General features: G+C 48.9%; 60 protein-coding genes (1 of these 60 only partly in view). 30 read left to right on the top strand and 30 right to left on the bottom strand.

The window, feature by feature from the left end:
* Window positions 1–1,866, top strand: the 3' portion of a protein-coding gene (gene clpB / locus BM318_RS08345; RefSeq protein ID WP_092982178.1) for an ATP-dependent chaperone ClpB. 732 nt of this gene lie to the left of the window's left edge; the window shows 1,866 of its 2,598 coding nt (coding positions 733–2,598); its start codon lies off the left edge, out of view; the stop codon is at window positions 1,864–1,866.
* A 133-nt stretch (window positions 1,867–1,999) separates the two neighbouring features.
* The gene (locus tag BM318_RS08340) at window positions 2,000–2,596 is read left to right on the top strand and encodes a TetR/AcrR family transcriptional regulator (protein WP_092982177.1); all 597 of its coding nucleotides are present in this window, start codon (window positions 2,000–2,002) and stop codon (window positions 2,594–2,596) included.
* Window positions 2,597–2,637: 41 nt separating this feature from the next.
* On the opposite strand, the gene BM318_RS08335 is transcribed toward BM318_RS08340, so the two are convergent.
* Window positions 2,638–4,071 carry a PorP/SprF family type IX secretion system membrane protein gene (locus BM318_RS08335; RefSeq protein ID WP_092982176.1) on the bottom strand — a complete coding sequence of 478 codons (1,434 nt, stop codon included), beginning with the start codon at window positions 4,069–4,071 and terminating at the stop codon, window positions 2,638–2,640.
* A gap of 100 nt (window positions 4,072–4,171) precedes the next feature.
* Between BM318_RS08335 and BM318_RS08330 the strand changes: the two genes are divergently transcribed.
* A complete protein-coding gene (locus BM318_RS08330) occupies window positions 4,172–4,717 on the top strand; it encodes a SixA phosphatase family protein (RefSeq protein WP_092983434.1) in 546 nt (181 codons plus the stop codon).
* Between the two features lie 19 nt (window positions 4,718–4,736).
* On the opposite strand, the gene BM318_RS08325 is transcribed toward BM318_RS08330, so the two are convergent.
* On the bottom strand, window positions 4,737–5,489 hold the full coding sequence (locus BM318_RS08325; RefSeq protein WP_092982175.1) for a DUF6503 family protein: 753 nt from the start codon (window positions 5,487–5,489) through the stop codon (window positions 4,737–4,739).
* Window positions 5,490–5,531: 42 nt separating this feature from the next.
* Between BM318_RS08325 and smpB the strand changes: the two genes are divergently transcribed.
* Window positions 5,532–5,993 carry an SsrA-binding protein SmpB gene (smpB, locus tag BM318_RS08320; protein WP_092982174.1) on the top strand — a complete coding sequence of 154 codons (462 nt, stop codon included), beginning with the start codon at window positions 5,532–5,534 and terminating at the stop codon, window positions 5,991–5,993.
* 12 nt (window positions 5,994–6,005) lie between these two features.
* Here smpB and BM318_RS08315 read toward each other — a convergent pair whose 3' ends face one another.
* Complete coding sequence (locus BM318_RS08315) at window positions 6,006–6,647, bottom strand: protein-L-isoaspartate(D-aspartate) O-methyltransferase (RefSeq protein ID WP_092982173.1); 642 nt, start codon at window positions 6,645–6,647, stop codon at window positions 6,006–6,008.
* Between the two features lie 89 nt (window positions 6,648–6,736).
* On the opposite strand from BM318_RS08315, the gene BM318_RS08310 reads away from it, so the two are divergent.
* The 8 genes from BM318_RS08310 to BM318_RS08275 all read left to right on the top strand — a co-directional run bounded on the left by BM318_RS08310 (window position 6,737) and on the right by BM318_RS08275 (window position 13,968).
* Complete coding sequence (locus BM318_RS08310; RefSeq protein ID WP_092982172.1) at window positions 6,737–7,729, top strand: Gfo/Idh/MocA family protein; 993 nt, start codon at window positions 6,737–6,739, stop codon at window positions 7,727–7,729.
* A gap of 13 nt (window positions 7,730–7,742) precedes the next feature.
* Window positions 7,743–8,630: a 3-hydroxybutyryl-CoA dehydrogenase gene (locus BM318_RS08305; protein WP_092982171.1), complete on the top strand. Its 888-nt coding sequence runs from the start codon at window positions 7,743–7,745 to the stop codon at window positions 8,628–8,630.
* Between the two features lie 3 nt (window positions 8,631–8,633).
* A complete protein-coding gene (locus tag BM318_RS08300) occupies window positions 8,634–9,860 on the top strand; it encodes a DUF1015 domain-containing protein (protein WP_092982170.1) in 1,227 nt (408 codons plus the stop codon).
* 4 nt (window positions 9,861–9,864) lie between these two features.
* Window positions 9,865–10,521 carry a YggS family pyridoxal phosphate-dependent enzyme gene (locus BM318_RS08295; protein WP_092982169.1) on the top strand — a complete coding sequence of 219 codons (657 nt, stop codon included), beginning with the start codon at window positions 9,865–9,867 and terminating at the stop codon, window positions 10,519–10,521.
* A gap of 20 nt (window positions 10,522–10,541) precedes the next feature.
* On the top strand, window positions 10,542–11,672 hold the full coding sequence (locus BM318_RS08290; RefSeq protein ID WP_092982168.1) for an exonuclease domain-containing protein: 1,131 nt from the start codon (window positions 10,542–10,544) through the stop codon (window positions 11,670–11,672).
* A 64-nt stretch (window positions 11,673–11,736) separates the two neighbouring features.
* On the top strand, window positions 11,737–12,510 hold the full coding sequence (locus tag BM318_RS08285; protein ID WP_092983432.1) for an ion transporter: 774 nt from the start codon (window positions 11,737–11,739) through the stop codon (window positions 12,508–12,510).
* Between the two features lie 37 nt (window positions 12,511–12,547).
* Window positions 12,548–13,477 carry a tRNA (adenosine(37)-N6)-dimethylallyltransferase MiaA gene (gene miaA / locus BM318_RS08280; RefSeq protein ID WP_092982167.1) on the top strand — a complete coding sequence of 310 codons (930 nt, stop codon included), beginning with the start codon at window positions 12,548–12,550 and terminating at the stop codon, window positions 13,475–13,477.
* Window positions 13,474–13,968 (top strand): gluconokinase, encoded by a 495-nt coding sequence (locus tag BM318_RS08275; RefSeq protein WP_092982166.1) that lies wholly within the window; start codon window positions 13,474–13,476, stop codon window positions 13,966–13,968. Before miaA ends, BM318_RS08275 begins: the two co-directional genes overlap by 4 nt.
* Before the next feature lie 33 nt (window positions 13,969–14,001).
* Here BM318_RS08275 and BM318_RS08270 read toward each other — a convergent pair whose 3' ends face one another.
* From BM318_RS08270 to BM318_RS08210, 13 genes are all read right to left on the bottom strand, one after another.
* Window positions 14,002–14,715, bottom strand: coding sequence for a response regulator transcription factor (locus BM318_RS08270; RefSeq protein ID WP_092982165.1), 714 nt, complete (start codon window positions 14,713–14,715; stop codon window positions 14,002–14,004).
* 7 nt (window positions 14,716–14,722) lie between these two features.
* Window positions 14,723–16,303 (bottom strand): sensor histidine kinase, encoded by a 1,581-nt coding sequence (locus BM318_RS08265; protein WP_177218283.1) that lies wholly within the window; start codon window positions 16,301–16,303, stop codon window positions 14,723–14,725.
* A 55-nt stretch (window positions 16,304–16,358) separates the two neighbouring features.
* Window positions 16,359–16,967 carry a dephospho-CoA kinase gene (gene coaE, locus BM318_RS08260; RefSeq protein WP_092982163.1) on the bottom strand — a complete coding sequence of 203 codons (609 nt, stop codon included), beginning with the start codon at window positions 16,965–16,967 and terminating at the stop codon, window positions 16,359–16,361.
* Window positions 16,964–17,917, bottom strand: coding sequence for a CdaR family protein (locus tag BM318_RS08255; protein ID WP_092982162.1), 954 nt, complete (start codon window positions 17,915–17,917; stop codon window positions 16,964–16,966). The genes coaE and BM318_RS08255 overlap by 4 nt, the downstream gene beginning before the upstream one ends.
* Window positions 17,918–17,921: 4 nt before the next feature.
* Window positions 17,922–18,965: a glycosyltransferase family 2 protein gene (locus BM318_RS08250; protein WP_092982161.1), complete on the bottom strand. Its 1,044-nt coding sequence runs from the start codon at window positions 18,963–18,965 to the stop codon at window positions 17,922–17,924.
* A gap of 69 nt (window positions 18,966–19,034) precedes the next feature.
* Complete coding sequence (locus tag BM318_RS08245; RefSeq protein ID WP_092982160.1) at window positions 19,035–19,850, bottom strand: enoyl-ACP reductase FabI; 816 nt, start codon at window positions 19,848–19,850, stop codon at window positions 19,035–19,037.
* A gap of 83 nt (window positions 19,851–19,933) precedes the next feature.
* Complete coding sequence (recN, locus tag BM318_RS08240; RefSeq protein WP_092982159.1) at window positions 19,934–21,589, bottom strand: DNA repair protein RecN; 1,656 nt, start codon at window positions 21,587–21,589, stop codon at window positions 19,934–19,936.
* A 94-nt stretch (window positions 21,590–21,683) separates the two neighbouring features.
* Window positions 21,684–22,589, bottom strand: a complete 906-nt coding sequence (porD, locus tag BM318_RS08235; protein ID WP_092982158.1) for a type IX secretion system protein PorD — start codon at window positions 22,587–22,589, stop codon at window positions 21,684–21,686.
* Window positions 22,567–23,769, bottom strand: coding sequence for a bifunctional phosphopantothenoylcysteine decarboxylase/phosphopantothenate--cysteine ligase CoaBC (gene coaBC / locus BM318_RS08230; protein WP_092982157.1), 1,203 nt, complete (start codon window positions 23,767–23,769; stop codon window positions 22,567–22,569). The genes porD and coaBC overlap by 23 nt, the downstream gene beginning before the upstream one ends.
* Before the next feature lies 1 nt (window position 23,770).
* A complete protein-coding gene (locus BM318_RS08225; protein ID WP_245759788.1) occupies window positions 23,771–24,106 on the bottom strand; it encodes a DNA-directed RNA polymerase subunit omega in 336 nt (111 codons plus the stop codon).
* Entirely contained in the window at window positions 24,103–24,957 is an 855-nt protein-coding gene (locus tag BM318_RS08220) for an outer membrane protein assembly factor BamD (RefSeq protein WP_092983428.1), read from the bottom strand. Before BM318_RS08220 ends, BM318_RS08225 begins: the two co-directional genes overlap by 4 nt.
* A 140-nt stretch (window positions 24,958–25,097) precedes the next feature.
* A complete protein-coding gene (gene dapA / locus BM318_RS08215) occupies window positions 25,098–26,000 on the bottom strand; it encodes a 4-hydroxy-tetrahydrodipicolinate synthase (RefSeq protein WP_092982156.1) in 903 nt (300 codons plus the stop codon).
* Complete coding sequence (locus tag BM318_RS08210) at window positions 25,991–26,527, bottom strand: DUF6913 domain-containing protein (RefSeq protein ID WP_092982155.1); 537 nt, start codon at window positions 26,525–26,527, stop codon at window positions 25,991–25,993. Before BM318_RS08210 ends, dapA begins: the two co-directional genes overlap by 10 nt.
* A 60-nt stretch (window positions 26,528–26,587) precedes the next feature.
* Between BM318_RS08210 and BM318_RS08205 the strand changes: the two genes are divergently transcribed.
* On the top strand, window positions 26,588–27,364 hold the full coding sequence (locus BM318_RS08205; RefSeq protein ID WP_092982154.1) for a 5'-nucleotidase C-terminal domain-containing protein: 777 nt from the start codon (window positions 26,588–26,590) through the stop codon (window positions 27,362–27,364).
* On the top strand, window positions 27,361–28,275 hold the full coding sequence (locus BM318_RS08200; protein ID WP_092982153.1) for a bifunctional metallophosphatase/5'-nucleotidase: 915 nt from the start codon (window positions 27,361–27,363) through the stop codon (window positions 28,273–28,275). Before BM318_RS08205 ends, BM318_RS08200 begins: the two co-directional genes overlap by 4 nt.
* A gap of 9 nt (window positions 28,276–28,284) precedes the next feature.
* Here the strand turns inward: BM318_RS08200 and BM318_RS08195 are convergent, their stop codons facing one another.
* From BM318_RS08195 to BM318_RS08180, 4 genes are read right to left on the bottom strand one after another with little or no spacing between them, the layout of a single operon-like run.
* Window positions 28,285–28,575, bottom strand: a complete 291-nt coding sequence (locus BM318_RS08195) for a hypothetical protein (RefSeq protein WP_092982152.1) — start codon at window positions 28,573–28,575, stop codon at window positions 28,285–28,287.
* Window positions 28,576–28,582: 7 nt separating this feature from the next.
* On the bottom strand, window positions 28,583–30,592 hold the full coding sequence (ligA, locus tag BM318_RS08190; RefSeq protein ID WP_394333334.1) for an NAD-dependent DNA ligase LigA: 2,010 nt from the start codon (window positions 30,590–30,592) through the stop codon (window positions 28,583–28,585).
* A gap of 21 nt (window positions 30,593–30,613) precedes the next feature.
* Complete coding sequence (gene prmC, locus BM318_RS08185; protein WP_092982150.1) at window positions 30,614–31,459, bottom strand: peptide chain release factor N(5)-glutamine methyltransferase; 846 nt, start codon at window positions 31,457–31,459, stop codon at window positions 30,614–30,616.
* A gap of 9 nt (window positions 31,460–31,468) precedes the next feature.
* A complete protein-coding gene (locus tag BM318_RS08180) occupies window positions 31,469–31,960 on the bottom strand; it encodes a GNAT family N-acetyltransferase (RefSeq protein WP_092982149.1) in 492 nt (163 codons plus the stop codon).
* 25 nt (window positions 31,961–31,985) lie between these two features.
* Between BM318_RS08180 and ribD the strand changes: the two genes are divergently transcribed.
* The 3 genes from ribD to BM318_RS08165 are packed head-to-tail and all read left to right on the top strand — an operon-like array spanning window position 31,986 to window position 34,499.
* On the top strand, window positions 31,986–33,038 hold the full coding sequence (ribD, locus tag BM318_RS08175; protein ID WP_092982148.1) for a bifunctional diaminohydroxyphosphoribosylaminopyrimidine deaminase/5-amino-6-(5-phosphoribosylamino)uracil reductase RibD: 1,053 nt from the start codon (window positions 31,986–31,988) through the stop codon (window positions 33,036–33,038).
* Complete coding sequence (locus BM318_RS08170; RefSeq protein WP_092982147.1) at window positions 33,031–33,639, top strand: HAD family hydrolase; 609 nt, start codon at window positions 33,031–33,033, stop codon at window positions 33,637–33,639. Before ribD ends, BM318_RS08170 begins: the two co-directional genes overlap by 8 nt.
* The gene (locus BM318_RS08165; RefSeq protein ID WP_092982146.1) at window positions 33,636–34,499 is read left to right on the top strand and encodes an EamA family transporter; all 864 of its coding nucleotides are present in this window, start codon (window positions 33,636–33,638) and stop codon (window positions 34,497–34,499) included. The genes BM318_RS08170 and BM318_RS08165 overlap by 4 nt, the downstream gene beginning before the upstream one ends.
* A 13-nt stretch (window positions 34,500–34,512) precedes the next feature.
* On the opposite strand, the gene BM318_RS08160 is transcribed toward BM318_RS08165, so the two are convergent.
* Window positions 34,513–34,914 carry an acyl-CoA thioesterase gene (locus BM318_RS08160; protein WP_092982145.1) on the bottom strand — a complete coding sequence of 134 codons (402 nt, stop codon included), beginning with the start codon at window positions 34,912–34,914 and terminating at the stop codon, window positions 34,513–34,515.
* A 206-nt stretch (window positions 34,915–35,120) separates the two neighbouring features.
* Here BM318_RS08160 and dnaA point away from each other — a divergent pair, with 206 nt between their 5' ends.
* From dnaA to BM318_RS08145, 3 genes are read left to right on the top strand one after another with little or no spacing between them, the layout of a single operon-like run.
* Complete coding sequence (dnaA, locus tag BM318_RS08155) at window positions 35,121–36,545, top strand: chromosomal replication initiator protein DnaA (RefSeq protein WP_092982144.1); 1,425 nt, start codon at window positions 35,121–35,123, stop codon at window positions 36,543–36,545.
* Between the two features lie 4 nt (window positions 36,546–36,549).
* The gene (locus BM318_RS08150) at window positions 36,550–37,002 is read left to right on the top strand and encodes a low molecular weight protein-tyrosine-phosphatase (RefSeq protein WP_092982143.1); all 453 of its coding nucleotides are present in this window, start codon (window positions 36,550–36,552) and stop codon (window positions 37,000–37,002) included.
* 37 nt (window positions 37,003–37,039) lie between these two features.
* Window positions 37,040–37,732: an SAM-dependent methyltransferase gene (locus BM318_RS08145; protein ID WP_245759787.1), complete on the top strand. Its 693-nt coding sequence runs from the start codon at window positions 37,040–37,042 to the stop codon at window positions 37,730–37,732.
* 36 nt (window positions 37,733–37,768) lie between these two features.
* On the opposite strand, the gene BM318_RS08140 is transcribed toward BM318_RS08145, so the two are convergent.
* The 4 genes from BM318_RS08140 to dapF form a co-directional block, all read right to left on the bottom strand.
* Entirely contained in the window at window positions 37,769–38,410 is a 642-nt protein-coding gene (locus tag BM318_RS08140; RefSeq protein ID WP_092983426.1) for a hypothetical protein, read from the bottom strand.
* 150 nt (window positions 38,411–38,560) lie between these two features.
* A complete protein-coding gene (gene mltG / locus BM318_RS08135; RefSeq protein WP_092982141.1) occupies window positions 38,561–39,604 on the bottom strand; it encodes an endolytic transglycosylase MltG in 1,044 nt (347 codons plus the stop codon).
* Window positions 39,594–40,127 (bottom strand): GNAT family N-acetyltransferase, encoded by a 534-nt coding sequence (locus BM318_RS08130; RefSeq protein WP_092982140.1) that lies wholly within the window; start codon window positions 40,125–40,127, stop codon window positions 39,594–39,596. The genes mltG and BM318_RS08130 overlap by 11 nt, the downstream gene beginning before the upstream one ends.
* A 2-nt stretch (window positions 40,128–40,129) precedes the next feature.
* Entirely contained in the window at window positions 40,130–40,927 is a 798-nt protein-coding gene (dapF, locus tag BM318_RS08125) for a diaminopimelate epimerase (protein WP_092982139.1), read from the bottom strand.
* A gap of 110 nt (window positions 40,928–41,037) precedes the next feature.
* Here dapF and BM318_RS08120 point away from each other — a divergent pair, with 110 nt between their 5' ends.
* The 6 genes from BM318_RS08120 to rplS all read left to right on the top strand — a co-directional run bounded on the left by BM318_RS08120 (window position 41,038) and on the right by rplS (window position 46,349).
* On the top strand, window positions 41,038–42,426 hold the full coding sequence (locus BM318_RS08120) for a S1C family serine protease (RefSeq protein ID WP_092982138.1): 1,389 nt from the start codon (window positions 41,038–41,040) through the stop codon (window positions 42,424–42,426).
* A 125-nt stretch (window positions 42,427–42,551) separates the two neighbouring features.
* Window positions 42,552–44,000 carry a glyceraldehyde-3-phosphate dehydrogenase gene (locus BM318_RS08115; protein ID WP_092982137.1) on the top strand — a complete coding sequence of 483 codons (1,449 nt, stop codon included), beginning with the start codon at window positions 42,552–42,554 and terminating at the stop codon, window positions 43,998–44,000.
* A 96-nt stretch (window positions 44,001–44,096) separates the two neighbouring features.
* On the top strand, window positions 44,097–44,708 hold the full coding sequence (locus BM318_RS08110) for a tRNA (guanine-N1)-methyltransferase (protein ID WP_092982136.1): 612 nt from the start codon (window positions 44,097–44,099) through the stop codon (window positions 44,706–44,708).
* A 20-nt stretch (window positions 44,709–44,728) separates the two neighbouring features.
* On the top strand, window positions 44,729–45,178 hold the full coding sequence (locus BM318_RS08105; RefSeq protein WP_092982135.1) for a GNAT family N-acetyltransferase: 450 nt from the start codon (window positions 44,729–44,731) through the stop codon (window positions 45,176–45,178).
* Window positions 45,179–45,183: 5 nt separating this feature from the next.
* Entirely contained in the window at window positions 45,184–45,864 is a 681-nt protein-coding gene (gene trmD, locus BM318_RS08100) for a tRNA (guanosine(37)-N1)-methyltransferase TrmD (RefSeq protein WP_092982134.1), read from the top strand.
* 134 nt (window positions 45,865–45,998) lie between these two features.
* Complete coding sequence (gene rplS / locus BM318_RS08095) at window positions 45,999–46,349, top strand: 50S ribosomal protein L19 (RefSeq protein ID WP_092982133.1); 351 nt, start codon at window positions 45,999–46,001, stop codon at window positions 46,347–46,349.
* 59 nt (window positions 46,350–46,408) lie between these two features.
* On the opposite strand, the gene rocD is transcribed toward rplS, so the two are convergent.
* Complete coding sequence (gene rocD, locus BM318_RS08090; protein ID WP_092982132.1) at window positions 46,409–47,683, bottom strand: ornithine--oxo-acid transaminase; 1,275 nt, start codon at window positions 47,681–47,683, stop codon at window positions 46,409–46,411.
* 105 nt (window positions 47,684–47,788) lie between these two features.
* Between rocD and rlmD the strand changes: the two genes are divergently transcribed.
* From rlmD to BM318_RS08075, 3 genes are read left to right on the top strand one after another with little or no spacing between them, the layout of a single operon-like run.
* Window positions 47,789–49,207: a 23S rRNA (uracil(1939)-C(5))-methyltransferase RlmD gene (gene rlmD / locus BM318_RS08085; RefSeq protein WP_092982131.1), complete on the top strand. Its 1,419-nt coding sequence runs from the start codon at window positions 47,789–47,791 to the stop codon at window positions 49,205–49,207.
* Window positions 49,208–49,238: 31 nt separating this feature from the next.
* Window positions 49,239–49,751, top strand: a complete 513-nt coding sequence (locus BM318_RS08080) for a DUF6452 family protein (RefSeq protein WP_092983424.1) — start codon at window positions 49,239–49,241, stop codon at window positions 49,749–49,751.
* Window position 49,752: 1 nt separating this feature from the next.
* A complete protein-coding gene (locus BM318_RS08075) occupies window positions 49,753–50,559 on the top strand; it encodes a DUF6048 family protein (RefSeq protein ID WP_092982130.1) in 807 nt (268 codons plus the stop codon).
* Window positions 50,560–50,569: 10 nt separating this feature from the next.
* Here the strand turns inward: BM318_RS08075 and BM318_RS08070 are convergent, their stop codons facing one another.
* Window positions 50,570–51,736: a THUMP domain-containing class I SAM-dependent RNA methyltransferase gene (locus tag BM318_RS08070; protein ID WP_177218282.1), complete on the bottom strand. Its 1,167-nt coding sequence runs from the start codon at window positions 51,734–51,736 to the stop codon at window positions 50,570–50,572.
* A gap of 287 nt (window positions 51,737–52,023) precedes the next feature.
* Between BM318_RS08070 and BM318_RS08065 the strand changes: the two genes are divergently transcribed.
* Window positions 52,024–52,476, top strand: a complete 453-nt coding sequence (locus BM318_RS08065; RefSeq protein WP_245759786.1) for a ZIP family metal transporter — start codon at window positions 52,024–52,026, stop codon at window positions 52,474–52,476.
* Window positions 52,477–52,489: 13 nt separating this feature from the next.
* Here the strand turns inward: BM318_RS08065 and trhA are convergent, their stop codons facing one another.
* The 3 genes from trhA to BM318_RS08050 are packed head-to-tail and all read right to left on the bottom strand — an operon-like array spanning window position 52,490 to window position 55,831.
* On the bottom strand, window positions 52,490–53,113 hold the full coding sequence (gene trhA / locus BM318_RS08060) for a PAQR family membrane homeostasis protein TrhA (protein ID WP_092982128.1): 624 nt from the start codon (window positions 53,111–53,113) through the stop codon (window positions 52,490–52,492).
* A 13-nt stretch (window positions 53,114–53,126) separates the two neighbouring features.
* Window positions 53,127–54,479 (bottom strand): amidohydrolase family protein, encoded by a 1,353-nt coding sequence (locus tag BM318_RS08055; RefSeq protein ID WP_092982127.1) that lies wholly within the window; start codon window positions 54,477–54,479, stop codon window positions 53,127–53,129.
* A 29-nt stretch (window positions 54,480–54,508) separates the two neighbouring features.
* Window positions 54,509–55,831 carry a hypothetical protein gene (locus BM318_RS08050; RefSeq protein ID WP_143099944.1) on the bottom strand — a complete coding sequence of 441 codons (1,323 nt, stop codon included), beginning with the start codon at window positions 55,829–55,831 and terminating at the stop codon, window positions 54,509–54,511.
* Between the last annotated feature and the right edge of the window lie 167 nt (window positions 55,832–55,998).

Below are 55,998 nucleotides of genomic sequence, written 5' to 3'. Positions count from 1 at the left end.
GCAGGTGCCAAGTACAAGGGGGAATTCGAAGAACGACTCAAGGCAGTCATCAAGGAAGTTACCGGCTCCGACGGCAATATTGTGCTCTTTATTGACGAAATCCACACCCTGGTGGGTGCCGGAGGTGGTCAGGGAGCCATGGATGCTGCAAATATCCTGAAACCTGCCCTTGCCCGCGGAGAGCTCCGCGCTATTGGAGCTACCACCCTGGATGAATACCAGAAGTACTTTGAAAAGGACAAAGCTCTGGAACGTCGTTTCCAGAAGGTAACTGTGGACGAGCCCGATACCGAAAGTGCCATTTCCATCCTGCGGGGATTGAAAGAAAAATATGAAGCGCACCACAAAGTGCGAATTAAAGACGAAGCAGTAATCGCGGCGGTTCATTTGTCGCAGCGCTACATCACCAATCGATTCCTGCCGGACAAAGCAATTGACCTTATGGATGAAGCGGCTTCCAAGCTGCGAATGGAAATAAATTCCAAGCCTGAGGAACTCGATGCACTGGATCGCCGGATCATGCAATTGGAAATTGAAATCGAAGCTATTAAGCGCGAAAACGATGAAATCAAACTCAAAGCGCTCAATGTTGATCTCGCCAATGCCCGGGAGGAGCGCAACGAAATCTTTGCCCAGTGGGAGCAGGAAAAAGAGGTAGTCGATGCCATCCAAAAAACCAAGCAGGACATTGAAGGTTTTCGCCTCGAGGCCGAACGCGCAGAACGCAATGGAGACTACGGGTTGGTTGCCGAATTGCGCTATGGAAAAATCAAGGAGTCGGAATCCCGTCTGGAATCCCTGCAGCAAACCCTGGCTGAGCAACAGCAGGCCGGGACGCTGATTAAGGAAGAGGTAACCCAGGACGATATTGCTGAAGTGGTTGCGAAGTGGACAGGGATCCCGGTAACAAAAATGCTACAAAGCGAGCGCGATAAACTCCTCCAGCTCGAGGATGTATTGCACAAGCGCGTGGTAGGACAACAGGAGGCCATAGTAGCTGTATCCGATGCTATCCGCAGGAGTCGTGCAGGCTTGCAAGACGCTAAAAGACCGATTGGGTCCTTCCTGTTCCTGGGGACTACCGGGGTAGGAAAAACCGAGCTGGCCAAAACATTGGCCGCTTATCTCTTTGATGATGAGAATGCCATTACGCGCATAGACATGAGTGAGTATCAGGAACGCCATGCGGTGAGCCGGTTGGTGGGTGCCCCTCCAGGTTATGTTGGGTACGACGAAGGCGGACAATTGACCGAAGCGGTGAGGAGACGGCCCTATTCGGTAATCCTTCTCGACGAAATCGAGAAAGCCCACCCCGATACCTTCAATATCCTGTTGCAGGTACTCGATGAAGGACGCCTGACTGACAATAAGGGGCGTGTTGCTGACTTTAAGAACAGCATCATAATTATGACCAGTAATATGGGAAGCTCCATTATTCAGGAGAAGTTTGAGAGTTTTACCGACATTTACAGCGCAACCGAAGCTGCCCGGGTCGAAGTACTGGGGCTGTTGCGTAAGACTATCCGGCCGGAGTTCCTCAACCGTATCGACGATATCATTATGTTCACTCCGCTGAACCAGGAGGACATCCGGGAAGTGGTGCGCTTGCAACTCGATGGAGTGCGCAAGATGCTTGCCGGACAGAATATTACGATCGATGCAACAGATCAGGCAGTGGACTATCTGGCGGCAAAAGGTTTCGATCCCCAATACGGGGCCCGTCCGATAAAGCGATTGATCCAAAAGGAAGTGCTCAACGCGCTCTCCAAGGAAATCCTGGCGGGGAAAATCAGTGCGGAGAGCATTGTGTTGATCGATGCTTTTGAAGATGAATTGGTTTTCAGAAACCAGGGGGAACTGGTCTGAGTCCTCCCGGAACACCAGTAAATCGCAACGAATTAAGGAGAATTACCCCCGACTGTAGTCGGGGGTTTTTATTTTTGTATTCTTTGAACCCTTCCCGTATCTTGTGAGAAATTTGCAGCAAAAGCAAAGCTCAATGACCACCAAAGCCGAAAGGACTACCGCCTTTATTATTGAAACGGTCGCCCCAATCTTCAATCGGCAGGGCTACGTGGGAACGAGTATGAGCGATCTTACCGAGGCTACAGGACTTACTAAAGGAGCACTTTACGGAAATTTCGAAAACAAGGACGATCTCGCCCTTCGTGCCTTTCAGTATAACCGGGATTTGCTTTTAACAGCGCTTCAGGAAGTACTCGACTCAGGAGAGCATGCCATGGAGACTCTAATGGGGCTTACCGAATTCTACAGGCATTACGACACCTTTACCCTAAAAATGGGGGGATGTCCGGTACTCAACGTAGGCGTGGATGCACAATACAACCACCGCCAACTTGCCGCCGCTGCCCGGGAGACTTCCCGAAACATTGAAGGCATGATTGCCCTGGTGCTGGAAAACGGCGCGAAAAAAAATCAGATTAAACTACCGGTGCCGCCGCTGGCCTTTGCCCGACAACTCTACACCATGATTCAGGGCGCTGTAGCTATGGCAACTGTAATGTCCGACCGCAAGTACCTGCTGAATACCATGACCTATCTGGAGTTGCTCCTCAAGCAGGAACTCTCCAAATAATATGCTTCTCGATTTTCGGATTATTGTGCGTTTGAAGTGAATTAGCGCACCCTGAAGATCCACAGATCTCCGTTATATTTCCCGCCAAACTTTGAATTACGCGCCCTTCTGGCCTCCTCTATGGAATCATAACGCCTGAGGTAAACATAGTTGTACTTGTTGGCCTCGCGATAGAAGGATAAGGGTTCAATCCCCTGTTTACGCAGGTCGGCCATAAAGGCATCGAAATATCGTTTGGTGCCAAAGACATTGGCAATCAGGTAATAGCCTGGCTCCAGGCCTGCTTCGCTGACTTCCTGATAGCGCTCCCCTTCTTCGGGTACCACAACCTCTTCACGAGCGAGTCGCGCTTCTTCGGCTTGTTGAATCGAATCCTGAACACGTCGGGCTTCGGCCAATTCAGCCGCTCGGCGCACTGCATCCAGGGAGTCACGCTGGCGTTGCAGGGCCAACTCCTGTGCAGCTTCGGCGCGTTGGATAGAATCCAGGCGTGCTGCAGCGGCCAATTCTTCTTCCGCGGAAGGTTCCTCTTCTTCCTCCACATCGAAACCGACAACCTTCTTGCGACCGTCCAAAGGACCGAGATCCAGGGAAGCCACCAGTTCATAGGTCAGTTCTTCACCTTCCGGCGCATTGTCTGTGGCATACTCCACAATAGCTCCTAAATTGAGTCGCTTGAAGAACTTACCTCCTAATCCTCCTGATGGCCCGTAAAAGGAATTGTATCCGCCTTGCAGCCAGTAACGGGAAGCAGACCAGATCAGGTTAAGGCCGAGTTGTGTATCGTATGTCGGAATACTCTTGACATAAACCATGGGGCGAAAGAAAGTCGGGCTATTGCTATCATTGCCTTCCAGGGGGAAGGTATAGTGCAGCATTCCCCCGATAATCTTTTCGTTTGACTCAGTAACTGCCCCGCTGGTAGTTACATTAAAATCAAAGAGGTTGTCGGAAAACACAGCCAGGCCAAACTGGTCAATGTTTAACTGAATGGCCGGCGATAGTTGCAAAATAAACTGGTCCCGATCGTCTATAAAAGGGGAAATAGGTTCCTCCAGAAATAAAGAGGCGTCGGACAACTCCTGCATAAACCCAAAAAGGTTGGCCCCGAAGGTAATGCTCGAGGTCTCTCCCAGGGGAATATCAAAGGCATAGTGCAGCAAACCTCCTGTTTGCCGGTAAATGGAAGTATTATTTTGAAAGAAACCGCCGCCGTACGCAAAATCCCGGCTGCGCCCTACGTAATTAACCAGGAGGGTAGTCGGGTCGGTATCAGGGGTTTGCCATTGCCAGCGTGTCCAGAATCCAACCTGATGCGGTGTAACCTGATCGGTAGAAAAGGCTGGATTAAAAATGCTGGGATTGGTATATAACAGGTTATGCGAACGCAGATCCGGAGGAAGTTCCACGGCATCCTGACCAAATAAACCTGGTGCGATTCCCGCCAGCAGTAAAGCCAGAAACCTGAATTTCATATAGTGTCTTAGAATATTTCCCGACTTCCAAAATACTATATTTGCGCTAAGGCAGTTTAGGTAGAAGCCAGGCTAACAAATGTACACAAACCACGATATTATGAAAACTTTTCATACGCTTATCTTAGGAATTGCACTGCTATTTGTCGTTTCCTGTAAGGATGAGCCTACAGAATCTATCGATACTTCAGCTCAGGAAGTAACTACTTTTTATCTGATTCGGCATGCCGAAAAAGATCGCTCAAATCCCGACAACATTGACCCTGAACTTACCCAGCGGGGACTGGGAAGGGCTATGCACTGGGCGGAGATCCTCGCCGATGCCTCTTTAGATGCGATCTATACTACCGATTACCGCCGGACTGAGATGACCGCAGAGCCTTCTGCCGTTAAATACGGTCTTTCTACGACCTATTACGACCCGGAAACCTTGAATATCGATGCTTTCCTGGCCGAAAACTACGGGAAAAATGTGCTGGTGGTTGGGCATAGTAATACTACTCCCGACCTGGTAAACAAACTGATCGGGGACGATCGCTTTGCATCCATGGACGATTCGGATAATGGAAGTCTGTTTATTGTACAACGGATCGGTGAGAAAGCGACAGTAAACCGGCTGCACTTCAGCTGTAACTGCCCGGAATAGTTCGCGAGGTATTTGCGGCCTATTCCGTAACCTCCAGGTTTTCCAATTCAATACGGGAAAGTTCCTCCAGGCCGCCGTTGAGGTACAAACTGTCCAGAACCTCCAACGCTGCCGGTGCAACAGGTTTGTAATTGATATAATCCAAAAAGTGGATTCCCCCAACTACCCGATCGTTATACCCTTTGCGAAAGCGCATTCCACCTCCATTGACATGGAATTCATAGGCGAGGTAATCCGGTCGTAAAGTCCGGGTATTAAACCAGTAAATAAAGACGTCTTCAAAGTCCTCCCCGCCTCCTGCCTGATCAAAACTGATTCGGATTTTATGGTAGGATTCCCCGTCAATCTCAACCACCCCGAGCAATTCCTTGTTCACAGCAGGATCGTTGAGTCCATGGGGCAGGTAAGCAAAATAGTGTACGGAATTTACCGAATTGCTGTAATTGGTTGCCGTGGTATCGTGTAAGATCAACAGTGAGTCCCGCAGGTACCTTTCGAATTTATCGTGATAACGTACATCGCGGATTTCCCCGCTATCCGTAGGGGTCAGGCGTTCCAGAATCTGGTAACCTTTGTTCCAATATGAGCGGTAACTGCGATCGCGGAAATCAAAGGATACATTAGCGCTCCGGTATCTTGAGCCCCCCGCTACTTGAATAGCGCTGTCGATAACTACCTGGGCTGTAGGCTCCGGGTTTTGAGCTTCCCGGCAAGAGGAAAAACTCAGGACTGCGGCAAAAAGCAACAGGGGTAAGTAAAACACATTTTTCATGAAGTCCAAAGTTAGGTACAATTTATAGTATTTTTGCAGGCGATGAAGGCGAATGTAAACATCAGGAATAAACGAGCCCGTTACGATTATGAGCTCCTGGATACCTACCAGGCAGGGATCGTTTTGTCTGGTACTGAGATCAAGTCGATCCGGGAATCCAAGGCCTCCATTTCGGAGAGCTTCTGCGAGTTTAACGACCGTGGGGAACTCTTTGTAGTCAATATGCAGGTAGATCCCTACAGCCATGGGACACATTACAATCACTTACCCAAGGCAGCTCGAAAACTACTGCTGCAAAAACAGGAATTGCGCAAGCTGCACAAAGCTGTTGCGACTTCAGGACTGACAATAATACCCTTGAAACTATATATCAACGACCGGGGGTTGGCCAAAATGCAAATTGCCCTAGCCAAGGGTAAAAAACGCTACGACAAAAGAGAGAGTATCAAAACCCGAGAGACCAAACGCCAGTTAGACCGGGTCAAAAAGGCCTTTAATAACTAAGGATTGCCCTAATTAGTTCTTATCCTCTAGTAGGGGTACAAACCGGAATTCCCCCAGGGCTTGCCTTTCAAATTCCTTCTCTGATTTACGAACTACCAGCATCATGGTCTGGGGATCCTCTCCCACCGGGATTACCAGCCTTCCCCCTATCGCCAATTGGGACATGAGTGGCCTGGGAATCCGCGGGGCACCAGCCGTAACAATTATTCCATCGAAGGGAGCTTCCTCAGGCATTCCGAGATAGCCGTCGCCAAAAGTGAACTTTCTAGGGCGGTACCCCATCCGATCAAAGAATAGCCTGGTTTTTTTAAAAAGGCTCCGTTGCCTTTCAATGGTGTATACCCTGGCGCCCATGCCTAAAAGCACCGCAGTCTGATAGCCGCTGCCGGTGCCGATTTCCAAAATACGCGCCCCTGGCTTTACTTTGAGAAGACTGGTTTGGTAGGCTACTGTATAGGGTTGGGAAATGGTTTGTTCTGCGCCAATGGGAAAAGCCTTGTCCTGATAGGCGTGTTCTTCGAATCCACTATCCATAAAGAGATGTCTTGGGACCCCGCGCATGGCATCCAGCACAGCCTGATCGGTTATCCCTTTGGACTCCAAAAGTTTAAGCAGTTGATTGCGCTTGCCCTGATGTTTATGCGTATCCTTCACCCCTACCTACGTTTCCGCTAAATTAGCAAATCTCCGAGGAAGCGATCTGAAAAACAATGCCTATTTTTGGGGCAAAATCCGAATAAATTATGCTTAAAGCAGGGGTACTGGGTGCAGGGCATCTCGGTAAAATTCATCTAAGACTACTCAAAGAATCCACCCGTTTTGAGCTCGTCGGTTTTCACGATCCCGATGCAATCGTCGGGGAGAAAGTTTCCAAGGAGTTCGATGTCCCCTATTTCGAAAACATGGGGGAGCTCATAAAGGCGGTAGAAGTGGTGGATATCGTTACCCCTACCCTGTCCCATTTCGAATGTGCTGAAAAAGCCATTCGTGCAGGACGCCATGTTTTTATAGAAAAACCCATAACACATACCCTCGAAGAAGCAGAAACCTTGATTGCCTTAGCCCGGGAATTCGGGGTTAAAGGGCAAGTGGGTCATGTGGAACGCTTTAATCCGGCTTTTAATGCGGTCAAGGATGCGCTAGATAGCCCTATGTTCATCGAAACGCACCGGCTGGCGGAATTCAATCCCAGGGGAACGGATGTCCCTGTAGTCCTGGATTTAATGATCCATGACATTGATATAATTCTCAGTGCAGTTCGCTCCGAGGTTGTCTCGATAGAAGCCAGCGGCGTCTCCGTGATTAGCAACAGCCCGGATATTGCCAATGCCCGAATCGCATTTGCCAATGGCTGCGTGGCGAATTTAACCGCAAGCCGTATTTCTTTGAAAAACATGCGTAAATCCCGTTTTTTCCAACGAGATGCTTACATATCGGTGGATTTCCTGGAGCGCAAAGTAGAAGTAGTACGTATGAAGGATGCCCCGGAAAATCCAGGAGATTTTGATATGGTCTTGCAGAATGCCGAAGGAGTTCGAAAGCAGATTTACTTCGAGAATCCGGAAATCCATGCCAATAATGCCATCCTGGACGAATTGGAAGCCCTTGCCGACGCTATAGAATCAAAAAAACCAGTGCCTGTTCCCCTTGAGGATGGCACCCAGGCCCTGAAGGTTGCCCTGAGGATCATCGAAGCCTTTGGCCGTAAACCCGGAGAACCCGTTATCCTATCCTAATTTATCCTTACGAATGAAACAAATTGCAGTTATCGGAGCCGGCACCATGGGGAATGGTATTGCTCATGTTTTTGCCCAGTATGGCTTCCAGGTACAATTGATCGATTTAGACCAGGAGCGTCTGGATAAGGCGCTGGCCACCATTTCTAAAAACCTGGATCGCATGGCCGCTAAGGAAATCCTTACCGAGGACAAGGTAAAAGCCACACTGGGCCGTATTGCGACCCACACATCAATGGACTCTGGGGTAGCCCAGGCCGATCTTGTGGTGGAAGCCGCGACGGAAAACAGTGAGCTGAAAAAGAAAATTTTCAGCCAACTAGATGCCGCCTGCTCTCCGGAAACTATTCTGGCCACCAATACCTCTTCAATTTCCATTACGGAGATTGCAGCTGCCACCAACAGGCCGGATAAGGTTATTGGGATGCACTTTATGAATCCGGTACCGGTAATGAAACTCGTAGAAGTTATTCGGGGGTATCATACCAGTGATTCGGTTACGGAGGCTGTTTTTGAGTTATCACGAGCACTGAACAAAATCCCTGTAGAAGTAAACGATTATCCTGGCTTTGTTGCCAATCGTATTCTCATGCCCATGATCAATGAAGCGATAGAAACGCTGTTTCACGGGGTAGCAGGAGTAACCGAGATTGATTCGGTAATGAAGTTGGGCATGGGTCATCCCATGGGGCCCTTACAACTCGCTGATTTCATAGGTCTCGATGTCTGTCTTTCTATCCTGGAGGTCCTATACAATGGCCTGCGCCAGCCCAAATATGCCCCCTGCCCCTTGTTGGTAAATATGGTTGCTGCGGGCGACCTGGGTATTAAATCAGGGCGCGGATTCTACGATTATTCAGCAAGTCGAAAGGCCGAAGTCGTCGCCAAATCCTTCCAGTAGAAAATGGCAGAGGCCCTTCCTTTCCGCGCGGTCAGGCCAGCTCCGGACAAGGCGCCTTATGTAATTAGTCGATCCTACGAATCGTATGGAAAGCAGCAGCGCGAATGGGAGCTGGAAAACAACCCCTTTTCATTTTTACACATCTTAAACCCAGGCTTTAAGTTTCACAAAAGACTTCAGGGAAGTGCGCGTTTTACGGGGGTTCGCAATCGATATCTCGAATTTCTGGACGAAGGCATTTTGGTCCGGGACGAAAAACCGGGGTACTACATATATGAGCACAGTGGTGCCGAGTACGCAGCCCATGGGATTTTCTGCGCAACCAGTACAGAAGACTATCGCAGTGGTAAAATCCGTAAACACGAAGATACCTTGCACAGGCGTGAAGTACTTTTCGCAGATTACCTCGAAGCTGTGCGTTTTAATGCAGAACCGGTCCTGATGACCTACCCGCACAACGAGGCCATTGCCCAATTGCTTGCGGAAAGGATGCAGCAGCCTGCCGATTATTTTTTCACCTCCCCGGATCGCATCACGCATAGAATGTGGGTAGTTCACAAACCAGATGCCATAGCTCAGATCTCAAGGGTTTTTGGAGAAATGCCCGCCCTATACATTGCAGATGGTCACCATCGCAGCGCTTCCTCTGAACTGTTGTCGGGACGCCTCGAAAGGAAAAATCAGGAAGCCGAGGCCCATCGCTATTTTATGAGTTATCTCATCGATGAAAGTCAATTGAGAATCCGGGCATTCAGCCGGCTGCTCACCGACCTGAATGAATTGAGCCCGGAGGACATCTTATTTAAACTGGATCAGCATTATCGGATTCACGAGCAAGGAGAACTGATTTATAAACCGGAGCGCAAACATACCTTTGGCATGTACCTGGCGGGTAAATTTTATGCCCTGCATTTGCGGGAATCGGCCTATAGCTTTGGAAATCCCCTGCGGGAATTGGATAGCCACATCCTCTACGAGACCATCCTGAAGCCAATATTTGGTATTGACGACCTGAGGAACGATCAGCGTATACGCTATGTAAGTGACCCCCATCCCGGACCGGGAATCAAGTCGGCAGTTGACTCCGGCGAATTCGCCATAGGGTTTAGCATGTTGCCTATCGGCTTTCGGGAAATCAAGCATATCGCGGATGCCGAATTAACCATGCCCCCCAAAAGCACATTTGTAGAGCCCAAGTTACCAAGTGGACTGACGATTTACGATATTTGAGGTCATGAATATTGCCCAAAACCTGAAAGAGATTACTTCCGAACTCCCTGACAGCGTTACCCTGGTTGCTGTTTCCAAAACCAAACCGGAAAGCGACATCCTCGAAGCCTATGAAAGCGGCCATCGGGATTTTGGGGAGAACAAAGTGCAGGAACTGGTTGCCAAAAAAGACAAGCTTCCCGGGGATATCCGTTGGCATATGATTGGTCACCTGCAGCGCAATAAAGTCAAGTATATCGCTGACTTTGTTTCGCTGATCCACGGAGTAGACAGCCTGCGCCTTCTAAAGGAAATAAACAAGCGCGCCGGGCAGGCAGAGCGTGTAGTCGATTGTTTATTGCAAATGCATATCGCGGAGGAGAGCACCAAATTCGGACTCGACAGCGACGAACTACAGGAAATCCTGGAGGACGACCCTAAGGAGCAGTTTCCCCACGTTCGAATCCGGGGATTAATGGGTATGGCCACTTTTACCGATGACCAAAAGCAGGTGAAGCGGGAATTCGAAATGCTGAAATCTCTTTTTGATCAATACCGACCAGGTCGGGTGGACTTCGATATCCTTTCTATGGGAATGTCCGGAGATTACGAAATTGCTATAGCTACCGGAAGCACAATGGTCCGTATTGGAAGTAGTATCTTTGGTGCCAGAAACACCTAAAACTTTAGCCCATTTCAGCTGTGTACGCAATCCTGGACATCGAGACCACCGGAGGAAAATTCAATGAAGAAGGAATAACGGAGATAGCCGTGCATCGGTTTAACGGCACTGAGGTCGTAGATACTTTTATTTCCCTGATCAATCCTGAACGACCTATTCAACCCTATGTAAGCAAACTTACCGGGATCGATGAGAAGATGGTACGCACCGCTCCCAAATTCCACCAGGTTGCCAAACGAATCGTGGAAATCACAGAAGGTGCCGTACTCGTAGCGCATAATGCTCCTTTCGATTACCGCATCCTAAGAACTGAATTTCGGAGACTGGGCTATGAATATCAGCGTAAAACCCTCTGTACGGTAGACCTGAGCCAGCGCCTTATCCCGGAAGCCGAATCGCACAGCCTTGGGAAATTGGTGCGTTCCCTTGGGATTGCCGTGAGTGATCGGCATCGTGCCAATGGAGATGCCCTGGCTACCCTGAAACTCTTTAGGGTACTCCTGGATCGGGATAGCAGCAAGAGCATATTCCGTGAAATCATGAGGGATGAAACCCAGGGGGAATTATCTAACCGGCAGTTGCGGCTGGTGGAATCCGTACCGGACCAAACTGGTGTCTATTACCTCTGCAGTAAAGAAGGGGACATCCTGTTCCTGGATAACAGTTCCAATATGAAACGGGATGTAAACCAGCATTTTACCGGAGAGGCGAAATATAGCCGTGCCTTGCGAAAACTCACCCGGGAAGTGCGATTCGAGATAACGGGAAGTCCCTTACTTGCAGAGATCAAGGCCCACGAGGAAGCCCGGCAAAATCGACCGCGTTACAAACGCAAGCGCAAGAAAAGACCGGTAGAACCAGGTAGCCGGCTACAGGTCAATGGGGTACAATACACCTTAAATGGGCAGGATTTGCTTGTCCTGGATAAAGGACGGGAAACCGGCGAGCGCTGCGCCTTCTGGATTCGCAATGAAGAGTTAGCGGCCATGGGGTTCTTTCAACTAAACCATCAAATCAATAATATTCATATCTTGGAAAACCTGCTAACCCCGGTACGGGACAGCAAGGGGGCCCTGCGGATTTTGCAGGGATACGTTCAAGAGCGCAGGGTGCAGGAAGTTATTGAATTACAACCGCCAACACTTGGCTGATCAGGTGAAAACAGCAAAATGGAAGAAGAAGCTTCATGAAATCATTTATGAGGCCGATACTCCCATGGGCAAATGGTTCGACCTGACGCTTTTCTTTGTCATTATCCTTAGCGTAATCCTGGTGATGCTGGAAAGCGTGAAGGAAATCGATACGGAGTATCACGACCTGCTTCTGATACTCGAATGGATCATTACTATCTTTTTTACCATTGAGTATATTGCGCGAATTGTCACTATTCGCAAACCCCAACGCTATATTTTCAGCTTTTACGGCATCATCGATTTGCTGTCGACAATCCCCCTGTACCTCTCCTATCTTATTGCGGGCTCCCAGGTTTTTCTAGCCCTGCGAGCGTTTCGACTCTTGCGGATCTTCCGAATCCTGAAACTGGTAAAGTTTATCGGAGAGGCCTCGCAGCTAAAGGCAGCCCTCAAGGCCAGCCGCACCAAAATTGCCGTCTTTATCTACGTCGTGCTCATTCTCTCGGTGATTATGGGTACGGTAATGTACCTGATAGAAGATGACGCCGCTGGGTTTACCAGCATTCCCCGCAGCATATACTGGACCATTGTAACCCTGACCACCGTGGGTTACGGAGATATCGCCCCACAAACCACGGTAGGCCAATTCATCGCTACGGTTATTATGATCCTGGGGTATGGTATCATAGCAGTCCCCACGGGGATCGTAACTGTGGAATTCAATAAGCAATCCGGCAAAGGAAAATCGGTTGTAAACCAAGCTGTAGATCTGAACACCCAGGCCTGTCCAAGCTGCGCTACAGAGGGCCATAAGGATGGCGCTAAATTCTGTTACAGCTGCGGCTCAGATCTTTGAAACGCAAATACCAGGGAACTAATCTATACCTCAGGCCTTGAAGGATAAAATAGTCATCAGTGTCAACGGCCCAACTGCGGTCGGGAAAACGACCTGGGCGATTGAACTGGCCAGGCACTTCCATACGGAAATCGTCTCCTTTGATTCGCGGCAGTTTTACCGGGAAATCCCTATTGGTACCGCCGCTCCGACCAAGGAAGAATTAAAACAGGCCAAACATCATTTTATCGGGCATAAAAGTGTCACTGAGTCGTATTCGGCCGGAGACTACCAAACAGATGCCCAGCAGCTCCTTCGTTCCCTCTTCTCTCAATACGATATCGTTATAATGGTAGGGGGAAGTGGTATGTACCTGGATGCCGTTACCGAAGGGCTGGACGAGTTTCCTGAAATTAGAGCAGGATTACGCGAAGAATTGGAGGAAGGCTTCCGAAAATCAGGTCTCAGCTTCTTACAGGAGGAACTGAAACGGGTAGACCCCGTCACCTATCGGCGAGTTGACCAACAGAACCCCCGACGCCTTTTGCGCGCTCTGGAGGTTAGCCTGAGCTCCGGCAAACCCTACTCTTCCTATTTGGGTAAACGAAAAACACCGGACTTCTTCACACATCTGCCGATTCAAATTACGATAGACCGGGAATTGTTGTATGAGCGTATCGATGCGCGTGCTGAGCAAATGGTAGCGGAAGGGCTGATCGAAGAAGCCAGGAGCGTGTATCACTTGAGGCATTTGCCAGCCCTGCAAACCGTTGGTTATCAGGAGTTATTTCACCATTTTGACGGGAAATGGGATCAGGATACTGCAGTTGCAGAGATCGCCAAAAATTCCAGGAGATACGCCAAACGACAACTCACCTGGCTTCGGAAAAAGCAGATTTCCTTGCAATTTAACGCTGCGATGAGCAAATCTGAAGCGATCCAGGCTATAGCACAGCTCATTTCCAAAAATCAAACTAACTCAAAATGAACTCGAAAATATATTGGGTAATGGGTGTTTCGGCCTGTGGAAAATCCACGCTGGGGAAGGCGCTTGCGGCCCGCTTTGGTATACCCTTTTTTGATGGAGACGATTATCATCCCGAGGCCAATATTGAAAAAATGGCCGCCGGTATTCCCCTTGAAGATGCAGACCGCCTGGGTTGGTTGGAACGACTCAATGCGCTTGCGCAGGAACACGGTAAGCAAAAGGGTGCGGTAATTGCCTGTTCCGCCCTAAAAGAAAGTTACCGACAACTCTTATCCCGGAACCAGACCACTAAACAAGTTTGGGTAGTTCTCCTGGGTAGCTACGAGCAGCTACTTAAACGAATCCAATCCCGGGAAGACCATTTCATGCCCCCTGCCCTGCTCCAGTCGCAGTTCGATACGCTGGAGATACCAGTATACGGATTGCATCTCGACTGTACCCAACCCCTGGATATCCTGGTAAAAAAAATCCCCGGGCCAGCCGGGGAATAATAAGTTACTTAGATAAAAAATACTTGTTCAGGACTACTCCGAATCGGTTTTCACGACCAGGCGGAAACCTTCCCCGTGGATATTGAGAATTTCCACGCTATCGTCCTTTTTCAGGTATTTACGCAGCTTGGCGATATAGACGTCCATACTTCGTGAAGTAAAGTAATTGTCGTCTCTCCAAATCTTGGTAAGCGCCAATTCCCGGGGCATCAGGTCGTTCTCATGCAAGGCGAGCAAACGCAACAGTTCATTTTCCTTAGGGGAAAGCTTGATAGGCTCTTCGTCCTTATACTTGAGGAACCGCAATTTGGAATTCAAGTCAAAATTTCCAAAGCTGAATTCGAATTGCTTGCTGTCTGCGAGGTTATTCGAGGACTTGCGTTGCAGGATCGCTTTCAGCTTCATCAACAATACCTCGGAATCAAATGGCTTGTGCAGATAGTCATCGGCTCCGGCCTTGTAGCCCTTGAGGACATCCTCCTTCATGGTTTTGGCCGTCAGGAATACGATAGGAATGTTCTCATCCTTTTCTCGAATCTCCTTAGCGAGGGTAAACCCATCTTTATAGGGCATCATCACGTCGAGGATGCATACATCATAATGGTCTTTCTTGAACTTTTCGAAACCCTCCATACCATTTTTGGCCAGGGTAACATCAAAATCGTTCATAGAAAGATAATCCTTGAGCACAATCCCGAAATTCGGATCATCCTCTACCAGTAAAATCTTCTTGTTCTCCGTTTCCATAGTTTGTTTATATTAATGGGAGCTTCACAAAAAACGTACTTCCCTTCCCTTTTTCGCTCTCTGCATAAACGACTCCCTGATGGTCTTCTACTATCTTTTTGACATATGCCAATCCTAATCCATGCCCTTTGACATTGTGAATATCCCCGGTATGTTCCCGATAGAATTTTTCAAACACTCTTTTCAGGACAGCCTTGGACATCCCGGCACCCTGGTCCTGAACCCGTATAACGAGGTTGGTTTGGGCTACCTCCGTATACACATCGATCTTTGGCGCTTCCGGTGAATATTTAACGGCATTATCGAGAATGTTCACCAGTACATTTCCAAAGTGTGTCTCGTTAGCAAGCACTTCGCTTCTGGGGGCATCAAAATGCGTTTTTATGTAGCCTCCCCGGTCCTGAACGATCAATTCTACATGCGAGATCGCCTTTTTAATTAGTTCATGGACATCTATGCGTTCCTTGGAAATATCGAGTTGATTCTTTTCGAGTTTGGAAATGCGCAATACATTTTCAACCTGAGCGTGCATCCGTTTATTTTCGTCCCGGATCATCTGGAGATACCGGCTCATTTTATCTGAATCCCCAATTACTTTGGGATTTTTTATCGCTTCCACGGCCAGGTTTATCGTCGCAATAGGCGTCTTAAACTCGTGGGTCATGTTATTAATAAAATCCGTTTTAATTTCCGAGATCTGCTTTTGCTTTATCAGCTGATAAATAGCTCCTGCATAAGCAATCATAATGATCAGGGTAAGCAGTAAGGACAAACCGGCCATTCCAAGGATAGAGCCCAGGATAAAACGTTGCTGTTTCGGAAAGGAAATCATCAGGGCATAGTTCGTATTCCCTTCGGAGTCCCTGAAGAGCGGGGCTTTATAAAAATCCCCTGCTTCGTACTTGAACTTACGGGTGCGAACCTTAGTCGGTAAGCCACGACTATAGACCCCGTATTCATAATCGATGTCCATGTTGCGGTCCTGGAATTCCCGGTCCAAAGCCAATTCAATCTCCTCACGGCTCACACGTTCATGGATCGGGACCTTTTCGGCATATTCCCGGTATACATCGTCGAACATAGCTTTTTCCATACTTGAAATGCCCCCGACTTTTTCCCATTTTTCAATAGGGGTAAGCCGGAAAGCCTTCCCATCGATTCCATAATCTTCTTTGTACAAGGTCTGGGTTCTTCGGCTGGTATAGCTCCGTATGGTTGTGCTATCTAAAGGATTGGTATTGTCAAAGAACGTCGATGAAATATTGTAATCTTCCTCCAGTATCCCGTGGGAATACACAAGGACTTCATTGGAGTTCAGGTCCCGGTAACTGAAAAACATTTCACTCAGGTGAGACCCTTTTAATTCGCCTAAACTATCCTTGAGTTTCAGGAAGCGTTCGGAATAATCCCGCATCTCCCGTTCCTCAATGACATCTGATACTTTGGTCAATACTTCGGTAACGACATTAGAGAATTGCTCCTCCTTGTCTTCCACCGAATTTTTAATCCAAAATAACTGTACCGCTATTATCCCTATGAGGGACAGGCTCATTAGAACAATGAGCACCACGAATAATCTCCTGTTCATCGGTGAAGTAAAAGTAGAAATTTAACATTTAGCCCGGGGCTGGTTTAACTGAACCTTAACACAGAGGGCGGCCCGGAGGGCCTGATAATTCAAGTAGTTTGCGATGAATACGCCGGACATTAGTCCTCGTTTTCCTTCGATCCCGGTTGTCCAGAACAAAGTCGGCGAGGGGAATTTTCCGGTCATCTTTCCATTGGTTGCTCAAGCGGGCTTGGACCTGTTTTCGCGAAGTACCATCCCTTTTCATGACCCTCCTGATGCGCGTTTCTTCCGGAGCAGTGACCAATATATTGTAATCAAAATGGTCGTGACCACCGGTCTCAAACAATATTGCCGCTTCCTGTAGTACATAAGGGGCGCGTTGCGAGGCAGCCCAGGCATTGAAGTCTTGTCTGACAACCGGATGCACCAGGGCGTTTAGTTGCGCTAACAAATCAGGATTGCCGAAAACTTTTTCGGCAACATAGGCCCGGTTCAGGCCTTCGGCGCCATAGGCATCGCCCCCGAGTAAGACCTTAATCTGCTCGACCAATGTAGTATCGGTATTCATAAGGTTTTTAGCGGCGGTATCCGCTTCATATACCGGAATACCCAATTCCCGAAAGTGTTGGGCCACTGTAGATTTTCCACTCCCAATGCCACCGGTAAGCCCTACCCGTATCATTCTTTGCGGATAATGAATTCCACGCTGCTTTCGAGGAGATCCACGGCCAGGACGGATTCCGGCTTGCGCACCAGAGATAGCGGTAAGCGACCACTTTCGGGATCTGGCTGGTCATAGGGCGCCTCTATCCTGAAATCCGAGGGTTTCAAGTCCTTTAAGGTGCTGACGCCTCCCTTGCATAAGATTCCAATGTTATCGGGAAAGGTCCGAATCTCCATTCCTTCGGGTACCCCGGTGACCACCACCGGAATCTCAATGATCACTTCAGAAAATCGTATGACTGTTCCGCTGATGCGTACTTTCTCCACCGAGGTACGGGTATTGGGCAACCCGTCCATACCCGAAATGGTCACTTCGCTTTCAAAATTATCCCGTAGGTCCTTCAGGATCAGGGGGTCCGTAACCACCTGATTAATGGTGTCTATTTCATCCGGAGGTCCCAGCAAATGCACCCGGGCCGGCCGTATATCCAGGGGGCCCTGGAGCATAAAATTCTGGGCAAGCTCTATCTGGATATTGGGACGGACCTCAACCGATTTCGAACGCAAAGCCTGGAAATTCAGGCGTAAGCTATCCCTTGGAATGGAGAGCAGGCCAATACCATCGCCCAATGCCTGTTGAATCTGATTGCTGCACATGTCCGGATCGATAATGTAGCTCTGGGCCCGACGGTGCGCGCGGCTCAGATCCAGGTCTACCACCTTGGGATTGAGCTGCAGGCTTAACAATTGAAAACCGTTCGCGCGAAGTCTGGCGGGAATTTCGCGTGCCGGAGTGTTGACCAGAATCAAGCTATCCGGTGGGTCCTGATAGGTTAGCTGGATGGCTACGGTATGGGTATAGGTCTGCGAAAGCCGGGAAATTAACCAGGCTCCGGTTGCGAATACTAGGAATAGCGCAAACACACGTGCTTTGGGGGATGATATGCCGGACTTTACCTTGTGAATCACAATCTCAGGACTTAAAAAATAGTTTTGGGAACAGTACTTCGGGTTCCTTAGCACTAAAGTTAAGGAGCATCTGGGAGTTTAAAAAGCCCAGGCCATATCCCAGAAACTGGACAAAGCCGGCAACAACGGCAAGCAGCCCTGTTGTGAGCTTCCCGGTTTTCCTCCAGGCCCCTAAAAACAACAGCCCAAAATACAGGAGATAGGCCGCAAGGGGAATCCAGACGAATCCGCTGAAGGCCCCGAGATTAAGAATACCGAGGTAAGAGAGCACAGGCAGCAGCATGGCAAATAACAGTCCCAGGATAAACAGACTTGGAAACCAATAGGCGAATCGAGCGGTCCCGGGGTGCCAGCGATTCAGGATCGGCCGGGCCAACCCAAATCGATTGACTTGCCGATAAAAGGCCCTGAAATTTATGCGCCGCTTATGGTAAACATACCATTCCGGTATATAATCAATCCGAAATCCCATTTTCTTGAGTCTCAGGCTTAAATCAGGATCCTCCCCGGGATGTATCCGACTAAATCCGCCACTAGCTTTAAAGGCTTCCCTCGATATTGCCATATTGAAACTCCGGGGCTGGAAGTTTTTATCCGGTGCCTTGCCCCCGCGAATCCCGCCTGTGGTTAATGGAGCAGTCATGGTATAGCTTACTGCCTGTTGCAGGGAATTGAAATCAGGATGGGCCGCATCCCGCCCACCAATGCAATCGGCAGGATTATTTCCCAAATACTTACGCAAAACGGCCAGGTAATCGGGAGGAAGGATACAGTCGGAATCTACCAATACAAAATAGGTCCCCTTTGCCTTGTGCATACCAAAGTTTCGGGAGTCTCCTGGTCCGGTATTCGCCTTGTTATGGTATTGCAGCTCAAGGGAATCTTCGAAGGCTTTTACAACGTGGCGCGCATCCCGCTGTGATCCATCTTCAACGATAACGACCTCAAAGACACCCGGGCTTTCCTGAGCCGCCACACTGCCCAGTAACTCCTGAAGTTCCTCCGGCCGATTGAAAACCGGGACTACAATGGAAATAAGCTCCTTCAAGACGTGCGGGTTCTCAATTCAATTGTTGTTATACGCCGCAGACTCCGCTCCGGTAAACGCAAAGAGCGCTTAGGAATCCCCGAATGTTTCTATGATTTCCTGACTCACTCCGGTTGCAGAGAAGCCTCCGTCATGAAAGAGGTTCTGCATGGTAACCTTCCGGGTAAGGTCGGAAAACAAGCTTACCGTATAGTCTGCACAATCCTGGGCAGTTGCGTTACCCAGAGGAGACATTTTTTCCGCATAATTGATAAAAGCATCAAAACCTTTGACCCCCTGTCCGGCGGTTGTCGGGGTTGGAGACTGGGAAATAGTGTTGACCCTGACTTGCTTTTCTTTTCCAAAGAAATACCCGAAACTACGGGCCACAGATTCGAGATAAGCCTTATTGTCGGCCATATCATTGTAATCTGGGAAAGTGCGCTGGGCCGCCATGTAGGTAAGGGCCACAATGCTCCCCCATGGGTTCATTGCATCGGCCTTATACAATCCCTGCATTACCTTGTGGAAGGACAGTGCACTAACTTCCCAACCTTTGGCTGTCCAGTCGTATTTCTCGTCCGTGTAGTGGCGTCCTTTGCGAACATTGACCGACATCCCAATGGAATGCAGTACAAAGTCGAGCTTGCCCCCCAGGATTTCCATACTCTGGCTGATAAGATTTTCAAGATCCTCCTCGCTGGTGGCATCCGCTGGAATGATCTGGGATCCGGTTTTCTCGGCTAACGCATTGATTTGACCCATTCGCATTGCGATAGGTGCATTTGTTAAAACAAAGCTGCCGCCCTCCTCATGGACGCGTTCGGCTGTTTTCCAGGCGATTGAATTTTCATCCAGGGCGCCAAAAATAATTCCCTTCTTTCCTTTTAAAAGATTGTATGCCATCGGTGGTTGATTTCTAAAAATTACTAGACCAAAGATACCCAAATTTTGAGCATCCCTTAAACTCGCCGAGCAAAGTGTCGGAATTAATTCAGTAATTCCCGGGCATGGGTCAGGGCCGCATCAGAACTGCTGTCGCCGCCCAGCATGGATGCGAGTTCGCGGATACGGTCCTCCTCAGATAGTAGTTGCATGCGGGTATGAGTAGTCCCTGAGCTGACTTCTTTAAAGACCTTATACTGACGGTCGCCCTTAGAGGCCACCTGGGGTAAGTGGGTTATGGCAATGACCTGCATGTGGCCACTCATGCGTTGCATGATATCCCCCATGCGGGCCGAAATCTCGCCCGACACCCCGGTGTCGATCTCATCGAAGATCATGGCTGGCAAATTCTCATAAGCCGAGAGGATTCCTTTTATGGTTAGCATAATACGGGATAACTCCCCTCCAGAGGCTGTTTTCTTCAGCGGGCCGTAACTGCCTCCCTGATTAGCCGTAAAAAGCAATTCAAAGCGATCCTTACCCCTGGGGCCAAAGCCCTCCGTTTCGGTGAGTTCCCACTTAAAATCGGCATGGGGCATGCCCAGATTGGCCAATTCTTCTTTTAGCTTATTCACAAATTCCGGCAGGACGGCTGCCCGTTTAGTATGCAATTCCCCCGCCAGGGCTTCAAGGGTATGGCCCAATAGCTCACAGGCTTCCTCCAGGGCTTCGATCTGACCGTCCATTTCGGCGGTATCGCTCACTTTTTTATCGAGGTTATCACGGATTACCAGTAATTCCTCTATGGTTCCCGCCTGATGTTTTTTCAACAGGTCATAGAGCAGCTGCAGACTATCCGTCACTTCTTGTAATTGTTTCGGATCCGAATCCTGACCTTCGGCCAGATCGGCCAATTCCGCGCTGATGTCTTCGGCTTCCAGATAGAGCGATTCCAGGCGTTTTGCCAATGGCTCAAATCGCGGCGACAGCCCGGCCAGTTTTCTGGACAGTTGACGCAATCGGGACTGCAGGCTCAATAACCCAAATTCCTCCTGATCCATGATCTGGCTGCCTTCGCCGAGCATTTCGAGAATGAGTTCGGCATGACTCAGTTCAGATTCCCGGGCTTCCAGGGATTCGAGCATCCCGGGGCTCAGATTGGCCTGAAGTAATTCTTCGAGAAGGAAAGCATTGTAATCCTGTTCCCGGAAAGCCGCTTCCCGCTCCGCTTTCCTTTGCTCCAGGAGCGCTTTTTTGACTTTATACTCCTCCCTGTTTTCGGCGTACTTACGAAGTAAATACCCGTTACCCGCCAGGGCATCTACAACACGGAGTTGAAAAGCCTCCCCGGTGAGTTCGAGGGTCTGATGCTGGGAGTGGATGTCTATCAATCGGTTACCCAATTGCTGTAACACATCCAGGGTGGTCGGGGTATCGTTGATAAAGGCCCGGGATTTGCCATTGGGTCGGATTTCGCGTCTGAGCAGCGTATGGGTATCGTAATCCAGGTCCTCCTGCTCGAAAAAATTGCGGATTTCCGGATACCCTTCCAGGCCAAATTCCGCCTCAATAATGCATTTATTTTGCTGATCCCTGAGGGCGGTGCGGTCGGCGCGATTCCCAAGAACCAGGCCTAAACTTTGTAGTAAAATAGACTTTCCTGCCCCGGTTTCTCCTGTAATCGTTGAGAATCCGGAAGCGAAGTTCACCTGAAGATCGTCTATCAGGGCGTAATTTTTTATGGCCAGATGGGTAAGCAAGTCGAATGTTTTCTGCAGGGCTAAAGATAGCAGAATCGACGCTAAAAAAATTCAGTTGTGGAAAACTTGCCAGGAGGATGGGTCAGCGGAAATCCTAATAGGTAATCTGACTCCAGGTACTGGCGTAAAAGGGGGCTACCCGGTTCAGGGTTTCCTTGAGCTGAACGATATCGACCTTGGGACCATCGGAGAAAATGCTTTGTATTTCCTCGGCTTTGGCGTCGAAGAAGGTCTGGATTAAAAAGGCATTGGGCCTGCGCTGGATCAGGGTTTCGAAAAGTCGCAATGAACCGGCGATGATTTGTTTGCCGGTACTATTGTTATCGGCCAGTATATCCAGTCCTTTGCGATGGTAATTGTATACGGCGATCCGAAATTCCCGGAACGTATTTGACAATAAATTATCGACCAGCTGAAACCTGCTTCGGTTGTCCGTGGCGGTCTGTCCCCATCCTGAAAAACTACTTCCCTGTGCCTGGGTTACGATACCCTGGGCCTTTTTGTAATAATCGGTACCTCCTTCCAGCTGAAAGGTATCCGCATCCAGGCCTAACATGATGTAGGCATAGTAGGAAATAACCCCTACCAAATTGGATTCGAAGACATTTTCGTTAAAGACCAGCGGCTGGAATTCCGTGTAACGAAAATTAAAGCTATCGTCTTTGTAGTTGAAGACTACTGTTTCGTAAGAAGTGTTGTAAACCGGACGTGAAGATTGAATTTGAATGGTAGCCTGGAATCGGTCCGATTCAAAGTCTGTTACCGTTATAAACATCCGGCAATTGAGGCGTTCGTTTTCCTTGGTGATACGGTCCGTCCATTGCGTGCGGTTAACAAATTCCATCAAAGACCGCTCGAGGGTTCGGAAAACCTGTTGGTTGGTCTGGTTAACCTGGTCGGAATTAATCGTGACCGTACAGTTGAGTTCCTGTGCATAGGTAGCAGTACCTGTAATCAGTGTAAAAAACAGGATTAAACTACAGGCGACGATCGATTTCATCGAGGATATCACGGGCAACTTCTGATTTCTCTTTTAATGCAAACGGTGTAAGCTCCGAATTCTTGTCTATAAAACTGATTTTATTCGTATCCCCACCAAAACCTGCTCCTTTGTCGCGCAGGGAATTCAGCACTATAGCATCCAGTCCTTTCCGGCTTAGTTTTGCCCGGGCATGTTCGGCTTCTTTCTCGGTTTCCAGGGCAAATCCCAGAAAAAACTGACCGGGTTTACGCCGCTTGCTGAGACTGTGGATGATATCCGGATTTTTAACCAAATCCAAACTGAGGTGATCCTCGGACTTCTTGATTTTTTCGTCGGCCACGGTTGCCGGGCGGTAATCCGACACGGCGGCAGCTCCGATTACGATATCGGCCGCTTCCAGGTGTTCCAATGCCGTATCGAGCATTTGCTGCGCCGTATTTACCCGCAGGCATTGAATCCCCGGATGCGAGGTTTCCTGGCTGGTTGGACCTGTAACCAGGGTAACTGCAGCACCGCGCTGTGCCGCTTCATGGGCTAGTGCAAATCCCATTTTTCCACTGGAATGATTCCCGATAAATCGGACAGGATCTATGGGCTCAAAAGTTGGCCCTGCAGTTATCAATACGTTTTTACCACGCCAGGGAAGTCGGGAGCTTAATTCCTCCTGGATTCGGGCTACAATGGTTTCCGGCTCAGCCATACGCCCCTCGCCTTCCAGTCCACTGGCCAATTCCCCGGATTCTGCGGGTATGAGAATGTTCCCGAAGGATTGTAGTTTCTCAATAGACGATTTGGTGCTGGGGTGCCTGTACATGTCCAGATCCATGGCTGGCGCAAAGAATACAGGACACTTTGCAGAGAGGTAAACGGCGAGCAAGAGGTTGTCGCAAGTACCGGACGCCATTTTGGATAAGGTATTGGCGGTTGCGGGTGCAATAATCATCAGGTCGGCCCAAAGTCCGAGTTCTACATGATTATTCCAGTTGGTGCTTCCCTCTTCCTCCTTTATAAAATCGGTGAGTACCTCATTCTTGGAAAGGGTTGCCAGGGTCAGGGGGGAAACAAATTGGCCGGCGCTCTGGGTCATCACAATGCGGACCTCAGCGCCGGCCTTTATCAATAAACGGGTAAGAAAGGTGGTCTTATACGCAGCAATACCCCCGGTAATGCCCAAAAGGATACGCTTGGAAGCCAACATCTTATTCCCCGTCTTTCTCGGTGTTGCGGTAGTAGATCTTATCTTCCAGCCATTCCTGGATAGCAAGGGCGTGCGGCTTTGGCAATTTTTCGTAAAACTTGCTCACCTCAATTTGCTCCTTATTCTCGAAAACCTCCTCAAGGCTATCGCTGTAAGTGGCGAATTCCTCCAGTTTTTCAAGTAATTCCTTCTTGATTTCGGCATTGATCTGGATCGCGCGTTTAGCGGAAATAGAAATCGCCTCGTAAATGTTGTCCGTCTTGTCGTCGAACTCGTCCCGGTTAATAGTAGTAGTGGTTACCGGAGCTTTGGTATTCTTCAAATCGTTCATATTCATCTTGTAAGTTCGTTTTTCAATGCTTCAAAGTTGGCCTTCTCTTTTTGAAGCTTTTCATTGGTGTCTGCTGCTTTTTCGGCATATCGCGTTTCCGGATAGGATCGCAGCAACGCCTGGTACATCTCTTCAGCTTCCTCCAGACGTTCTTCCTTTTTGGAATAGGTGCTGTTAACCGCCAGGTTGGTCGCCGCCTCTACCCGCAGGTAAAAGGCTTCCTCCCGAAACTGAGAGCCCGGATGATCCGAGATAAAATTATCCAGTGCCGCGAGGGCAGAAATGTTGTAATCCAGTGTAAAGTATTTCCCCAGCTTTACGAACTGCTTGGCAATTTCAAAAGCTTTCTTTTCTTTCTTGGTAGTCAGTTCCTGGGCCATTTCATTGGCTTCTGCCAAAAATTCAGACTCCGGATTTGCGTTGATAAACAACTGTAGTTTCGTCAAGGCCTTATCGGTATCCGTCTGATCCAGGGAATATCGGGGAGACAGCATATAATAGCTTTTCGCACCCAGGAACCCGGCTTCTTCGGCCTTATCACTCTTGGGATAAGACTTTAGGAATCGCTCAAACTGGTAGCCCGCGAAATTGTAGTTCTCGATTTGGAAATAGGAATCGGCCAGAAAGAACATAACCCGTTCCCCTTGCGGTTTTCCAACAAACTGCGGAGCAATTTGTTCCAGCAGGCGGTTGGCCTTCTTGAAAGAGCCCTCCGTATAAAGCTTTTCGGCAACCTCGTATTTCTTGCTGATATCCGTATCCTTCAGCGCTTTCTGATATTCGCCACAGGAAGTGAGCAACAGCACGGCCAGGGTAAAAAGGCCTATGGTTCTGATTTGCAAAGCGGTTCGACTCATTGGGATTTCCAAAAACATTGGGCAAAATTACACATTCTAATCGAGATTGAAAACGCAATTTAGTCTACTGCGGTATGCCGGCAGGTGCAGCAGGTGAAATTTTAATGGCATTTTAACACCCAAGAGAACCTCAGCGGGTGTCAAGATACCACCTTAGCGCGAAGTTTGGCCAGGGCATTGCTGAGGGATTCCTGAAGGTCGGGGCTTGCCGGTAACAGGGGCAGGCGCACTTGAGTACCACAAATTCCCTGGAGGTTGAGCAGGGCTTTAATACCTGCCGGATTGCCTTCTCGAAAAATCAATCGGACCAGGGGATCCAATGCCGCATAGAGGGATTCCGCACGGGGGACGTCTTTGGCCAACCCCGCCTGCATCATTTGCGAGAATTCCGACGGAATACCCTGAGCTAAAACCGAGACCACCCCCTGCCCGCCAAGGGCTACCGTAGGGACTGCGGTAAAATCATCCCCGGATATTACCATAAAATCCTCCGGAGCTTTTCGAATCAGCGCCTCGAGCTGGGACAAGTCCCCACAGGCTTCTTTGATGGCAAAAATATTGGGACATTCCGTTGCCAGGGTTATGGTCGTTTCCACGCTCATATTACTGCCCGTTCGCGCCGGAACATTGTAGACCATAATAGGTAGCGGGGTAGTCGCATCCAAAGCCTTGAAATGGGCTATAATCCCTTCTTGTGTTGGGCGGTTGTAGTAGGGGGAAACGGAGAGAATGCCCTGATAATCCGGAAAGTCGGTCTGTTCCACTTCTCGGAGCAAAGCACGGGTATTGTTACTTCCTACCCCAACCATCAGGGGTACGCGACCGGCGTTTACTTCTGAAACCCGGCGCATTATTGCTTGCTTTTCCTGTGCATCAAGGGTAGCCGTTTCACCGGTAGTACCTAATACTACCAGGTAGTCTATTCCCCCCTCAATGGTGAATTCCACCAAATCTCCCAATGCCTTAAGATCTACTTCCAGATCATCAGTAAAGGGGGTTACCAGGGCGGTACCCGTTCCGGTCCATTGGCTCGTTAAACCCATTCCTTAAGTACGCTTAGGTATTTTTGCAATTCCTTTCTGAAAAGGCTGAAATCCTTTAATTCACAGCCGAGAATCAGGTCGTTAAAAACCGGATCGATTTCGGCAAATCCCACGCGCATGGTCGCTTTGGCTTTCACACTCATCAACTTCATCATCAGATTGTCTTCTTTATAGTAGTTGATCAGTAAATCGTATTCGCGTCCCAGAAACTCCAGCGCATAACTGTTTTCAATATCGCCGTTCCACCCGAGATCCTTATCGGAAAAAACCGGGGTGGCATAAGGGGAATTCTTGTCGTAAAACCGTTTATACCCTATGATCTTTACGGCATTTGGGCGCAGTTTAAAGACATCGATGAACTCGTAAAAGACCTCCGGGGTCGAAAAACTATCTAAATCCAGAATAACCCCGATACTTCTCAGTCCTCCTGGCCGATCGGGCCCGGCTGCCTGCTGGGATAATTCTTTTTTGAGATATTTGACGCCGGATTTATACTTAAATTTGTCCGTGAGTCCTTTAAAAACCATCTGCCTGAAGCTTTCAAACAAAGGTAATTAATCTGCCACCAACTGCACTTCAAAGTTACAATGTCGAAATATTTAAAAATAAAACTTTTTGTTTTATTTATAACAATATGTACCGTTACAGGATGTCGTCAACAAGACTCCTCCGTAAGTGCTGCCGTTGTTAGCCGCATAGCCATAGATAGTACGTATGCGGAGGACGATTCCCTAACGACCTATATCGCTCCTTATCGCGAGCACGTCAACAAAACCCTTGATAGCGCATTGAGTTATGCTCCTGCCACGCTAACCAAGAACGACGGAGACAGAAATTCCAGCCTGGGGAACCTGATGGCAGATCTGCTATTAAAAATGTCTGACTCCCTGATGCGCCTGCAAGGACAACCTCCTGTAGACATCGCTTTGCTCAATCACGGAGGTATTCGAAGCATCATTTCTGCCGGGCCCGTAAGCGCCCGTACTGCCTACGAATTGATGCCCTTTGAGAATACGATTGTTCTATTAGAAATGGACGGCGCAGCCCTTACTGAAATGGCTCGGTATCTGAGTGCTGAGGATCGCCCAACTCCAATAGCAGGTATGTCTCTGGTTGTCGACGAGAATAACCGGATTCTTTCCGTTGAAATCGGAGGACGTCCCTTGAATCAGGATGAGACTTACAGGCTGGTTACTTCGAATTTTCTGGTAACCGGAGGAGACGGAATGGCTTTTTTGGGCAAAGCACGCACCACTACAGACCTCGGGTATAAAATCCGGAATGCCATAATCGATTACTTCAAAATAACCGACACCCTGCGTACCGGCGTAGATGATCGGTTCATCCAACGCCAGAAACCATGAAACGAAGGACCTTTATTACTCGAAGTGCTGCCGTTGGAACCGGTTTGAGCCTTGGCGGATTGGCCCTGAACTCCTGTAGCGGATTCGGGGAGAAGAAGATCACCATTCTGCATACCAATGACGTGCACAGCCATATCGATCCTTTTCCCGATTCCCATGGGCAATTTCCAGGCTTGGGTGGTGTAGCGCGCAGAGCTTCACTCATTAAGTCGATCCGGGAAGAAAATCCAAACACCCTATTGCTGGATGCCGGAGATATCTTCCAGGGTACCCCCTACTTTAATTTCTACGGCGGGGAATTGGAATTTCGCCTGATGAATAAAATGGGGTACCAGGCCGCAACCCTGGGCAACCACGACTTTGACAACGGTTTGGAGGGCTTATTGGCTCAACTGCCGAATGCGGATTTCAAGTTCGTCAATGCGAATTACGACTTTAGTAACACCCCTCTGGACGGCTTATTCAATCCCTACGAGATCTACGAAATGGATGGGATTAAAGTAGGCGTATTTGGTTTGGGTATTCAATTAAAGGGTCTTGTAGATCCAGTCCTTTTCGGGGAAACGAAGTATCTGGATCCCGTGGAGCGCGCCCTGGATATCGCCAGAGAATTACGGGAGGAGAAAGGTTGCCGCCTGGTGATTTGCTTGTCCCATTTGGGTTACCGCTACCGGGAGGAAGATCTCATGAGCGATGTGCGCCTGGCGCAGCTAACCGAAGGAATAGACCTGATAATCGGAGGGCATACGCATACCTTTATGGAGGAAGCGGACCTGCTCCCGAACCGTGCAGGAAACCGGGTTCTGGTGAACCAGGTAGGCTGCTACGGTGTACGCCTGGGCAGAATCGATTTTACCTTCGACAACCAGACCGGGGACGCCAAGGGGAAGAGTGCTGTGATTTCCGTGTAAAACGGATCCCTAAGTATTCAATAAATATTCCAATAACCGATCAAATTCTGCAGTAATTCCGGATTCCGGGAAGGGCTGGTTGGCCTGCCGGTACCAATAGGCTGCGTTCCAACGGTCGCCCTCTTTAAGATGTAAGTATCCGTGCAGCCAGCTTCCCAGATTGTCGGGCATGTCCTGGGCGATGTCGTGTGCAGCCTCCCAATCCTCCTGCGCATCGTGCCAAAGTACTTTCAGCGCAGGGGCAAAATCCTCAGGAGGATTATCGGCATCCAGTGATTCAAAAAAATCTTCGCGATTCATGATGCTTTTAGTTCCCCTTTACCAATGCCAGGAATTCCTGCTCCCCAATAATGGCGACCCCCAGGGATTCTGCCTTGGTCCGTTTACTGGGCCCCATCTTATCTCCTGCCACCAGGTAGGTGGTTTTGGAGGAAACACTGGAAGCTACCTTGCCGCCATTATCTTCGATCATCTTTTTCAGGGCATTGCGTTCGAGGGTTTCAAATACACCAGACACCACAAAGGTCTGGCCTTTCAGTACCTCAGTGCGGTTTTCCAGTTCAGCTTCATCCAAGGCAAATTGTAGTCCCTGTTCCTGTAATCGCAACACGATTTCCCGGTTAACAGGATCTGCAAAAAAACTGATGACACTGGCTGCAATTCGTTCGCCAATCTCGTCCACGGACAACAACTCTTCGGTACTCGCTTCCATGAGCCGCTCCAGGGATCCAAATGCACGGGCCAGTTTTTTGGCCACGGTTTCCCCAACATACCGGATGCCCAAGGCAAACAAAACGCGGGGAAAGGGCACCTGCCTGGAGGCCGCAACACCTTCCAGCAGGTTGGTCGCCGATTTTTCCGCCATTCGTTCCAGCGGAAGCAGATCGTCAAGGCTCAGGGAATATAAATCAGCGTAATTCCCAATTAACCCCTCTCTGAAAAGTAGCTCAACGGTTTCCCCTCCCAGACCTTCAATATCCATGGCTTTACGCGAAATGAAGTGTTGGATACGTCCGGTAATCTGAGGCGGGCAGCCCGTATCGTTCGGGCAGAAATGCTGGGCTTCTCCTTCCTTCCGCTCCAGAGGGGTGTTGCATTCCGGGCATAACTCAATATAAGTTACCGGCTCGGATTCCGGCGCGCGTTTCTTAAGTTCCACAGCGGTGATCTTGGGTATGATTTCACCACCTTTTTCCACATATACCCAATCGCCAATGCGAACGTCTAATTTGGCAATCTGATCTGCGTTGTGCAGGGAAGCTCTTTTAACCGTAGTACCTGCAAGCAAAACCGGCTTGAGGTTGGCTACAGGAGTGATTGCCCCGGTTCTCCCAACCTGATAGGTAATTTCCTCAAGTTGGGTCAGCGCCTGCTCGGATTTAAACTTATAGGCCATGGCCCAGCGGGGCGATTTTGACGTGAATCCGAGTTCGTCCTGAAGCCGCAGGTCATTAACCTTAATCACAACACCGTCGGTCTCATAAGGCAGGTTATGCCGCTTTTCATCCCAATGGTTGAGAAATGCAATGACCTCATCCATATTCTGGCAAAGCCTCGCTGTTTCAGGGACCTTAAAACCGAATTCCCGCATCCTGGTGAGCATCTCATACTGACTGGAAAGTTGCAAATCCCTGCCGACCATCCCATAAAACAGGCAATCGAGTGGACGTTGGGCCACCACGGCGCTATCTTGTAATTTCAGGCTGCCCGATGCTGTATTCCTGGGGTTCATATAAAGGTCTTCGCCAGCCTGTTCCCGCTCCTGATTCATTCGGGCAAACCCCTCGAGCGGCAGGATGATTTCCCCGCGGACATCGAAACGTCCCGGTACCTTTCCGCGCAAGCGAAGGGGAATGGATCGGATTGTTCTGACATTGGCTGTAACCTCATCCCCTGCCGTTCCGTTACCCCGGGTTACACCCCGAAGTAATTCCCCATTTTCATAAGTGAGGTTGATGGAAGCACCATCGTATTTTAATTCGCAGGTATAGGCCAATTGGGCCACACCCAACATTCTTTTCAGACGATTCTCCCATTCGATGAGCTCTTCGCTGGAGTAGGAGTTATCCAGGGAGTACATGGGATAGTCATGGGTAATGGTATTGAAATTTTTCGTGACCTCTCCCCCTACTCTTTGGGTAGGAGAAGCCGGATCAAAATAGTCTGGATGCTGCGCTTCAAGTTGCTGGAGCTCCTTGAGTTTCATATCAAACTCGTAATCACTGATCACGGGGGAATCTTCAACGTAATATTTGTAGTTGTGCTCCTGTAATTCGCGCCTTAAAAGATCGATTCGCTCCTTTTCCTGATCCATCATAATGCTCTATTCCTGCTTTTGCTATTTAACGGCGCAAACCATGCGCTCTTTTCCAAAAATATCGTTTTTCACTTGTATATCCCGATAGCCTGCGGTCTCAAATATCGCGGCGACCTCCCGGGCGTATTGATAATGGGTTTCAACCAGCAAAAAGGCCTCGGGCTTGAGTTGTTCCAACCCCATTTTTGCCAGGCACTTATAAAATTTCAGAGGATTATCGTCCGGGGAAAAAAGCGCCTGATGTGGCTCAAATTCACGGACATGTTTATCCAGGCTTTCCGACTCGATGTCTGGGATATAAGGGGGATTTGAGATCAATAAGTCCAGGTTTTTCGGGAGGTCCGGAGGATCACACATATCGCCCTGGTGAAAGGCGACCTCCAAATCCAATTGGCTGTTATTTTGCCGGGCCAGACGCAGGGCCTCGGTTGAAATTTCGAGTGCATGTACCGTTGCTGCAGGCAGGGCCGAGGCAAGCGCCAAAGCGATACAACCACTGCCGGTTCCCGCATCCAGGATAACCGGTTTTGGTCGGTTTTCAAGTATTTCCAGGGCCCACATAACCAATTCTTCAGTTTCCGGTCTGGGAATGAGTACTCCCGGACCTACCGCGAGCTCCAAATCCATAAAAAAGGCCTTCCCGGTAATGTATTGTACAGGTTCACCCTGAAGCAGGCGGTTTAAGCCCTGAAGCAAAGGTTCCTCCTCTTCCCGCAATAAAAATCGTTTGGGCTCCAGACCAATAATAAAACGAGGGAGTCCCAGAAAATGCTCCAATAGCCGGAAAAAGATACTGTCGATTTCCTCCTCCTGATAATTCCCAGCCAGGGCCTTTCTGTACTGCGCACGCAAGTCGGTTAGCAACATGGTAAACTCCTATAGCGTCTTTTCCAGCCAAACCTGACAGGCCGTATGACCTGTATTTCCCAGAGGTTCTGACCGTTTTTCGAAACCAAAACGCTCATACAAACGCATGGCTTTGTCCATATACGGCATGGTCTCGATATAACATTGACGGTATCCCAGCTTCCTGGCTTCCTCCATCGCTTTTCCAATGAGGGTCGCACCCATGCCTTTACCCCGTAGTTCCGGGCGGAAATACATTTTTTGGAGTTCACAGGTACCCTGGGGACCACCGGCGAGCGGCGCAATACCGGCCCCGCCTAAAACCTGAGTGCCGTCGGCAACCACCCAATACATACTTCCCACGGGTTCATAGGTTTCAAACATCCGATCGAGCTCAGGGTCGGACAGGGCCGATCCTTCCTCAGGGGCACCCCATTCACGCATGACACTGCGGATAATCCCGGCAATGGCTGTATTGTCTGACCGGGTAATTGGTCGTATGGTAAGCCCCTTCAAATCCATGATGATATTGTAGTATTTTTGCGTGGTGAAGATACACGAAAAATACCTTCGACGCTGCCTCCAAATTGGGTCCAAAGCCCTGGGTCTTGCCGCCCCGAATCCCATGGTAGGGGCAGTAATAGTTTGCGATGGCGCTATAATTGGAGAAGGTTATACCAGTGCCTTTGGCGGTCCTCACGCCGAGGTAAACGCACTCAATTCTGTATCGGACAAGGGCTTACTGAAACGGGCCACTTTATATGTAAGTCTGGAACCTTGCTGCCATCAGGGCAAAACACCGCCCTGCACCAATGTAATTATAGCAAGTGGAATCCCACGAGTAGTGGTGGGAATCCGCGACCCTAACCCTAAGGTAGCCGGTATGGGGATTACCCAATTGCAAGAGGCGGGAATCGAAGTAATAGAAGGAATACTGCAAGGGGAATGCAGGCAACACCACCGGCGCTTTCTGACTGCCCAGGAGCAGGGTCGGCCCTATATCATTTTGAAATGGGCAGAGAGCCGGGATGGCTTTATCGCTCCGGAAAACGAAGCACGCGATAAGGACGCCAAACCCTTTTGGATTTCAGGAAGCCTTTCACGCAGGTTGGTGCATAAATGGAGAACGGAGGAAATGGCTATTCTGGTCGGTACCCAAACCGCTGTAGCCGATAATCCTGCCTTGTCGGCGAGAGCTTGGGAAGGAAGGAATCCTTATCGGCTGCTCATTGACCGCAACCTCCGGGTACCCGCAGCCTCTAAATTATTAGACCACAGCACACCCACTGCTGTTTTTCACGAGCAGGCCAATCCTCCGGAAGCTAAAGAAAACCTGAGCTATGTAGCGCTCAATTCCGGGAAAGCAATCCCGAAGCAAATCGCTTCCTGGGCTCAGAAACAAGGGCTTAATAGTATAATTGTTGAAGGTGGGGCGCAAACCCTGAATTTATTTATTTCGACCGACCTCTGGGACGAGGCGCGTATCTTCCAGGGGCCTTCGCTGCTGAAAAATGGGATTAAAGCTCCGGAAATCAAAGGCAGGCTTATTGCCGAGACCCATTTGGAGCACGACCGATTACAAATCCTGCGCAATGATTAGAAATGTGATTTTCGACTTTGGAGATGTCTTTATTAATCTGGACAAGGCAGCAATACCGGCTACTTTTAGGCGTTTGGGACTTGATCCGGATCTGCCTCAGTTCATTAGCTTGAACAAGGCCTACGAGATCGGCGCATTAAGTGATGATCAATTCCTGGGACAGGCTTCCTCCCTGCTCGTACTCGATAATTTTGAATTGATCACCAGGATCTGGAATTCGATACTGGCAGACTTTCCCGCGTATCGCCTGGAATACCTGGAGGATTTGGCAAGTAAAGCGCGCTATCGCCTTTTCCTTTTGAGCAATACCAATGCCTTGCATATTGAGCATGTTCAAAAGCAAATGGGCGATGTAGATTACCAAAGGTTTGTATCCTGTTTTGAAGGATTCCATTTGAGCCACGAACTGGGCATGCGCAAGCCCGACTCCGAAATTTTTGAACACCTTTTGAACGTTCACTCCCTGGAACCACGGGAAACACTGTTTATCGATGATACGCAAGAAAACACGGCTGGGGCAGCTTCGTTGGGTATCAACACCTGGCATTTAAAGGTAGGCACCGAAGATGTAACCAGCCTGGATAAATTTCTGAAGGGATGATCTACCTTTTATTAAGCATCCTCAGTTCCAGCCTGATCTTTGTGGTTTTCAAAGCCTTTTCCAGGTTCAGGATTCAGAATTATCCAGCCATTATAGCCAATTATTATACGGCCTTTACGGTTGGGATGCTCTCTTTTCCGAGAAGCCTGGAGTTAAAAGACTTTCCTGAACAACCCTGGTTTGTTCCCGCGCTGTGCCTGGGGCTGATCTTTGTGGTTATATTTAATTTAATGGCCCGAACCTCACAAGTATTGGGGGTTTCGGTAGCTTCAGTTGCTACCAAAATGTCCCTGGTCCTACCCGTGTTGGCGGGGATATTTCTATACAATGAGCATCTGGGGCCCGTGCGCATCGCAGGGATTCTATTGGCGCTGCTGGCCGTGTACTGGGCCACGCTGCCGGCAAACAGTCGTTTTACCGTATCGCAATGGCTTCTGCCATTACTGGTATTCCTTGGCTCAGGTCTGATCGACCTCTGCATTAAGTACATGCAAACTCACTTTGTGCCGGACAATGAATTCCCCCTCTTTTCCGCTACGGTATTCGCGTCAGCAGGAACCTTGGGTATCCTGGGGGTTTTCCTCCGGAAAAACGTTTCCTTTACCATGTTTACGCCACGGAACCTACTCGGAGGTGTGGTACTTGGCATCCCTAACTTCTTTTCCATTTTCTTCCTCTTAAAGGCGCTGGGAGTACCCGGGCTATCCAGTGCAGCCATTTTTACCCTCAACAACGTAGCAATCGTGTTGTTTTCAACCCTGCTTGGGGTGGTAATCTTTCGCGAAAAGCTTAGTCAGCGTAACTGGCTGGGCGTTGGCCTGGCCGTGGTAAGTATCATTATGGTTGGGTTGGGAACCTAGGTAAAGTACCCGCTCAGACTCCCTGAAGTTTTTGCATCAAATAATCCGGACACCGCATAGGCCTGCGCGTAGATTTGTCCAGGAAAGCCAGCTGTGTATTTGCTGTGGCGATCAATCCCTGATTTTCATCGGTGATTTCGTATTCAAATTCAATACGAACGGTAGGTATTTTAACCAGTTTGGTCGTAACGGTAATCAGCTCGTCATAAACGGCCGGTTTCTTATAATTTATACTTAAGGAAATTACGGGCAGTATACATCCGGTATCTTCCATACTTTTGTAGGAAATTCCTAACGAACGCAACCACTCAACCCGCCCGAGTTCCAGATATTGCGGGTAATTCCCGTGGTATACCACTCCCATTTGATCGGTTTCCCCATAGCGAATACGCAACGAAATTTTGTGGGAATTCATAGGTTGTTGAGGAAAAAAGGGATATCTTTAAAACAGTTGAGGAGACGGTCGGAACTTCTGAAAAAAAAAGGGAAAATTCAACCCCCCCGCCGTTTTTTTTTTAGTTTTTTTGTTTACATATTTGTCTCCTCAGGAAGGACAGCAAAACTGTCCTTTTTTGCGCCTACTAACTCGCTACTAAACCAACCTAAAAGACAGCTGCAATAATGAATGTTACTGCCGATTCCGTATGGGAAAATTGTTTGGGTTTTATCCGAGACAACATACAACCGCAGGCATTCAAAACATGGTTTGAACCTATTCGCCCTGTCAAATTATCCAACAAAGCCTTAAGCATTCAGGTTCCCAGCAAATTCTTTTACGAATGGCTGGAGGAGCATTATGTGAAGTTGCTCAAAGTAGCCCTCACCCGGGAACTGGGCGAAGGAGCTAAATTGGTCTACGTGATTAAGTTGGAGAACACCTATGGGAATCGCGAGCCCTTTACCGAGAAAATCCCCAGTACCAACCGGGCACAACTCGGACCGCAGGAAATGGATGTCCCGGTGCAATCCAAAAATCCGGAATTAAAGAACCCGTTTGTGATCCCGGGAATCCGGAATATCAAAATTGAGTCCCAACTCAATCCGAATTACAACTTTGATAACTTCCTGGAGGGAGATTCCAACCGCCTGGCCCGATCGGCTGGTCTGGCTGTTGCCAATAAGCCGGGAGGAACTTCTTTTAATCCCCTATTGATCTTCGGCGGGGTTGGACTGGGTAAAACCCACCTGGCGCATGCCATAGGGGTTGAAATCAAGGACAAATATCCCGAGCGCACTGTACTTTACATTTCCGCAGAGAAATTTACCCAACAGTATATAGAGTCGGTTAAGAAGAATACGCGAAATGATTTCATTCATTTTTACCAGCTCATCGACGTCTTAATTATAGACGACGTGCAGTTCCTGTCTGGAAAATCTGGCACCCAAGATGTCTTCTTCCACATCTTCAATCACTTACATCAAAATGGTAAGCAGGTAGTCCTGACTTCGGACAAGGCGCCTGTAGACATGCAGGATATTGAACAGCGCTTGCTGTCTCGTTTTAAATGGGGCCTGAGTGCCGAATTGCAAAACCCGGACTACGAAACTCGGATTTCAATCCTAAAAAACAAGCTGTATCGCGACGGGGTGGAAATGCCCGAGGAAATTGTTGAATATGTAGCCAAGCATATCAAATCCAACATTCGCGAGCTGGAAGGCGCAATTATTTCCCTCATTGCCCAATCTTCCTTCAATAAAAAGGATGTTACCCTGGATTTGGCGCAACAGGTAGTCGAAAAGTTCGTAAAGAATACCAAACGCGAAGTATCTATTGATTATATCCAGAAGGTAGTTTCGGATTATTTCGAAATGGATGTGGCTACGCTGCAATCCAAGACGCGTAAGCGCCACATTGTCCAGGCACGGCAATTGGCCATGTTCTTCGCCAAGAAGTTCACCAAGGCATCCCTGGCCAGTATTGGATCGCAAATCGGTAAACGCGATCACGCCACAGTACTTCACGCCTGTAAAACCGTCGATAACCTGGCGGAAACCGATAAGCAGTTCCGCAAATACATCGAAGACCTTACCAAAAAACTTTCCTGATTACATGCCAACGCGTGTTTTGATGGTCTGTCTGGGAAATATCTGTCGCTCTCCCCTGGCAGAGGGTATTTTCAGGGAAATTGCTGGTGCCGAATTTGAGGTTGATTCCGCGGGGACTGCCGGATATCACGTAGGAAATCCCCCGGATCCCAGATCTATCGCCATCGCTCGAAAAAACAATATCGATATTTCCCTGCAACGCTGTAGGCAGTTTCAATCCAGCGATTTCCATGATTTTGACTATATTTTCGCTATGGATCACGCCAATTACTCCAATATCCTGGCCTTAGCGCAAAACCCGCAAGACGAGGCCAAAGTAGCCCTGCTGCTCCAGGCAGGGGGAATGGGAAATATGGAGGTGCCCGACCCGTATTACGGCGGAGATCAGGGTTTTGCCAGGGTTTTTGAAATGATTCGGGAAGCCTGTCTGAATATTTACCAAAATATCCGTCCCTAACCGTATGGAATCCGATACGCCTCAAGGCTCACTTTACATGATTCCTACCCTTTTGGGTGAGACCGAACCCTTGGAGGTATTGCCCCTGAGCATCAAACAAGCCATTGAGCAGATCGACCATTTTGTGGTTGAAAATGAAAAAACGGCCAGGCGATTTATCAAGAAGGTAGTTCCCAGAAAGTCTCAGGACAGCCTGAGTATTTCCCTGCTAAACAAGTACACCGAACCCGGTTTATTACCGGAGTACCTGCAGCCGTGCCGGGAAGGCTTTCCCGTTGGGATGCTCTCGGAGGCAGGTTGCCCGGGCATTGCAGATCCTGGGGGAGCATTGGCGCGATTGGCCCATCGTGAAGGTATCCGGGTGATTCCCCTTGTAGGTCCTTCTTCTATTCTACTCGCTTTAATGGGGAGTGGCCTCAATGGCCAGTCTTTTGCATTTACAGGATATCTGCCGATCGAACGGGCGGATCGTAAAAAAGCCATTAAGGCATTGGAAAAGCGATCCCGGGTAGAAAATCAAAGCCAGATTTTCATGGAAACCCCTTACCGCAACAATAAACTCTTTGAGGAATTACTCAAAACGCTGCATCCCGAGACCCTGCTGTGCGTTGCGGCCGACCTCAGCCTTAAATCGGAATACCTGGTAACCAAGCCCGTTTCAGGGTGGGCAGCCACAATACCCGACCTGCACAAACGTCCGGCCATCTACATTATTCTTTCCGAGAACTAGTAAGGAAAGTCTTTCCAGATAGGAGATCCTATCGGGCTAAAGGATTCTTGGGTTTCTTTCCGCGAGAATATTGGAAGTGTCGAAACCACTAAACTTGCTCAGGTAACGGCGAATCGTAGTACCGTAAGCATCCTGTACATCTACTGCACCCCAGGAGCGCAAATACCGCTTTACATTACCAGCACCTGCAAGGTGGGCAGCTGCCAGAATCCCCGACTCCGTAACCTCTACACCATCGATCTTTTTACCCACAAAACGCTTGATATCCTTCCTTAGGATCCATTTATTCCGAGATAAATTGGTGGCGAAGGCTTCCTCCTGTAACTCAGGAGTATTCAGGAATTGAACCGCATTATATATCCCGAGCAGATTCAAGGTGGAAACACCGAACTGATACTTACCCAGATACCCGAGGGTGTTTATGGTAAAGTAATCTCCTCGCGACTCCGAAAAAGCCAGGGCTTCGCGGAAACCCATATAGTTCGACCCCAGAAAAGGAGGCAAAATCTCCTCCGTATCCGGCTCAGGAACAGGTTGCGGGTGGTTTACCAACAACTTCTTAGTAACACGTTGTGATTCAGGTAGTTTTACCGAAACGGTCTTCGGGCTTTTAAGTGCAAAACCCGTAAGGAAGAAAATAAGAAACAGGGGACCAAATAGACCAATCCACTTTTTCATATAGTTCATTTCTTAAGACTGACGTCCGCAAAAAGAGGACTGCTTAAATTTCTCGGGTCAAAGATACTGCCGGAATAATACCCGAAACCCAATAATTTCTTAAAATGAACTGATTTATGGATAATTGGCAGGAATTTGCTGACAAACGGTCTACCTCCTGATTCCCTGGGCATTAATCCATCGGATGTACTGCGCTTTATTCCGGTTGTGTTGCGCGAGGGACTCCGCAAACATGTGGTATCCAAAGTTACTTACATCCACTACGAAGTAGAAATAATTATGCTTTTCAGGGCGCAAAACAGCCTCTACCGAAGACATGTCCGGCATAAAAATAGGCCCGGGGGGTAAGCCCCTGTACATATACGTATTGTAAGGCGTATCGAATTCGAGATCCCGATACAAAACTCGTTTGATTATCGTGTCGTAATTCCCCGTTTCGAACTTAATACCATAGATAACGGTCGGATCGGCTTGAAGTGCCATTCCTTCGCGAAGTCGATTTAAATAAACCCCGGCAACCCGAGGTCTTTCATCGGTTTTGGCTGTTTCCTTCTGCACAATTGAGGCAAGCGTCAGAACTTCTTCAGGGCTGAGGCCTTGCTTACGAGCTAGTTCCCGGCGCTCTTCATTCCAGTACTTCTGATAGTAATCCCACATCCTGTCCCGGAATTCCTCGGCCGAAGTATTCCAGTAGAACTCATAGGTGTTGGGAAGGTATGGAGCGATTGCGGTATGGCGATCCAAGCCGGCTTTGGCCAGGAATTCGGGGTCGTACATGGCCGTCACCAGGGAAACGCTGTCGGCTTCTATTTGTGTGGCGATGCGCCCGGCCAGATCAAAAGGTGTTTCCTGGTTATTAAAGGCCACCCGTATCGGTGTATTCCGACTCCTGAGGGAATTTACAATATCGTTGTTATTCATCCCAGCCTCAATCGGATACCTGCCGGGGCGGATATTGGTGAGGTAATTCTTTCGTTTCGCAACCGCCTCAAAGGTTCCCATGTCTTTGAGCAAAGTATCCAATTGCGAGCGAACCTCGCTATAGTCACCATCACTGGACACATAGACATAGCGCGTCTTTCCTTCAAAGGAGGTGTTACTAACGAATAAGGCGTTATAGATGTAATAGGCAAAAAATCCTGCTACCAGCAGGCCTATTAAAAGGATTATAAGTACTAAACGCTTACGATACATGCTCTCGCAATTTTTGAAAAAATAATTCGTCCTGGAACCCTGAACCCAGTCGATTCCAGTCTTTTTTACGACCCGTCTCAACAAATCCGAGTTTCTCAAAGACCCGGATACTCGCCGCATTATTGGCCCCTACGGCTGCATAAAGCTGATGCAGGTCCAGAATACTGAAGGCATAATTACAAAGGATTTGCAAAGCCTCCTTTCCATAACCCTTGTCGCGATTTCCTTCCCCGGCAATAACAATTCCAATGCCTGCCCTGCGATGCCTGGGATCAAAATCATACAGATCAATAAGGCCGATGCAGGAGTCATTTTTCAGGCAGATGGCCATCCGCAGTTGCTTTACTTCAAAAATATCCCGGTGAGCGGTCGCCAAATAGTCCCGCAATACTTTTTTGGAGTACGGACTTAAGGTGCCGCTTATTTCCCAAATGCCGGTGTCATTTTCCAGGGTATATAGAAAGGACAGGTCTTCTGGCTCTAAGGCCCGCAGGTAAACGTTATCGCCGTGGAACAATTCCATAATTACTGGTTGCGTAATTGCCAGGTCCCTTCGTAGACCTTCCTGGCCGGGCCTGACAGCCAGATATTGCTGTATCCCCCGTGCTGGTCATTATTGAATTCCACCTGCAATTCGCCGCCAGCGGTGTCTACAGCTATGCGCTGTTCCCCCAAACGACCTTTGCGATGAAGCGCAAGGGCCACGGCAGTTACCCCCGTCCCACAGGAAAAAGTTTCATCTTCGACCCCGCGCTCATAGGTCCGAACACTTACCCGGTCGGGTTCTGTAACACGAACAAAGTTGATATTACTGCCTTTCTCACCGTAAAGGCTATAGCGAAGTCGTTTTCCCTCAACCGGAACATCGAGCCCGGGGAGGTCTTCTACTTCCTGTACATGGTGTGGCGAACCTGTATCGAGGAAACTGTATTGTTCCTTCTCGCGGATTTCACTGACATTTCCCATTTTTAGCCGCACCGCTTCCCCCGTAATGGTTGCCTCATGCATGCCGTCGATTGCCTGGAAGTTGCAGGAATCCCCGATGATCCCCAGATGCTTTGCAAACGCGACCACGCAACGCGAGCCGTTTCCACAAAGACTGCCTTCTGCGCCGTCTGCATTAAAATAAATCATGCGGAAATCGGATGAAGTATCATTTCGAAGCAGGATGAGCCCATCTGCACCTATTCCAAAACGCCGGTGACACAGCCGCGCTATGAAGGCTTTATTGTCTACCGGAAAGGTTTCAGTACGGTCATCGACCAATACAAAATCATTCCCGGTGGCCTGATATTTGCTGAATGTTAATACTCCGGCGTCCATAGGTTGCAAAGATACACTTAAAAATGGGCGCTGTAGCCGTTAAAAAGTAGTTAAACGGCCCGGGAGTAATAGACAAGTTTATAATTTTACTTTAGACAAAAATTTACACTATGAAGCGAATTGCAGGTCTTTTTATTATTGCAGTAGCCGCCGGGGCGCTGACCTTGGGGGCCTACAAAATGTTTTTTGAACCGGAGTATCCGGCAGTGTACGAATCAGAAGACGGTCTCTCTGTATTTACTACCAGTAGCATGCCCACCTACCCAACCGGGGCAGCTCCCGAAGCTGTAGATTTTACTGCGGCAGCCGAAAATACGGTCAATGCAGTTGTTCACGTAAAAAACGTGACTGTGAATCGTTCCCCGCGTACCCGCAGTGAATTTTTCTATGGATACGATCAGCGGCAACGCCCACAGGTAGGAACGGGATCCGGGGTGATTATCTCACCAGATGGGTATATCGTGACCAATAACCACGTTATCGCACGGGCTACAGAATTGAGCGTGAGTTTGAATAACAATAAAACCTACGATGCGGTAGTCGTTGGAACGGACCCGATAACTGATATTGCCTTGCTGAAGATTGAAGCAGAGGATTTGCCACACCTGGCCTTCGGGGATTCGGACAATCTCAAAATAGGCGAATGGGTGCTGGCCGTAGGAAACCCTTTTAACCTGACCTCAACGGTTACCGCCGGTATCGTAAGCGCTAAAGCGAGGGACCTGGGTAGAAATCAGAGCTTTATTCAGACAGATGCCGCGGTTAATCCGGGAAATAGCGGTGGCGCCCTGGTAAATACAAATGGAGATCTCGTCGGGATCAATACGGCGATTACTTCCCAGACCGGTTCTTATATCGGATATGCCTTTGCGGTGCCGAGCAATATCGCCCGCAAAGTAGTTGAGGATCTTTTAGAATATGGGGACGTTCAGGTGGGAATCCTGGGCATTCAAACACCAAAACTCAATACCGCCTACGCCAAGGAAAATGGTTTTGACGAAATCGATGGCCTATACATCGATGGTATCGAGGAAGATTCCGGGGCCGAGGAAGCCGGACTCCAGCGCGGGGATATTATTCGTAGGATAGACGACATCCGCATCCGCAAATTTGCAGACCTGACCGGGTATGTGACCACGAAACGCCCCGGAGATATGGTCAATGTCGTCGTGGATCGCGACGGGGATGAAATCGAAATCCCAGTGGAAATCCGGGAGCGCATTACCGCCAGTTTACCCTGGTTGGGCGTAAAAGTCAAAAACCTCTCCACCAATGACCGTGAAGTTTACGGAGTAGAGCGGGGTGTGAAAATCATTGGGGTACCCGAGGTATATCGGCGCTATGACCTCAATGGAAAAGTTATCCTTGCAGTCGACGATGAACCTATCAACGATATCGAGGATGCCCGACGCTTATTCTCACGAATAAACAGATACCAGAATAGCAGTATTACCTTACTGAATAAGGAGGGCGAAAAAGAAAGATTGATCTTCCAGTAGCCCATCCTTTATTGAGAAAATGACAAAAAAACCCGTCCAAAGTGACGGGTTTTTATTTATATACGAATTTTATCAACGAAAACGTTTGAAATGTATAATTTTGCCCCGCAAAAACAACCCTAATCATGACTCCGGACTCCTACGAAAAGGAATTAGCATTTCAGGCCGACCGCCGCAAGGCCACCACAGAATTCATCAAAATCATCAGCGACCTCTGGTACGACAAGGCGATCGAAGTGGTTCTGTTCAAAAACCAGATCATCGACAAGACGGTTAGTGATATCATAAACCTGCATGAATACGCTGGCGAGTTCGTACAAAAACCCATTTCTATTTTTGATTCTGTAGAGATTCTCCGGGCGATCAACGATATTAAACTTCCACCTTCCAAATTGGATATCGGAAAACTCACTTTTGAATACCACTCCGAAGACCACAAGGATTACCACAATGCCAAGTCTTTTGTCCTTGATAAATTAAAGGATGCCAAAAGCTATCCCGAGATTGCTCCAAAAGATGTTGTACTCTATGGTTTTGGAAGGATTGGCCGCCTCTTGGCCCGAGAATTAATGGCAAAAACCGGGAAAGGGAACCAATTGCGACTTCGCGCAGTGGTAACCCGGGGCAAAATTGATCAGGAGGTACTCGAAAAGCGTGCCAGCCTATTGAGAACCGATTCTGTGCACGGACAATTTTCCGGGACTGTGGAAGTGGATATGGATCAAAAGGCACTGATTATCAATGGAACCACGGTACATATGATCGGCGCTCAGGACCCGGCAGCGGTAGACTACACCGAATACGGGATAGAATCCGCCCTGGTTATCGATAATACAGGGGCTTTCCGGGATGCCAAAGCCCTGGGCAAACACCTAAAAGCCAATGGGGTTTCCAAGGTATTGTTAACGGCACCGGGCAAGGACATTCCCAATATCGTCCATGGGGTAAACCATAGCGAATTTGATCCGGCAAAAACCGACATCTATTCGGCGGCCTCCTGTACTACCAATGCAATCACGCCTATTTTAAAAGTAGTTGAGGACTCCCTGGGTATTGTACGCGGACATGTGGAAACCATCCATGCCTATACCAACGACCAAAACCTGGTCGATAATATGCACGGAAAATACAGAAGAGGCCGGGCAGCGGCGCTCAATATGGTGGTTACCGAAACCGGCGCGGGTAAAGCCGTAGCCAAAGCATTGCCTGAATTGGAAGGAAAGCTTACTTCCAACGCAATCCGGGTTCCTGTTCCTAACGGCTCCCTGGCCATTCTGAATCTGGAACTCAGCACCAAAACAACTCCCGAGGGAATCAATACTATTCTCAAGAAATATGCCCTGGAAGGCGATTTGGTTGAGCAGATCAAATACTCCCTCAGCAACGAATTGGTATCATCGGATATCATCGGAACTTCAGCTCCGTCTATCTACGACAGTAAAGCTACCATAGTATCCAATGAAGGGAAGCATGCCGTACTCTATATCTGGTACGATAATGAATATGGCTACGCCCATCAGGTTATCCGACTCTCTAAATACATTGCCCGGGTACGGCGCTATACCTACTACTAGTACTTTATATTGCAGGCGATTAAAGTTTTCGTTTCTCGCGAAATAGACTAATTTTGTTCTACCTAGAATCTTATCTACACCTTAGAACAAACTGAAATGAGAAGCTTTTTTATTACCCTCCTCGTACTCCTGACTGGTAGTTTTTCCATGTACGCTCAAAGCGGGAACGACGAATTATCCCTGGACGCCGGGACTATCGAGAGTCAATTCGAATATGTCACCAGTAAATCCGGTAACTATAATGCCGAAGGCCGTCGTTACGAAGTTGTGCGCGCCATTTGGTTAGACAAACTCCGCGGCAACGTGCTCGATAGTCTGCAGGTTGGTCGCACTGAGGCTGCAGCATTGAGCGGAACGATAACCAGCCAGCAATCTACCATTGACAATCTCAATGCCCAGTTGGCCGAAACTACGGGTAATCTGGAGGCCGTTACGGAGGAAAAGGACAGTATGAACTTTTTTGGGGCCCTGATCTCCAAAGCTTCGTACAACCTGATCCTTTGGTCCATAATCATTGTACTTTCACTTTTACTCCTGTTCTTCATTTTTAGGTTTAACCGGAGCAATATCCTGACTCAGGAAGCCAAAACCAAGCTGTCTGATTTGGAATCGGAGTATGAAGACCACCGCAGAAGAGCGCTGGAGCGCGAGCAGCGCATTAGCCGCCAACTCCAGGACGAAATTAATAAGTACCGCAAGTCCAAATAACGGACAAAGGCGCGATACGCATGGCCTTGGTTCGAAAAGCCCTTCCCTCCGATAAAGATTCGCTGATTCCGTTATTGGAAGGCTACCGGAGTTTCTATAAACAAGAGGCCAACCCGGAAAAATCCGCCGCTTTTTTAACGGAGCGTCTGGCAGCCCGGGACTCGATTATTTTTGTAGCTGAGGATGAAGGGAAACTCCTTGGGTTTATGCAGCTCTACCCCTCCTTCAGTACCGTAAGCCTGGAACGTGTCTGGATTTTGAACGATCTTTTTGTAGCAGCTACGGCCCGTTCGCAAGGCATTGGACAAAGCCTGCTCCGGGCGGCCCAGGATTTTTGCAGAGAGCAGGGGGCTAAAGGCCTTGCCCTGGAGACTGGGGTTGAAAATCCCGCCCAAAAACTTTACGAATCCCTGGGCTGGGAGAAAGACACCCATTGTTTTCACTATTTTTGGAAGGCCTCCGCAAAGTAATCCCCATGCGCATCGATATTATTACGGTTTTGCCCGAACTCCTGGAAAGTCCCTTTGGCGCTTCCATAGTAAAACGGGCCATTGAAAAGGGCCTGGTGGAAATCCATTTGCATGCCCTGCGCGATTACGCAACCAACAAATACAAACAGGTCGATGACTACCCTTATGGCGGAGGTGCCGGGATGGTACTTATGGCTGAGCCAATCGATCGTTGTATGGAAGCCCTGACAGCAGAACGCGACTACGACGAAATCATCTATCTGACCCCGGACGGAGAACGCCTGGACCAGGGCATTGCCAACGAGCTTTCCCTAAGTGGAAATTTGCTCCTGCTTTGCGGGCACTACAAAGGGGTAGACCAGCGCATTCGGGATCACTGGATAACCCGGGAGATTTCTATTGGCGATTACGTGCTCTCCGGAGGGGAGCTGGGTGCCGCTGTCCTTTGCGATGCGATTGTTCGCTTATTACCCGGAGTATTGGGGAATGAAACTTCTGCCCTCACCGATACCTTTCAGGACAATTTACTTGCTCCTCCCATATATACGAGGCCTCAGGAATTTAAAGGGATGCAAGTACCCGAAGTACTGACGAGCGGACACCAGGCGCGTATCGATGCCTGGCGGGAGGAAAAGGCCCTGGAACGCACCCGGGAACGCCGTCCGGATCTGCTTGAGAACGAATAGGTACCCGGATTCTTCACAATTTTAGAAGAATCACTTGCCAATTGACGCTTTTCGATTATTTTTGCACACGATTTCGAACCAACCTCTGACGAGGTACGTGAATGTTGCTTCGATAAGAATCCTAAAGCATTAACATGGAATCTTTAGTAAACTTTGTAGAAAACGAATTTATTACCCGCAAGGATTTTCCTGAATTCTCAGCTGGGGACACCATTACCGTTTACTACGAAATCAAGGAAGGGGAAAAGACCCGTACGCAGTTCTTCCGGGGCGTTGTGATCCAACGACGTGGATCCGGAGCCACCGAAACCTTTACCATCCGTAAAATGAGTGGTACTGTAGGTGTGGAACGTATCTTCCCGGTAAACATGCCGGCGCTTCAGAAAATTGAAGTGAACAAGCGAGGAAAAGTTCGTCGTGCTCGGATCTTCTATTTCCGAGGACTTACTGGAAAGAAAGCCCGTATCAAAGAAGTTCGTCGCTAAGACCAACACAAAGCATTACAAAAAAACCCGAAGCGCTGCTTCGGGTTTTTTTATTTCCGTTACTTTTTAAATGCTGCCAGCGTTTTGCGAATAATCTCCAGGCAGTCGAGCAACTGCTCTTCGGTCATTACCAATGGTGGCGCAAAACGAATGATATTTCCATGGGTGGGTTTTGCCAGGAGGCCATTCTCCTTTAATGCAACACAAATGTCCCAGGCAGTACTGCTATCCTCCGAATCATTGATGACGATCGCGTTGAGCAGCCCTTTGCCGCGCACCAATCGCACCCAATCAGTTTCTTCGGCAATCGCTTCCATCCGTTCCCGGAATAAGCGTCCTAATTTGTCGGCATTCTCGGCCAGTTTCTCGTCGCGAACTACTTCCAAAGCAGCCATGGCTACGGCACAAGCGAGGGGATTCCCCCCAAAAGTCGATCCGTGATTCCCGGGACGAATCACCTCCATTATAGAGGTGTCGGCCAGTACGGCGGAAACCGGAAAAACGCCTCCAGAAATGGCCTTTCCAAGAATAAGGATGTCGGGCCGGACCTCCGGGGTCCCGCTACAATTCTTATCCGCGCAGCTGCAGTTTCCACAGCTCGCCAATAGGCGACCTGTCCTGGCAATCCCGGTCTGAACTTCATCGGCGATTAGCAATACGTTATTTTCCCGGCAAATTTCCAGGGCGCCGGACAAAAAGCCTTCGTCGGGAACAAAGACTCCGGCTTCCCCTTGAATGGGTTCTACCATAAAGGCAGCGACATTCGGGTTCATCGCCGCGCGAAGTGCGTCCAGGTCGTTGTAAGCAATAGATACAATACCCGGCGTAAACGGCCCGAAGTTTTCCGTAGCCACCGGGTCATTAGATGCAGAAATGATCGTAATGGTCCTGCCATGGAAATTATTGCGGCAAACCACAATTTGCGCCTGGTTGGCGGGGATTCCCTTTTTTTCGTACCCCCATTTTCGGGCGAGCTTGATTGCGGTTTCGACTGCTTCCGCCCCGGTATTCATGGGCAACACCTTGTCAAAGCCAAAATACTCAGCCACGTACTTTTCGTACTCCCCCAATTTGTCGTTGTAAAAGGCTCGGGAAGTTAGGGTTAGTTTGCTGGCCTGATCCTTGAGCGCCCCAATAATCCGGGGATGGCAATGGCCCTGGTTTACTGCTGAGTATGCCGATAGAAAATCATAGTATTTCCGCCCTTCGACATCCCAGACATAAACGCCCTCTCCCCTGCTCAATACAACAGGTAGTGGGTGATAATTGTGTGCTCCGTAACGCTCCTCCAAAGCCATAGCCTCGGCAGAGCTCTTTTTTTCAATAACAGACATGTAATTCGGTTCCTTAAAGTCTTACAATGGGTATTCCTTCTTAAGGGAGAGAAATCATCCGGAGTGGCCATAAAGTTACAAATTTAAAGGTGTATTTTTGGCGCCGTGGGAAGAAGAAAACCAAAGCCATTTTTTGAAAGTATTGAGGTCACCGGGGCCGGATCCAGGGGGAAGTCTATCGGAAAAGCACCGGATGGCCGGACCATCCTCATTGCCAACGCTGTGCCCGGGGATACCGTTAGCGTTCAAACTACACGGAAGAAGCGTCAATATTACGAAGGCACTGCAACAGCCCTGTTGAAACCTTCTCCGGATCGGATTGCTCCAAAGTGTGCACATTTCGGTAGTTGCGGAGGTTGTAAATGGCAACATATGGATTATTCTGCCCAACTGCGCCATAAGGAGAACGAAGTTCGCAACAATCTGATTCGTATTGGGAAAGTAGACTTGCCCGAGGTTCAAGGTATCCTTCCTGCTCCTTCCCCCTATTACTATCGCAATAAGATGGAATTCTCCTTTACCGACTCGCGTTGGCTGGAAGAAGAGGAAATCCAGAAAGGGGATACTATTGCCGACCGCAGGGGCCTGGGGCTTCACAAGCCAGGAATGTGGGACAAGGTACTGGACCTGGAGGAATGCCACCTGCAGGCCGACCCGGCTAACGCCATACGCCTGAGCATTCGCGAATACGCTAAAAAAAACGGCCTAAGTTTTTTCAACCCGAGAAACCAGGAAGGCTTCCTCAGGAGCATGACCCTCCGCAACAACCGGGAAGGAGAATTTATGCTGATCCTGCAATTCTTCCAGGAGGAAGAAGAAAACCGCATTGGGCTGTTGGAATATATCAGTAATGAATTCCCTCAAATCAAATCCCTCTTTTATACGATCAATCCCAAAGGAAATGATACCCTGTACGATCTGGAATTGATCTGTTACCGGGGCGAGGATCATATCATAGAACGGATCGGGAAGCTGGAATTCCGCATTACTCCTAAATCCTTTTACCAAACGAATTCGGCGCAAACCGAGCGGTTATATCAAATTGTCCGCGACTTTGCAGGACTGGACGGCAGTCAGCGCGTTTACGATCTCTACACCGGCCTGGGGACAATTGCTCAGTATCTCTCAGATCAGGCCAAAGAAGTTATTGGTATTGAAGCGGTGCCGGAGGCTATTGTTGCGGCCCGGGAAAATGCCCGGCACAACGGGATTACAAATGCCCGTTTCTTCGCCGGGGATATGAAAGAACTACTCACCCTGGAATTCATCGAAGAGCAAGGAACACCGGACGTGGTCGTTACGGATCCGCCCCGTGACGGAATGCACAAGGACGTGGTTGCCTGTCTGCTGGAAATCCTGCCGCAGCGCATTGTATATGTAAGCTGTAATTCGGCCACGCAAGCACGGGATTTGGGACTGATGGATGCCCATTACGAAGTAACCGATATGCGACCCGTAGATATGTTTCCTCAGACTTTCCACGTAGAAAATGTCGTACTTTTAGAACGTCGCAATGGAAAATAAACGGGTTAGGTCTTATCGGTTATTTCGGAGCATGCCCGCTGTTCGGCTTGCTTTTGCTTTAAGCCTGACCGCAGTATTTCTAGTGCTTTTGAATGCTTGTGAAAAGGACGATATCTGCGTCGAAGGAGATACCCCATTACTGGTCATTACTTTTTTTGATGCCGAGAACCCGGAAACTGCCAAGGAGGCCAACCGGCTTCGGATTATTGGCCTGGGCCAGGGCGACCCCATTACTCCTTCTGACCGGCAAACCCGGGATTCCATAGCCATTCCTTTGCGCCCGGACACCACGCGAACCGGCTTTGTATTTATCCTGAATTCCGAGAGCGATGACGATGGCAATGAAACCGGAAACCGCGATACCCTCTATTTTGATTACAGCACCGATGAACTTTATGTTTCCCGGGCCTGCGGGTTCGTATCTCAATACGACGGCCTGAGCGACGAATTAACCCCGGATTCGGAAAACTGGATTCTGGATGTCGAAGTTATTCAGACGGCTGTCACCTCCTCAGTAAGCGCACATGTCAATATCCAGCATTAATATGAGACATACAGGCGCTTTTCAGATCCACATTGGATTGCTCTTTTTGCTTTTACTGGCAACACCACAACTGAGCGCTCAGGAGGAAGAAAATCTGGAACCTGTCGAGGCGGCAACCGAAGAGACCCGGCCTCCCCGGAGTGAAGCCTACGGACTACGCGTTGGGGTCGATCTCAGCAGGATATTGATCAGTACCCTAGACGATAAGTATACCGGTTTGGAACTGGTTGGTGATTACCGATTGAAGCAAAATTTATATCTCGCCGCCGAACTGGGGACAGAAACCCGGGAGATTTCAGAGACCCTCGACAATGAGAACGGGGTCAACATCATTGAGCTCTACAATTTCGAAAGCAGCGGTAGTTACCTGAAGCTGGGAGTGGATTACAACACCTATGAAAACTGGTTCGGCATGAACAATAGCATCTATATAGGTGCGCGTTACGCCTTTAGCACCTTTAGTAAAGACCTGAACAGTTATACTTTGTTCAATTCGAATCGTTATTGGAATCCGGACAGTTTCATCGATGGCACACAGGCACCGCAGGAGTTGAGTGGACTGAATGCCAGTTGGATAGAAATGGTTGCCGGGGTAAAGGCAGAGCTATTTGCAAATTTCTTTTTGGGTGCCAGTATTCGACTGGGTTACCTGGTAAGCCGAAAGGAGAGCGATATCCTACCTCACATCTGGATTCCCGGGTTCAACCGTGTAAATACGGAAAGTAGCTTTGGTTCCTCCTTCAACTACACCCTAACCTACTTCCTCCCGCTTTATCGGAAAGCGCGAGCACCCAAACCAGAGGAATAAGGTATCCTGTTTATTTACTATTATCCTGGTATTTAGCCTTTTTGCTCCCCGCGTAAATCTCGAACAGAGCAAGACGTGCCTCCAATCCCCCATTGTAAAGCTTGATGCGTTTTGAGGCGCGGAGTCCTACTTTTTTAAGCAGTTCCGGATCTCCAACGAGGAACCAGGCCCGGGTATTGGGATAGTTCTGTTTCAGAGTATCTCCGATGTTCGCATAAAACGAACCCGCATCGATAGGGAGGCGTTCCCCATAAGGCGGGTTACTCACCAGGTGCAATGGGCCCGCTTCGGACTTCTCACTTTTGAAGAAATCGGCGTGTTCGAGGGTTATAAACTCGCTGAGGTTGGCATTTTTAATATTCTGCTCTGCCTTCTGAATGGCCGAAGGAGCTTTGTCTATTCCCCGGATCTTATAGGGGAAATCGCGAATCTTACCCAGGGCAGACTGGTAGATTTTCTGAAAGAGTGCTGCATCGAAGTCCTTCCAAGTCTGAAAGCCGTAAGAGGCCCGGTGCAGATTCGCCGGAATATTACAGGCTATCATCGCGGCTTCTATTAACAAGGTGCCACTACCGCACATGGGATCGAGGAAATCGGACTGACCGCGCCACCCGCTGTGCAACAGGATTCCAGCCGCCAAAACCTCATTGAGGGGCGCCTTATTGGTAACGGTTCGGTAACCCCGCAAATGCAGCGAACTGCCCGAGGAGTCCAGGGAAAGGTGTGCCATATTTCCCTGCAGGTGGAGGTGTATGCGAACATCCGGATTGGAAACCGAAACACTGGGACGATTGCCGGTACGCTCCCGAAGTTGGTCAACTATTGCATCTTTGACCTTTTGGGAAACAAACAGCGAATGTGAAAAGTGATCACTGTGTAATACGGTATCGACCACAAAGGTCATTCCCGGATCCAGATATTTGGTCCAATCTGTTTGCTGAATGCGCTGGTAGAGTTGCTCCGGGCGCATAACGCGGAAATCGGCAATAGGAACGAGAATCCGTAGCGCCGTTCGCAAACACAGGTTGGCTTTGTACATAAAACCAGCATCCCCGTCAAAAAAAACGCAACGGACTCCGGTCTTGATGTTGCTGGCCCCGAGTTGTCTGAGTTCCCCAGCCAACAGGTCCTCCATACCATAGAGTGTTTTAGCGAGCATCCTGTAATTTGAGGCCATAACCTTTTGCATTTGCGAAAGGCAAAAATACACTAATTTTACGGCCAAGTCCATCAATTCTGACCAAGCTGGAATATCTGTCACTCTTATTACCCGCACTCGCCGTTCTCCTGAGTTTTGGGTTCCTCAAAATCCTCGGTTCGGAAAAGCCAAAGTTTCGAATTCTACTGGCCTTCAGCGGAGCTTTTCTCCTGGCCCTGATCCTTTTTGAACTGTTACCTGAAGTTTATGAAAACCTGGATGGAAAAACGGCCGGCTTATGTATTGCACTCGGACTGGTGACCCAAATGGTTTTAGAAGGAATCTCCAAAGGAGCAGAACACGGACATGTTCACGGCAAAAGCGGGGGTAAATTTCCGTGGCTGGTATTCTTCGGTCTGGGCCTTCACGCTTTCCTGGAAGGCATACCCCTCCAGCACCATTCTTCCTATATGCTCGGCATCATTCTCCATAAGATTCCGGTTGCCCTGATCCTGGGGGCTTATCTGCTACGATCTGGCCTGAGTAATGGGGCTATCTGGGGATTTATGGGTGGATTTGCAGTGATGACTCCCTTGGGGGGATTTCTCGGCCAGCAGGTGATACTCCACGAAATCTACCCTTATCTTTCGGCCTTTGTCTTGGGAATACTGCTCCACGTCTCAACGATAATCCTCTTTGAAAGTTCCGATGGTCATGGCTTTAATCTCAGGAAGTTAGGCGCCATCCTTTTTGGGTTTTTGCTAGCATTCCTGCTATAATCTGTCTTATAGCCTAAGCCAATCCCCGAATGAGTAACCAATGGCAAATGGCTCCGGCGAGCACAAAAAGATGCCAGATTATATGGTTGTATGGGATTTTCCGCACCACGTAAAAAATGATGCCCACGGTATAGCAGATTCCGCCTGCAAGCAAGTAAGTTTTGCCAGCGGAATCGAGCCCCTCCCAAAGGGCATCCAGATCAAAAACGATCATCCAGCCCATGATCAGGTATAATAAGAGGGAAAACGTTTCGAACCTGCCTGTGTAGGAAAGTTTGAGGAAGGTGCCGAAAAGGGCAAGCCCCCAAACGGCATAAAAAATGGGCCAACCCCGGCTTTGCTCCAGGACAATCAGGGTTACCGGAGTGTAGGTCCCGGCAATGAGGTAGTAGATACTAATGTGGTCGAAGATCCGCAGCCGTTCTTTAAGGACCGAAATCGGAACGCTATGGTATAACGTAGAGGCGCCAAAAAGTACAATGGCTGATATGGAATACACCCAAACCGCGTTTTGAGCCAGTGCGGATGCCGGTTGGAAGGCATAATATAAAACGCCCATCCCAATTATACCAAGGACCACACCCAGCCCGTGCGTTGCAGCATGCCAGAATTCTTCTGATCGGAGATTAGGTCGCATAGAATCGGACTGCCTACTTATAGCGCTTGCCGTGCTTGATTACCAGGTCCACATCCTGAAGTAAACTAATGTGACGTAGTACATCTCCCTTCACTGCTATGATGTCGGCGGTTTTCCCCGGGGTTATCGTACCTACTTCATCGGCAACGCCCATCCACAGGGCAGGCCAATAGGTGGCGGATCGTATGGCGTACATGGGATCTATGCCGAATTCATTGACCCATACATCCAATTCATTCCAGGTAGACTGGCTGTGAAACTTCATGGGAATACCACTATCCGTCCCAATGAGCAGCACTACCCCGGCGTCCAGCAATTGTTTTATTTTACGCTCAAGGGTTGGCCGTCGCGAAGGCGTGAGCTGGAAATAGGGCAACCGATCCGGGTGGGCTATACTTTGGCGGATGTCGGTAATCACCGAATCCGGTAATCCAAGGTGCCAACTGGTATTGTCCAGGTGTTCCGGATTGTCCCGAACATATTCGTAATTATAGAGGCCTTCAACCGTAGGACACCAGAATAGCGGTCCCAGGTTCATCTGCGCGGTGCGTTCCCGGATTTTAGTCATGACGTCCTCAGGGTATTCTGGTGCAGAAGACAGTCCGGTATGCTCAAAACAATCTACCCCTACTTCCAGGCCCAATCGGATTTCCTCGGGTCTGTGCCCGTGGGCTACAACTTTCAATCCCTGATCATGGGCTTCATCGACTACAGCGCGTAGTTCCTCAAGAGTCATTTGATCCTGATCTACCAGTTTAATCAGGTCTACCCCCGCGTTAGCGAGTTTCTTGATTTTATTGCGTCCGTCCTGCGCTCCTTTCACCCCCCAACGGAAAGCTTCGGTTCCCGGATAAGGTTCGTGTTGGATAAAAGGACCACTTACATAGAGGGTTGCCCCCGGGATATCTCCCCGATTAATCGCATCGCGCACGGCCAGGCTTTCCTTTAGCGGCCCACCTAAATCCCGGGCACTGGTAACCCCGGCCAATAGCAATTGATGCGCCGATGCAGGCATGATAACGTCCTCCAAAAGCGGTGGATAGGTCTCATCCCAATAGGCGTAATCGGCATGCCCGGTAATCATGGTGTGTACGTGCATGTCCCATAGCCCCGGGAGTACACTCATTCCTTCTGTTGAAATTAATTCTGCGCCCTCCGGAATTACCAGCTGCCCTACCTGACCCACCGCATGAATTTTCTCGCCATTTATGAGAATTACGCTGTTTTGGATCGGCGTTGATCCATAGCCATCAATTAAGGTTCCTCCTACCAGGGCCTTCCACTCCTGGGCCGGCAGTGAAAAGCAAAGAAACAGCGCTAATAAATTGATTAATAGTGTTTTGCGGTAATTCAATTCAAAAGCCATGACGGGTTTTTCTTTAAAAGGAGTAATGATTAATTGGCCGGATCCGGATAGTACCAAAAAGGAATCCTGATAATTCGGCGGGTATAGGTGGTGTCCGCTCGAATGTCCTTTCTCTTTACGTCCAGGTAATGTTTCCCTTTGACGATTTCCGACATATCCAGAAAGGTTTCATATCCCAACTGTTTTCGATTATTGGTAGAAAAGACAAACTCGGGCTTAAAATCTACGGAATCTATCGAAAGGGTATACATGTCCTCCAGCGTTTCCATATAATCCTTCATTCTATCATTACGTTGCCAAAAGGGAACGGTACCATCTGAAAAAAGCGAATGAATTCCCCGTTTATCCTCCTCCGGCTTTAAATCTTCATTGAAGTAGAACACATCGTCTTCAACATTACTCCCAAAGACCACAAACACATGCAGGAAGGGATCTGTAATAATTTTTGAGTCAAGCGCTGCCCGGTCCACAAAGGGGTGCTCATCGTCTAATTCGTCTTCATAGTTGGCTTTATTGGCTGTATAGGAATTGGAGTTCATGTCCGATTCCAGATAATTGGAAGTACTGAATCCGGTCCCGGCAAGAATCGTAATCCCCAAATAAAGTGGAACTACGAACCAGCTGAGGCGTTTCCCGAATTTGGTGTCCAGGAAATTATAGACCATTGGCCGGTATAAAAAAGATAAAGTCAGGAACTTAAAGACCCAATAAAAGGGATAGTAAAACCAGGTAGTCCACTTTTTCCTTTTCAACCATCCCTGGGTGACGAAATCCAGGAAGGTAAGGAACATACCAACTGCCAAAAAAATTGTTAGTGGAATCGCAACCCAATACTTAGCCCAATCGGGAGTTTCATCCTTTTGCATCCATAGTCCCAGCAGCGTAAAGCAGGTCGTTATGACCATCAGACCTATCAGGTAAAATACCAGGAGAAAGGTTACCGCAAAAATTACACTACAATACTTTTCGAGGGAAGCGACATAATTGTCAAAAGAGCCGACCCGCTTTTCGAGGTGTCTTCGGAACTTTGGACTGTATTTGAGTTTATCGTATTCAATTTCCCCGGATACATAGCGCAATCCGATTGCCCCGATCCACAACCCTCGTAAAATTACATGTGCAATCAGGTTTATGGTAATGATATACCAGGATATACCCAGGCCCTGGTAAAGCAGGGTTCGGTAAACATTATTTTGGTTTTGAGCCTCGGTGGCAGCCAGTTCTATCGGGTCGATCACCATGAAGAGTCCATAGATCGCGAAACCCGAGATAATCAATTCTAATTGCCAGCTCTCCTGTTGTAGGATATCCAGCCATTTCTTGAATTTCTGATCCTGGGGATTGTTGCTCATGCCTAGGTATGCGGTTGGAAGCTTAAATATAAGGTAAGTTCCAGTAAAATTCCCGGGCATCTGATTCTACCGCATAAAAAAAGCCCTTCACATTGCTGTAAAGGGCTAATTCAAAGAAGGCGGCGACCTACTCTCCCACCTAGTGGCAGTACCATCGGCGCTGACGG

Origin of the sequence: Robiginitalea myxolifaciens (assembly GCF_900115205.1) — a bacterium.
Taxonomy (GTDB): Bacteria; Bacteroidota; Bacteroidia; order Flavobacteriales; family Flavobacteriaceae; genus Robiginitalea; species Robiginitalea myxolifaciens.
This window is presented reverse-complemented; position numbering and strand designations above follow the sequence as displayed.

Bases quoted from the DNA above. Each gene is read 5' to 3' on its own strand.
- BM318_RS08140 (WP_092983426.1), bottom strand. From the start codon at position 38,410: ATGAAAAAGTGGATTGGTCTATTTGGTCCCCTGTTTCTTATTTTCTTC.
- BM318_RS08330 (WP_092983434.1), top strand. From the start codon at position 4,172: ATGAAAACTTTTCATACGCTTATCTTAGGAATTGCACTGCTATTTGTC.
- smpB (WP_092982174.1), top strand. From the start codon at position 5,532: ATGAAGGCGAATGTAAACATCAGGAATAAACGAGCCCGTTACGATTAT.
- dapA (WP_092982156.1), bottom strand. From the start codon at position 26,000: ATGGGTTTAACGAGCCAATGGACCGGAACGGGTACCGCCCTGGTAACC.
- rplS (WP_092982133.1), top strand. From the start codon at position 45,999: ATGGAATCTTTAGTAAACTTTGTAGAAAACGAATTTATTACCCGCAAG.
- BM318_RS08080 (WP_092983424.1), top strand. From the start codon at position 49,239: ATGCCCGCTGTTCGGCTTGCTTTTGCTTTAAGCCTGACCGCAGTATTT.
- mltG (WP_092982141.1), bottom strand. From the start codon at position 39,604: ATGTATCGTAAGCGTTTAGTACTTATAATCCTTTTAATAGGCCTGCTG.
- BM318_RS08220 (WP_092983428.1), bottom strand. From the start codon at position 24,957: ATGAGTCGAACCGCTTTGCAAATCAGAACCATAGGCCTTTTTACCCTG.
- BM318_RS08265 (WP_177218283.1), bottom strand. From the start codon at position 16,303: ATGAACAGGAGATTATTCGTGGTGCTCATTGTTCTAATGAGCCTGTCC.
- BM318_RS08285 (WP_092983432.1), top strand. From the start codon at position 11,737: ATGGGCAAATGGTTCGACCTGACGCTTTTCTTTGTCATTATCCTTAGC.
- BM318_RS08205 (WP_092982154.1), top strand. From the start codon at position 26,588: ATGTCGAAATATTTAAAAATAAAACTTTTTGTTTTATTTATAACAATA.
- BM318_RS08160 (WP_092982145.1), bottom strand. From the start codon at position 34,914: ATGAATTCCCACAAAATTTCGTTGCGTATTCGCTATGGGGAAACCGAT.
- BM318_RS08065 (WP_245759786.1), top strand. From the start codon at position 52,024: ATGGTTTTAGAAGGAATCTCCAAAGGAGCAGAACACGGACATGTTCAC.
- BM318_RS08275 (WP_092982166.1), top strand. From the start codon at position 13,474: ATGAACTCGAAAATATATTGGGTAATGGGTGTTTCGGCCTGTGGAAAA.
- coaE (WP_092982163.1), bottom strand. From the start codon at position 16,967: ATGATACGGGTAGGGCTTACCGGTGGCATTGGGAGTGGAAAATCTACA.
- BM318_RS08225 (WP_245759788.1), bottom strand. From the start codon at position 24,106: ATGAATATGAACGATTTGAAGAATACCAAAGCTCCGGTAACCACTACT.
- BM318_RS08170 (WP_092982147.1), top strand. From the start codon at position 33,031: ATGATTAGAAATGTGATTTTCGACTTTGGAGATGTCTTTATTAATCTG.
- BM318_RS08295 (WP_092982169.1), top strand. From the start codon at position 9,865: ATGAATATTGCCCAAAACCTGAAAGAGATTACTTCCGAACTCCCTGAC.
- BM318_RS08075 (WP_092982130.1), top strand. From the start codon at position 49,753: ATGAGACATACAGGCGCTTTTCAGATCCACATTGGATTGCTCTTTTTG.
- coaBC (WP_092982157.1), bottom strand. From the start codon at position 23,769: ATGTTGGCTTCCAAGCGTATCCTTTTGGGCATTACCGGGGGTATTGCT.
- ligA (WP_394333334.1), bottom strand. From the start codon at position 30,592: ATGATGGATCAGGAAAAGGAGCGAATCGATCTTTTAAGGCGCGAATTA.
- BM318_RS08335 (WP_092982176.1), bottom strand. From the start codon at position 4,071: ATGAAATTCAGGTTTCTGGCTTTACTGCTGGCGGGAATCGCACCAGGT.
- BM318_RS08200 (WP_092982153.1), top strand. From the start codon at position 27,361: ATGAAACGAAGGACCTTTATTACTCGAAGTGCTGCCGTTGGAACCGGT.
- BM318_RS08070 (WP_177218282.1), bottom strand. From the start codon at position 51,736: ATGGCCTCAAATTACAGGATGCTCGCTAAAACACTCTATGGTATGGAG.
- BM318_RS08195 (WP_092982152.1), bottom strand. From the start codon at position 28,575: ATGAATCGCGAAGATTTTTTTGAATCACTGGATGCCGATAATCCTCCT.
- BM318_RS08145 (WP_245759787.1), top strand. From the start codon at position 37,040: ATGATTCCTACCCTTTTGGGTGAGACCGAACCCTTGGAGGTATTGCCC.
- BM318_RS08120 (WP_092982138.1), top strand. From the start codon at position 41,038: ATGAAGCGAATTGCAGGTCTTTTTATTATTGCAGTAGCCGCCGGGGCG.
- BM318_RS08110 (WP_092982136.1), top strand. From the start codon at position 44,097: ATGAGAAGCTTTTTTATTACCCTCCTCGTACTCCTGACTGGTAGTTTT.
- dapF (WP_092982139.1), bottom strand. From the start codon at position 40,927: ATGGACGCCGGAGTATTAACATTCAGCAAATATCAGGCCACCGGGAAT.
- BM318_RS08180 (WP_092982149.1), bottom strand. From the start codon at position 31,960: ATGGATTTGAAGGGGCTTACCATACGACCAATTACCCGGTCAGACAAT.
- BM318_RS08210 (WP_092982155.1), bottom strand. From the start codon at position 26,527: ATGGTTTTTAAAGGACTCACGGACAAATTTAAGTATAAATCCGGCGTC.
- BM318_RS08245 (WP_092982160.1), bottom strand. From the start codon at position 19,850: ATGGCATACAATCTTTTAAAAGGAAAGAAGGGAATTATTTTTGGCGCC.
- porD (WP_092982158.1), bottom strand. From the start codon at position 22,589: ATGAAATCGATCGTCGCCTGTAGTTTAATCCTGTTTTTTACACTGATT.
- prmC (WP_092982150.1), bottom strand. From the start codon at position 31,459: ATGTTGCTAACCGACTTGCGTGCGCAGTACAGAAAGGCCCTGGCTGGG.
- BM318_RS08300 (WP_092982170.1), top strand. From the start codon at position 8,634: ATGGCAGAGGCCCTTCCTTTCCGCGCGGTCAGGCCAGCTCCGGACAAG.
- BM318_RS08105 (WP_092982135.1), top strand. From the start codon at position 44,729: ATGGCCTTGGTTCGAAAAGCCCTTCCCTCCGATAAAGATTCGCTGATT.
- BM318_RS08310 (WP_092982172.1), top strand. From the start codon at position 6,737: ATGCTTAAAGCAGGGGTACTGGGTGCAGGGCATCTCGGTAAAATTCAT.
- BM318_RS08055 (WP_092982127.1), bottom strand. From the start codon at position 54,479: ATGGCTTTTGAATTGAATTACCGCAAAACACTATTAATCAATTTATTA.
- trhA (WP_092982128.1), bottom strand. From the start codon at position 53,113: ATGCGACCTAATCTCCGATCAGAAGAATTCTGGCATGCTGCAACGCAC.
- BM318_RS08115 (WP_092982137.1), top strand. From the start codon at position 42,552: ATGACTCCGGACTCCTACGAAAAGGAATTAGCATTTCAGGCCGACCGC.
- BM318_RS08150 (WP_092982143.1), top strand. From the start codon at position 36,550: ATGCCAACGCGTGTTTTGATGGTCTGTCTGGGAAATATCTGTCGCTCT.
- BM318_RS08340 (WP_092982177.1), top strand. From the start codon at position 2,000: ATGACCACCAAAGCCGAAAGGACTACCGCCTTTATTATTGAAACGGTC.
- dnaA (WP_092982144.1), top strand. From the start codon at position 35,121: ATGAATGTTACTGCCGATTCCGTATGGGAAAATTGTTTGGGTTTTATC.
- rocD (WP_092982132.1), bottom strand. From the start codon at position 47,683: ATGTCTGTTATTGAAAAAAAGAGCTCTGCCGAGGCTATGGCTTTGGAG.
- BM318_RS08305 (WP_092982171.1), top strand. From the start codon at position 7,743: ATGAAACAAATTGCAGTTATCGGAGCCGGCACCATGGGGAATGGTATT.
- BM318_RS08270 (WP_092982165.1), bottom strand. From the start codon at position 14,715: ATGGAAACGGAGAACAAGAAGATTTTACTGGTAGAGGATGATCCGAAT.
- BM318_RS08050 (WP_143099944.1), bottom strand. From the start codon at position 55,831: ATGAGCAACAATCCCCAGGATCAGAAATTCAAGAAATGGCTGGATATC.
- BM318_RS08325 (WP_092982175.1), bottom strand. From the start codon at position 5,489: ATGAAAAATGTGTTTTACTTACCCCTGTTGCTTTTTGCCGCAGTCCTG.
- BM318_RS08130 (WP_092982140.1), bottom strand. From the start codon at position 40,127: ATGGAATTGTTCCACGGCGATAACGTTTACCTGCGGGCCTTAGAGCCA.
- BM318_RS08165 (WP_092982146.1), top strand. From the start codon at position 33,636: ATGATCTACCTTTTATTAAGCATCCTCAGTTCCAGCCTGATCTTTGTG.
- trmD (WP_092982134.1), top strand. From the start codon at position 45,184: ATGCGCATCGATATTATTACGGTTTTGCCCGAACTCCTGGAAAGTCCC.